Below are 56,561 nucleotides of genomic sequence, written 5' to 3' on the forward strand. Positions count from 1 at the left end.
AACCTGCCGAAGCCAGGGCCGGCGCGTTACGGGACCGTGCTGATCGGCGTCGACCGCGAGGCGGCCGAGCTGGACGAGCGCGTGGACCTGCGGGTGGCGCGGATGTTCGAGGCCGGGCTCGTCGACGAGGTGCGCGCTCTGATCGGGCGTGGTTTGCGTGAAGGGAAGACGGCTTCGCGGGCGCTCGGCTACCAGCAGGTGCTCGCGGAGCTGGACGGTGAAGGCGACTTCGAAGCGGCCGCTGCGTCGACCGCGCAGGCCACCCGCCGCTTCGTCCGGCGGCAGCGCTCCTGGTTCCGCCGGGACAAGCGGATCCAGTGGTTCGACGGCGCTTCCGGCGAGCTGGCCGCACGCGTACTCGACGTCCTCGGCCGGTAACCTGGAGCCATGGGCGGCATCGAATTCCTTAAGGGCCACGGCACACAGAACGACTTCGTGCTGCTGCCCGACCCGTCCGGCCGGCTCGACCTCACCCCGGCCCGGGTGGCCGCGCTGTGCGACCGGCAGCGAGGGCTGGGCGCGGACGGCGTGCTGCGCGTCGTGCGGTCCGGAGAGGCGGGCCTGGAGTCCGCGGGCGAGTGGTTCATGGACTACCGCAACGCCGACGGCTCGATCGCGGAGATGTGCGGCAACGGCGTGCGCGTGTTCGCGCGGTACCTGGTCGAAGCGGGCCTGGCCGAGGCGGGCGAGTTCATCGTCGGCACCCGCGCGGGCGACCGCCCGGTGGTGGTCCACCCGGACCGCACCGTGACCGTCCACATGGGACCCGCGACGATTACCGGCACCTCGGTGACGGTGGTGGCGGGCCGCCCGTTCTCCGGCGTGGCCGTGGACGTGGGCAACCCGCACCTGGTCTCGGTCCTCGACGACGACGTGGCCGACCTGGACCTGGAGCACCAGCCCGACTTCGACCACGATTACTTCCCCGCCGGGGTGAACCTCGAGTTCGTCAACCTGCTGGGTGAAGGCGCGCTGCGGATGCGCGTCCACGAGCGCGGCGTGGGGGAGACGCGCGCCTGCGGCACCGGCACGGTCGCCGCCGTGGCCGCCGCCCTGCACCTCGCGGGCACCGACACGGGCTCCTCGACGGTCGACATCCCGGGCGGCCGCGTGACCGTCACCGTGGCCCGCGGCGCATCCACCCTGACCGGCCCCGCGGAAATCGTCGCCCGCGGCGAACTCGACGAAGCCTGGTGGGCCGCCGCCGGCGCGTGAAGCGCCCCAATGCCACATTTGGTTGCGTTCAACGCACCCAATGTGGCGTTGGTTGCGTTGAACGCACCGAACGCCACATTGGGGCGCATCGAGCGGGGCGACCGCCGTCAGCCGATCGTCACCTCGACCGCCAGCTCACCGTCGCCAGGGCGGGTGCTGACCGACGCGACCGTGCCCGCTGTGCGGATGTCCGCCTCGATGTCGCCGAAACCGGTGAGCACCTCGGGCGGCGCGGTCACCGTCAGGGATTCCACGCCGGCGCGCATCGACACCTTCGCGTCGGTCTTCGCGCGCCGCACCGCCGCGATCACCGAACCGGCCAGCGTGAGCAGCGCCGGGTCGCCCTCGGTGGGCGCCGGAACCGGCCACGGCGCGCGGTGCACCGAGCCCTCCTGCCACCACGACCAGACCTCCTCCGTCGCGTATGGCAGGAACGGCGCGAACAGCCGGACCACCGCCGAAAGCGTCGTGGCCAGCGCCGCCCGCGCGGATTGCGCCGCCGCCTCGCCGCGGTCGCCGTACGCGCGGCCCTTCACCAGTTCCACGTAGTCGTCGCAGAACGTCCAGAAGAACGTCTCGCTCTGCTGCAGCGCCCGCGCGTAGTCGAGCGCCTCGAACGCCGCCGTCGCCTCCGTGACGACCGACGAAAGCGCCGCCAGCACCGCGCGGTCCAGCGGCTCCGACGCCACCGCGTCCGGCGAAGGCAGCCCGAGGCCGAGCACGAACCGGCTCACGTTGAGCAGCTTCGTCGCCAGCCGGCGGCCCACCTTCATCTGGCCCTCGTCCACGGCCGTGTCGACGCCGGGCCGCGCGCTCGCCGCCCAGTAGCGCACCGCGTCCGAGCCGTACTTCTCCAGCAGGTCGGCGGGAGTGACGACGTTGCCGACCGACTTCGACATCTTCTTGCGGTCCGGGTCGAGCACCCAGCCGGAGATCGCCGCCCGGCGCCACGGCAGCACGCCCTCCTCCAGTTCCGCGCGCACGGCCGTGGAGAACAGCCAGGTGCGGATGATCTCGTGTGCCTGCGGCCGCAGGTCGTACGGGAACACGCGGCGGAACAGGTCGTCGTCCAGGGTCCAGCGCCCGGCGATCTGCGGGGTGAGCGACGACGTCGCCCAGGTGTCCATCACGTCCACCTCGGCGGTGAAGCCGCCCGGCACGTCACGCTGGTCCGCGGTGTAGCCGGGCGGCACGTCGGTGCTCGGGTCGACCGGCAGGCTCGAATCGTCCGGTACCAGCACGGCGTCGTGGTCCGGCTCGCCGTGCGCGTCGAGCGGGTACCAGAGGGGGATCGGCACGCCGAAGAACCGCTGCCGGCTGATCAGCCAGTCGCTCGTCAGGCCCTCGACCCAGCCGCGGTAGCGGACCTGCATGTGCGGCGGCACCCACTGCAGTTCGGCGCCGCGGTCGAGCATCCGCGCGCGCAGCTGCTCGTCACGGCCGCCGTTGCGGATGTACCACTGGCGGCTGGTGACGATCTCGAGCGGCCGGTCGCCCTTCTCGTAGAACTTCACCGGGTGCGTGATCGGCCGCGGATCGCCGCGCAGCGCGCCCTTGTCCCGCAACAGGTCCACGAGAATCTGCCGTCCCGTGTGGACAGTCTTGCCCGCCAGCGGCGCGTACGCCTCCGCCGGCACGTCGCGCGGCGGCTCGGGCAGGAACCGGCCGTCGCGCCCGAGCACCGGCCGCGTCTCCAGCTGCAACGCGCGCCACCACGTCACGTCCGTGGTGTCGCCGAAGGTGCACACCATCGCGATGCCGGTGCCCTTCTCGGGATCGGCGAGGTGGTGCGCGCGCACCGGGACCTCGACGCCGAACACCGGCGTCCGCACGGTTTTCCCGAACAGCGGCTGGTACCGCTCGTCGTCCGGGTGCGCGACGAGCGCGACGCACGCGGGCAGCAGCTCCGGGCGCGTGGTGGAGATGAGCACCTCGGCGTCCTCGCCGGTGTGGAACACCAGGTCGTGGTATGCGCCGGGGCGCTCGCGGTCCTCCAGCTCCGCCTGCGCGACGGCGGTGCGGAAGGTGACGTCCCAGAGCGTCGGCGCCTCGGACTGGTAAGCCTCGCCGCGCGCCAGGTTGCGCAGGAAAGCGCGTTGCGAGATCTGCGTCGTCGCCGGGTCGATGGTCTGGTACGCCGTGCTCCAGTCGACCGAGAGCCCGATCCGGCGCCAGACGTCCTCGAACACCTTCTCGTCGGTTTCCGAAAGCTCCTGGCACAGCTCGACGAAATTGCGCCGTGACACGGGAATCGCGTTCTTGCCCGGCTTCTCCGGGGGCCGGAAGCCCGGTTCGTACGGCAGCGAAGGCTCACAGCGCACGCCGAAGTGGTTCTGCACGCGGCGTTCGGTCGGCAGGCCGTTGTCGTCCCAGCCGATCGGGTAGAACACCTCGCGCCCGCGCATCCGCTGGTACCGCGCGACGAGATCGGTGTGGGTGTAGGAGAACACGTGCCCGATGTGCAGCGAACCGCTCGCCGTCAGCGGCGGGGTGTCGATCGAATAGACGTCTTCACGCCGCTTTTCGCGATCGAACCGGTAGACGCTGCCGTTCTCCCATACCGGTACCCACTTGGCCTCCAGACCGTCGACACCGACTTTGTCCGGGACTCGTGGGCTGGGGCTGGGAGTTGCGTTCATGGGCCAACTCTAGGCGGGCGCCAGATCGCCTTTCTCCGAGACCGGGAGATCCCGCATCCGCCGCAACGGCGAGCAGAGCACCCACAGCGCGCCGCAGAGTTCGCCGATCACGGCGATCCACAGCGCGCCGGTCAGCCCGACGGTCTCGCCGAGCGCCCCGCCCAGCAGCCCGCCCAGCGGCATCGCGCCCCACACCACGAACCGCACGCTCGCGTTCATCCGGCCCAGCAGCCGGTCCGGCGTGATGGCCTGGCGGTACGAGACCTGCGCGACGTTGTAGAGGATCACGCCGAACCCGGCCGCGGCCAGGCCGAAGTCCGCCAGCGCCAGCCGCCAGCCGGGGCCGGCCAGCGGCACGAGCAGGTTGCCCGGCCAGACCAGCAGCGGGACCAGCCAGATCGACCGCGCCTGGCCGACCCGGCGGATGATCGCGCCCGAGCACAGCGCGGCGAGGATGCCGCCGATGCCGCCGACAGCCAGCAACACCCCGACCGCCGCCGGCGGCAGCCCGGCCGTGCGGGTCAGGAACAGCACCTGCACGGCCTGCGCGGCGGCGCCGAACAGGTTCGCGGTGGCGGTGCAGGCGACGATCGCGCGCAGCGGCTTGTCGGCGAAGACGAACCGCAGGCCTTCGAGGATCTGCGACACCAGGCGCTCGTGGCCGGTGCGCTCCGGCACGGTCTCGACGGTGCGGATCCGCCACAGGCACAGCGCGGAGGCCAGGTAGCCGAGCCCGGTCGTGAGCACGGTGCTGGCCGCGCCGATGACCTGGACCAGCACGCCGGCCGCGCTCGGCCCGGCGATCTGCGCGGTGGACTGGACGGCCTGCAGCTTCGCGTTGCCCTCCAGCAGATGTTCGCGGCCGACCAGCGCCGGCAGGTACGCCTGGTACGCGACGTCGAAGAACACGGTCGCGAAACCGGTCAGCAGCACCACGATGAGCAGTTGCCCCATCGTCAGCACCCCGGTCCACCAGGCCACCGGGATGCTCAGCATCAGCACGGCGCGCACCAGATCGGCGGTCAGCATCACCGGACGGCGCGGCAGCCGGTCCACCCACACGCCGGCGGGCAGCCCGAGCAGCAGGAAGCCGAGCGTCTCGGCCATGGTCAGCAGGCCCATCTCGAACGGCGTGGCCGCGAGCGTCACCGCCGCCAGCAGCGGGACGGCCGTGATCCCGACGAACATGCCGAGCTGGCTCGCGGTGTCCCCGGCCCACAGCCGGCGGAAGTCCGCGTGGAAGAAGAGCGAATCCCTACTCACCCGAAAGAGTGTTATCAAGTGATTGGATAGTGTCAATCACTTAACCCCTTAGGCTGGAGCCGTGCCCACCCGACGACGTCCCTCGACGGAGGCCGAGGCCGCCGCGCTCGCGTCCGGAATACGCCTGCGCATCATCCGGTTGACCTCCTTCGAGGCCATGACCAACAAGGAGCTGGCCGAGCGGCTCGGCCGCGACCCGGCGACCACGCTGCACCACGTGCGCAGGCTGGTGGACACAGGTTTCCTCGCCCCGCAGGAGCCGCGCCGGGGCACGCGCGGCGCGAAGGAGATCCCGTACCTCTCGACCGGGCTGTCCTGGCTGCTCGACAACAGCGCCGCGCCGGTCGGCCAGGCGATGCTCGAGGCCTACCTGGCCGAATTCGCCGAGGCCGAGCCGGGCGAGGTGGACTCCTCGCGGCTCGTCTTCCAGGTCCCGCCCCCGGACGTCGAGGAGTTCAAGGAGCGGCTCGGCGAGCTGCTGGAGGAGTTCCGCCACCGCCCCGACGCACCGGGCCAGGGACGCACCGCGGTCTACGTTTCGATCTATCCGAGCAGGTAAACCACTCGGCCCCCGCGGGGAATCGTGGGAGCATGGAGGCACGATGACAGAACTGACACATGAAGACCACTACGAGGAAGACCCGTCCACCGGCGAGATGGAGCTCGAGGACCGCGCCTCGCTCCGCCGGGTCGCGGGACTGTCCACCGAGCTCGCGGACGTCACCGAGGTCGAGTACCGGCAGCTGCGGCTGGAGCGGGTCGTCTTGGTCGGCGTGTGGGCCGAGGGCACGGCCGAGCAGAACGACGCCTCCCTGGCGGAGCTGGCCCGGCTGGCCGAAACCGCGGGCTCCGAGGTGCTCGAAGGCCTGGTCCAACGGCGTGTGCAGCCGGACCCGGCCACGTACATCGGCTCCGGCAAGGTGCGGGAGCTGCGCGACGTGGTGATCGCGACCGGCGCCGACACGGTGATCTGCGACGGGGAGCTCTCGCCCGGCCAGCTGCGCCAGCTCGAGGAGAAGGTCAAGGTCAAGGTGATCGACCGGACCGCCCTGATCCTCGACATCTTCGCGCAGCACGCCAGCTCCAAGGAGGGCAAGGCGCAGGTCGAGCTGGCCCAGCTGCAGTACCTGATCCCGCGGCTGCGCGGCTGGGGCGCGTCGCTGTCCCGGCAGGGCGGTGGCCGCGCCGGCGGCGCGAACGGCGGCGTGGGCCTGCGCGGTCCCGGTGAGACCAAGCTGGAGACCGACCGCCGGCGGATCAACAAGCGCGTGTCCAAGCTGCGCCGCGAGATCGCCGCGATGGACACCATCCGCGAGACCAAGCGCGGCCGGCGCGTGGCCAACGAGGTGCCCAGCGTGGCCATCGTCGGCTACACCAACGCCGGCAAGTCGAGCCTGCTCAACGCGCTGACCGGCGCGGGCGTGCTGGTCGAGGACGCGCTGTTCGCCACCCTGGACCCGACCACCCGGCGGGCGCAGACGGCGGACGGGCGCACGTTCACCCTCACCGACACCGTCGGCTTCGTGCGGCACCTGCCGCACCAGCTGGTCGACGCGTTCCGCTCGACGCTGGAGGAGGCGGCCGACGCCGACCTGCTCGTGCACGTGGTGGACGGCTCCGACCCGGCGCCCGAGGACCAGGTGAACGCCGTGCGCGAGGTGCTCGCCGAGATCACCCGCTCCCGCAAGGAGCCGCTCCCGCCGGAGCTGCTCGTGATCAACAAGGCCGACGCGGCCGACCAGGTCACCCTGGCCCGGCTGCGGCACCAGCTGGCCGGCTCCGTGCTGGTCTCCGCGCGCACCGGCGCCGGGATCCCGGAGCTGGCCGAGGTGCTGGCCGACCGGCTCCCGCGCCCGGAGGTCGTGGTCGAGGCGCTCGTCCCGTACACGCGGGGTGAGCTCGTGGCCCGCGCCCACAAGGACGGCGAGGTGCTGGAAGAGGAGCACGTCGAAGACGGCACGCGGGTGCTCGTGCGGGTCCACCCGGACCTCGCGGCCGCGCTGCGCCGGTTCGAGACCAACTCCTCACCCCGCTGACGCGTCCTCCGTAGTGTGCGGCTGAATCCGGCCGCGCACTACGGAGGTGAGCTGGTGCGTGTCGTCCTTGCTGCGACGGCGTTTCTCCTGCTGATCGGCGCCCTGCCCGCCTCGGCCGCGGCACTGCCCGCGCCCGAAACGCTGTGCCGGGTGACCGATCCGCGGATCACCGAGCTTTCCGGGCTGGTCTCCGACGGCACCCACTGGTACGCGATCAACGACGGCGGCACCAAGGTCCAGGTGTACGTGCTGGACCGGTCGTGCGCGGTGCAGAAGGTGCTGTCGGCGAGCGCTGATCCGTACGACGTCGAGGACCTCGCCCGCGCGGCCGACGGAACGTTGTGGCTCTCGGACACCGGTGACAACAGCAACAAACGGGCCACCGTCGCGCTGCTGGAGCTGAAGCCGTCCGGGGGAAGCGTGACGCTGCACCGGCTGACCTACCCGGATGGGCCGCACGACACCGAAGCCCTGCTGCTCGACCGGTCCGGCACGCCGTACCTGATCACCAAGGACATCCTGGGCGACGCGAAGGTGTACCGCCCGAACGGCCCGCTCGCGACACCCGGCCCGACTCCGCTGGAGCAGGTCGGCACGGTCACCATCCACAGCACGGACACGAAGGGCGGCCCGGTGGGCGCCTTCGGCTCGGTGCTGGTGACGGGCGGAGCGACCAACGCCGACGGCACCGTGGTCGCGCTGCGCACGTACACCGACGCTTACCTGTACGCGGCTCCGGACGGCGATGTCGCCGCGGCGCTGAAGGGCAGTCCCGTCCGGGTGCCCCTGGCGGGGGAGAAACAGGGCGAGGCGATGGCTTTCGAGCCTGACGGCAGCCTGTTGTCGGCCGGGGAAGGGGTTGGCCAGCCCGTTCGCTCGGTGAAGAACGCCGTCTCGCTGGTTTCCGCGGCCGGTGGCTCACCTGCCGGGGCGCCCCAGGCCGCGGCCGATTCTTCGCCCGGCGGGGGAGTTCCGGCTCTGCCCGCCGCGGTGCTGGCGGTCGTGGTGGTCTTCGGCGGCTGGCTGCTGCTGCGCAAGCTGCGCCGCCGCTGACGTCGTTCGCCGCTGACTTCGTTCGGCGCCGGTTCTGTCCACTGAGGACAACCGGCCCGTCGGCGGTCGGCCGTGCGTTCCACGATGGCTTGACGCGGCGGCCCCGGCGCCGTCCCCCAGAGACGGGCGCCGGTTCCGGCCGCACCTCCGTCCCGCGGGCGCGAACGAGGCCGGGCTGCTCGTCGTCACCGCGTGGCCGGAGGCCTGCTTCGAAAAGCGCTGTCAGAGGCGGCGCAGGACCGCGACGACCTTGCCCAGGATCGTGGCGTCGTCGCCGGGGATCGGTTCGTACGCGTCGTTGTGCGGCATCAGCCAGATGTGGCCGTCCTTGCGCTTGAACGTCTTCACCGTGGCCTCGCCGTCGATCATCGCCGCGACGATCTCGCCGTTGTCGGCCGTCGGCTGCTGGCGGACGACCACCCAGTCGCCGTTGGTGATGGCCGCGTCGACCATCGAATCGCCGGTGACGCTCAGCAGGAACAGCTCGCCCTCGCCGACGATTTCGCGCGGCAGCGGGAAAACGTCCTCGATGGCCTGTTCCGCCAGCACCGGCCCGCCCGCGGCGATCCGGCCCACCAGCGGCACGTACGCCGCCTTCGGCATGGACGGCTGCTGGTCGATGTCGATGCCCATCGGGTTGTCGTCGGTGGTCGACAGCACGCCGACCGCGCGCGGGCGGTTCGCGTCCCGGCGCAGATAACCCTTGCGCTGCAACGCGCGCAGCTGGTGCGACACCGAGGAGGTCGAGGTGAGCCCGACCGCCTCGCCGATCTCCCGGACGCTCGGCGGGTAGCCGAACCGGCTCACCCAGGTCCGGATCACGTCCAGCACCTGCTGCTGACGCACGGTGAGCGTCTCGTCCACGTCGTAGACCTCGGGAAGGGCGCTCACCTTGCCCGGGCCACCGGGCGTGGTGCCCGCCTTGCTCTCCTTGGCCACTGCGTATCCTCCAGCCGTCCCACGGCCGCCTTGGGGGCGGCCGCGCGTTCCGCGTGCGCCGGCCGGCACCCGCTGCTGCGGGCACGCTCGCCGACGACATCTGCCCGGCAGATGTCCTGGTGACCGACGTTAGCCGTCAGTAACGACGATTTCAAACATCTGTTCGATCGACACGCCGTGTCCTCTCGATTTTGTCGGTGCGGGGTGGTAGACCTTCGCACGGGCGTTCGATAGAACGCCTGTTCGACCTCAGTCCCATCGGCGCCGGTGAGAGCGCCGCGTGGGGCCGGGACCGAACCGAGCAGCAGGTCACGAGGAGGTTCGCCATGTCGATCCTGGCCGACCGCGGGCTGGTCCGCCCGCTTCGCCCCGTCCGTCAGGTCGCCCCTGCCCGCCGCGACACCGTGCCGGGCCCGTCCGCCCCGGCGCGAGTGGCGCGCGAGCGCCGCGGCGAGCCGCTGCGGCCGCCGACCCGCGCGCGTGTCGTCGCGGGCCGCAAGGGCACCGCCGCCGCGTGCGCCGAGGCGCGCCGCCCCGCCGTCCGCTGGCCGTGGCTGCTCGCCATCGCCGCCGCTGCCTGCCTGGTGGTCACCGCCCTGGGTGTCTTCGGCGCGGGCACACCGGGTGCCGCGGTCCCGTCCCGCACGGCCTCGGTCTCGGTCGAACAGGGCGACACCCTGTCCGCGATCGCCGCCCGCTTCGCCCCCGGCAGCGACCAAGACGCCGTGGTGACCCGCATCAAACAACTCAACAACCTCGACGGCGCCGTCCTGACCCCAGGCCTGCCCCTCACGGTCCCGATCGCCGGCGACGGCACCGGTCTGGGCTCCTGACTTTCCCGCCTCCGCAACCACGCGGCGGCTGCAGCGAATGCGGCGGTTTGCAGTGGATGCGCACGGGTGTGGGCTGTGGGCTGATCTGGGTGGACCGGAGGCGTGGGCTTATCGGCCGCATGCCATCGCCGCCGTCGTGGCGGCGAAGGCGGCCAGTGGCGCGAAGGTGGCCGGTGGAGGAGAAAGGTTGCCATGGTGCGAGCAGCTGTGCTGAACGTGGCCTGGCGGTGGAGCTGGGTCAGGCGACCGGTGCAGGCCAGCCCAGCGCTTGGCAGCGACACGAGTCCGGTGACCGACGCGGGCGGGCCCTGCACTCGGTGCGAGCGAGTCCGGCGCTCGGTGCAAGTGAGCCGGGCGCTTGGTGGACGTCGGCGACGCTCCGGATGACTACCCGGACTGGACCACTTGGGTCGGCCCGGACCTCTCGAGTCCCGGCGTGTCTCCCTGAGTCGAGTTGATCGTGTCTTCTCTGGGGCAGGTTGATGGAGTCGGGTTGATGCCCGCCGCTCCGCGGTCCCGGCCCCGGCGCAGCCCGGGACGCCTCGTGCTCCCGCTCTGAGTCGTAGTCGCTTGCTGTTTCAGTGGCCCTGACGCGGCACCCCGTGACAGCCCGGATCGGCCTGTTCACCGGCCAGGTCCAGCCGTCGTCACCCTGTGGGGTCCTTCTTGCTTCGCCGCTTGCGCCCGGCTCCGGGGAGATCTATGGTCAGCCCCTATATCTAGTAGTTACACCGCTGTAGTTGGTCCACAGGTAGGGGTAGACTCGGTAGCAGTTGTCCACAGCTGACCGGCGTTCACCCACCGGCTGTCCACATGTCGATCACCAGGCACGGGGCCGTGCGGGGGGATCGGGGCCCAGGCCGTAGCGTGGCGGCAGGGGCCGGGCGGCGAAGGAATCGGCCGGTGCGGAGGGGAAGGTGATCGGCGGATGAGGTGCCCGTTCTGCCGGCATGCGGACTCTCGGGTGGTCGACTCCCGAGAGGTGGATGAGGGTCAGGCGATCCGGCGGCGGCGCTCGTGCGCGCAGTGCGGCCGGCGCTTCACCACGTCGGAGACGATGGTGCTGGCCGTCGTCAAGCGGTCCGGCGTCACCGAGCAGTTCAGCCGGGACAAGGTCGTGAACGGCGTCCGCCGGGCGTGCCAGGGCCGGCCGGTCGACGACGACGCGCTGCAGAAGCTCGCGCAGCGCGTGGAGGAGTCGATCCGCTCCGCCGGGCTGGCGGAGATCCCGAGTCACGAGGTCGGCCTGGCGATCCTGGGCCCGCTGCGTGAGCTCGACGGGGTCGCGTACCTCCGGTTCGCCAGCGTCTACCGCTCGTTCTCCTCGGTCGAGGACTTCGAGAAGGAGATCTCCGACCTGCGTCAGGCCATGGCGGGTGCTGCTGCGGAAGAAGAAGGCGAGCGCGCCGAAGGCGATTGAAAGTCGCCGGCTGCGCGCGGGAGTAAGGGGACGAGACCCGATGACCGAAACCGTGGGAACCGGCGCAGCGACGACCGGGCGGAGCAAGAAGAAGTCCGGTGGCGGCGGGCTGACCGTCGAGCGGGTCTTCACCACCGACGGCGTGCACCCGTACGACGAAGTCGCCTGGGAGCAGCGCGACGTCGTGATGACCAACTGGCGCGACGGCAGCGTGAACTTCGAGCAGCGCGGGGTCGAGTTCCCCGAGTCCTGGTCGGTCAACGCCACCAACATCGTCACCAGCAAGTACTTCCGCGGCGCGGTCGGCTCGCCGCAGCGCGAGAGCAGCCTCAAGCAGCTCATCGACCGCGTGGTGAAGACCTACGTCAAGGCCGCGGCCGAGCACTCCTACTTCGCTACGCCGGCCGACCTCGAGGTCTTCGAGCACGAGCTCACCTGGATGCTGCTGCACCAGGTCTTCAGCTTCAACTCGCCGGTCTGGTTCAACGTCGGCACGGCGTCGAAGCAGCAGGTGTCCGCCTGCTTCATCCTCGCCGTCGACGACACGATGGAGTCGATCCTCAACTGGTACCGCGAGGAGGGCCTGATCTTCAAGGGCGGCTCCGGCGCGGGCCTCAACCTCTCCCGCATCCGCTCCTCGAAGGAACTGCTGACTTCCGGCGGCACCGCGTCCGGCCCGGTGTCGTTCATGCGCGGCGCCGACGCGTCCGCGGGCACGATCAAGTCCGGCGGCGCCACGCGGCGCGCGGCGAAGATGGTCGTGCTCGACGTCGACCACCCGGACATCGAGGAGTTCATCCAGACCAAGGCGCGTGAAGAGGCGAAGATCAGGGTCCTGCGCGACGCCGGGTTCGACATGGACCTCTCCGGCGCCGACATCTCCTCGGTGCAGTACCAGAACGCGAACAATTCGGTCCGCGTCTCCGACGAGTTCATGCAGGCGGTCGAGACCGAGGGGCAGTTCGCCCTGCGCGCCCGGCTCACCGGCGAGGAGATCGAGCGCCTCGACGCGAAGAAGCTGTTCCGCACCATGGCGCAGGCGGCGTGGGAGTGCGCCGACCCCGGCATCCAGTACGACGGCACGATCAACGACTGGCACACCTGCCCGGAGTCCGGCCGGATCACCGCGTCCAACCCGTGCAGCGAGTACATGCACCTGGACAACTCCAGCTGCAACCTGGCGTCGCTGAACCTGCTGAAGTTCGTCTCGGCCGAGGGCACCTTCGACGCGCCGCTGTTCGCGAAGGCCGTCGAGTTCGTCATCACCGCGATGGACGTCTCGATCTGCTTCGCCGACTTCCCGACCGAGCCGATCGGCGAGACCACCCGCAAGTTCCGCCAGCTGGGCATCGGGTACGCGAACCTCGGCGCCCTGCTGATGGCGCTGGGCCACGCGTACGACTCCGAAGGCGGCCGCGCGCTCGCGGCGTCGATCACCTCGCTGATGACCGGGGTGTCCTACCGGCGTTCGGCCGAGCTGGCCAAGGCCGTCGGCCCGTACGAGGGTTACGCCCGCAACGCCGAGGCGCACCAGCGCGTGATGCGCAAGCACGCGGCGGCGAACGAGCTGGTCCGCACGCACCACTCGAACGACGCTGCGGTCCGCGCGCTGGCGAGCGAGGAATGGCGGCGCGGCAACGAATTGGGCGAGCGGCACGGCTGGCGCAACGCGCAGGCCTCGGTGCTCGCGCCCACCGGCACCATCGGCTTCATGATGGACTGCGACACCACGGGCATCGAGCCGGACTTCTCGTTGGTGAAGTTCAAGAAGCTGGTCGGCGGCGGCTCGATGCAGATCGTCAACCAGACGGTGCCGCGCGCGCTCCAGGTGCTGGGCTACCAGGAGGAGCAGATCGAGGCGATCGTCGAGTACGTGGCGCAGCGCGGCCACGTGGTCGACGCGCCGGGCCTGCGCCCCGAGCACTACGAGGTGTTCGACTGCGCGGTCGGCGAGCGCTCCATCGCGCCGATGGGCCACGTCCGGATGATGGCCGCGGTGCAGCCGTTCCTGTCCGGCGCCATCTCCAAGACGGTGAACATGCCGGAGTCGGCCACCGTCGAAGAGGTCGAGGAGATCTACTTCCAGGGCTGGAAGCTGGGCCTCAAGGCGCTCGCCATCTACCGCGACAACTGCAAGGTCGGCCAGCCGCTCTCCACCGGCAAGAAGAAGGAGGAGGCGGCCGAGACCGAGGCCGGGAAGGTCGTCGAGTACCGCCCGGTGCGCCGCCGCCTGCCGAAGAAGCGCCCGAGCCAGACGGTGTCCTTCACCGTCGGCGGAGCCGAGGGCTACCTGCACGCCGGCTCGTACCCGGACGACGGCCTCGGCGAGATCTTCGTCAAGCTCGGCAAGCAGGGCTCCACCCTGTCGGGCGTGATGGACGCCTTCTCGATGTCGATCTCGGTGGGCCTGCAGTACGGCATCCCGCTGGAGTTCTACGTCTCGAAGTTCTCCAACCTGCGTTTCGAGCCGGCGGGCATGACCGACGACCCGGACATCCGGATCGCCACCAGCGTGATGGACTACCTGTTCCGCCGCCTGGCCCTGGACTACCTGCCGTACGAAAAGCGTTCACAGCTCGGCATCTTCACCGCCGACGAGCGCTCGGCCGAGGTCGAGGCGAGCTACGGCGGGCAGAGCGTGGACGTGGAAGCCTTGCGCTCCAGCGTCGAATCCTCGACGGCGGCGTCCACTTCGGACTCTTCCCCGCGTGAGGTCCAGAGCACGGCCGAGCTGATGGAACTCCACCTGGGCAAGGCCGCGGACGCGCCGCTGTGCATGACCTGCGGCACCAAGATGCGTCCCGCGGGCTCCTGCTACGCCTGCGAAGGCTGCGGCGCCACCTCGGGTTGCAGCTGAGCGTGAGCACCTGCGATAGGTGAACTGGCTGGTCGGAGCCGGGGCGGCGGTTGCTGCCCCGGCTCTGTCATGTCCGCTCAACGCGCCTCCAAGTACGTCACGTACTTGACGTACTTGCGGGGAGGGGGCATCCTGGTGAGGATCACCGGGAGGCTGACATGTCTGCTGTCCACTACGACAGCTACACAGATGCGCGCGCACATCTGAAGGACTTGCTCGACGCCGCCGAGAAGGGGCGGGTCGCCACAGTCCGGCGTGACTCCGCGACCACCGCGGTGGTGGATGTCGAACGGCTACGCCACTTCCTCGCGTCGATCGTTCCCTCACACGCCCAGGTCGTCCCGGAGGCCGGTGGCTGGTCGGTGTTCATTCCGGGGCTGCCGGTGGCTGCGGACGGCTCGTCGTTCGACGAGGCGGTCGACGAGATGGTCGACGCCCTGCGGGAGTACGCGCAGGATTGGCAGGAGCGCCTGCTGGATGCCCCGAACCACCGGGACAACTGGGGATTGGTGCAGCTGATCAGCTTCAGCGACGACGGGCAACTGCGTGACTGGCTGGTCGGTGCCGCGCGGTGACTTCGCAGCCGCAGCCGACCCGCAAGGATCACGAGACGTTCTGTCAGACGGAGGAATGGCGCCGGGTCCGCGACGCTCGCGGGCGGACCGGAACGCACCACGTCACGTACGAACTCGATCTGGCCGACAGCAGGATTCTGCGCACGCGCATCTCGCACCCGGTGGACCGCAGCGACTACGGGCCGGGTATCTGGAAGCACATCCTGCGCGATCAGCTCGAAGTGACGGAACCGGTGTTCTGGTCCTGCGTGCAGGACGGCATCAAACCGGCTCGCGGCGTGCCTGAGCCGCCGCCGGGGGCCCTGCCCGCGGACCTCGTGCACCTGCTGATCTCCCGTGTCGGCGTCGACGAGGCCGAGGTGGCCGGGATGAGCAAGGGCGAGGCGGTGGCCAGGCTTCAGAGCTACTGGACCGAGGGCGCCTGATCAGGCGGCAACGTCTGGCTGTGCGGCGTCCGAGCGGGGGCTGACCCCACCGGGAAAAGGCGTGCTGCCCGGATGTCCCCGTTGATCTTGGTCGCGAAAGCTGAGGGTGTCCGTATCCCCGAATGAAGGGACACCCTCGGTGTTCAACCTGAAGTCCGCGCCCCGACGCGTGGTGAGTGCCGCCGCGGTGGCGGTTGCCGGTGTGGCGTGCGCGAGCCTGGTGACGGCCGGCAGTGCCGAAGCCATCGTCAACGGGCAGGACTCCACGCAGCGCTACTCGTTCATGGCCTCGATCCCGGAGACGGTGAACGGGACCGGGCAGCACGGCGTTTGCGGCGCGTCCCTGATCGACCCCCAATGGGTGGTGACGGCCGGGCACTGCGTCGACCCGAGCCTGGTGACGCCGGACGGCACGGTCCGCGTCGGCAGTGAGTTCCGGTCCTCCGGGGGCACCGTCCGCCGCATCGCGAAGATGGTGACGAGCCCCGGTTACCGGCTGACTGGCGAGAAACCGTACAACCAGAACGACATCGCGCTGATCAAGCTCGACCGGCCGGTCGCCGAGCAGCCCGTTCGCCCGGCCGTCTGGCCCGGTGCGCCCGGCACTCCGACCCGGCTCCTCGGCTTCGGCACCGTCGTCGACACCAACGACGTCACCAAGGCCGTGTACGCGGAACGGCTCCAGCAACTCGACACACGCCGGGGCGCCGACGCCGAGTGCGGTCCCGGGTACGCGGGTTGGAGCCGGTTGTGCACGATCAGCCCGAAGCCGGATGCCATGGCGTGCATCGGGGATTCCGGCGGCCCGCAGATCCGGCGCGGCTTCGACGGGCAGTGGGAACTGATCGGGACCACCTCGGGCCCCGGCAGCCCCCGTCCGACCTGCGCGGGCGGGCCGGGCCTGTACAGCAACGTTTCCGCGTTCTCGGACTGGATCCGGCGGACGATCCACGCGGGGTGAAGGGCGCGTCAGCCGCGGCGGCGGGTCTCGCGCAGTTTCCGGTCGGTGGTCGTGGTCGTGCTGAGCGTCCGGGTCGCCGCGATGCCGAGCACCGTCGTCGCGCCCGCCGCTCGGGCGGCTCGGGCGACGCCGGCCATGGTCGAACCGGTTTGGTAGAGGTCGTCGACAATCAGGACGGTTTCGCCGGCCAGGTCCTCCTTGACCCGGTAGCCGCCGAGCAGGCCGGCGCGTTCCGCCGTGGTCATCTGTTTCGCGGGCTTCCGTTTGGCGGCAACCGGTTCGACGCCGACCCGGGGCCGGCCGAGCTGCTCGGCGACGCCTGCTCCGAGCAGGACGCTCGCCGAGGGGCCGGGCTCGTGGCCGGGGACCAGGAGGACCTTGCCGGCGCTGAGGAACCACTCGTGCTGGAGGATCGCGTCGACGAGCGCGGTGCAGAGCTTCTGGCCGGCTTCGTCGACCTCCTGTTGCGGGAGATCGCGATGTTCGTCGTAGCGCTTCACCCGGCGGACCCATTCGCCCGTCTCGGTGAGCTGTGACCCGGTGCCGTCGGCGGACTCCCGGTAGAAGTCCAAGGCGAGCGCGGCGTCGAGCGAGGCCCGGTGCTGGATTTCGATGACGTAGACGTCGGTGAGCAGGTCCAGCAGCTCGGCCAGGTTCGAGGGTGGCTCGAAGTCGAGCCGGACCCGCTGCGGCCACTGGCGATCGCCGGCCGCGGGCCGGACGGCCCGGGCGCGGGGGAGGGCCCCGACGATGTGCCGGGTGGTCTCCTCGGAGCCGCGGAGGTTCAGGAACCAGGCGGTCGACGATTGTTCGAGCTCGTACGCGTGGAGCCGGTTCGCGCGGTCGTCCGCCTGGTAGTCGGTGGAAGAGTCCTTCATGCGATCACCCCCGGCACAGACCCTCCCACAGGCCCCCACCGGATCTCCACACTTTCCCCGCCGCAAAGCCACATCGACGGTCCAGCATCGACGCCGTGGACTGGCTCAGGGAATTCACGACGGAAGCGCGGCGGCAGCGGGTACGGCCGGAGCCCGAGTGGGGACGGGGCGCGCGGCTCGATCCCGAGGTCGCGCGGAGTGTGCAGCGGTTCCAGGTCGGGGAGTCCGGCGACGGCGCCAATCTGCTGGCCAAGGCGGGCGGACGGTATCGGGAAGCGGTGGTGTTGTTCGTGGCCGAGGAGCAGAACCACGCGCGGCTGCTCGCCCGGCTGCTGGCCGCCGCGGGGAGCACGACGATCGATGGGCATTGGTCCGACGCCGTGTTCGTCCGGCTTCGGCGCGCGCTCGGGCTCCGGCTGGAGCTGATGGTGCTGCTGATCGCGGAAGTCGTGGCGCTGCGGTATTACCGGGCGTTGCGCGACGGCAGCGGGGACCCGCTCACCAGCGAGGTCGCGGCGCGCATCCTGGCCGACGAGGAGCGGCACGTGCCGTTCCACTGCGACCGGCTGCGCGGCGAGTTCGGCGGGACGACCGGCAAGGCCGTCGAGTTCGGGTGGCGGGTGCTGCTGGCCGGCGCGCTCGCGGTGGTGCTGCTCGACCACGGGCGGGCGCTGCGCCGGCTGGGCGTCACGCGGATCGCGTTCGCCGCCGGGGTGCTCAGCCGGTTCGAGCGGGTGCTGGTGGACGTCCACTATGGACGGAAGGAATCGGCTCAGGTACGGCCGTTTCCGCGTCGGGCCCGGCCTCGGGGACTGGTCTGAAGAACCGCTTCAGCGCAGGAGTGACACGAGGTGCGCGCGCAGCACGTCGAGGCATTCCTGCGCTGAAGTCGCCTCAGGCTGCAGGACGGCGCGGAAGCTCAGCCCGTCCAGCAGGGCCGCCAATCGCTGCGCCTCGGGGGCGGCGGCTTCGGACGGCAGGAGGTCTTGACGCGCCATCGCGTCGGTGATGCGCCGCGCCAGGATCAGCGTGCCCCGCATCGCCTCACTCGCCAGATCGGCGATCTCCTCGTCGACGCGGGCGGCGACGAGGAACTCCACCAGCACACCGCCCTCGGCCCGCCGGGTCGCGTCGAGGGGGAGCAGCTCGGCCAGGAACTCCGTCAGCTGGTCCGCCGCCTCGTCGCGGGTCAGCTCCGACAACGGCCGTAGCGACTCGCGGCGCCGCTCCAGCCGGGCCGTCACGCGGTCGATGGTCGAGCGCATGGCGAAGCGCATCAGATCGCGCTGGCCGTCGAAATAGTGCCGCACCGAGCCGATGTTCAGCTCAGCCTCCGTCGCGACCGACCGCAGCGAGACGGCCTGCAGACCGTCGCGCGCGGCGAGGCGCAGCACGGCGTCCGCGATGTGCGCTCGGCGCTGCTCACTGTCGACCTGCTTGGGCACTGGACCTTTCTATCACACCTGTGATACGAATGTTTATGTCACAGTCGTGATAGAAAACGAGGTGGGAGACATGGAGACGGTGCTCAACCTGCTGCTGATCCGGTTCGGCCTGATCGCCGCGGGTCTGGTGGTCCTCGGGCTGGCGGCCTTCGGCGTCGCGGTTTCGTTGCGGCGCAAGGGAAAAGGTGATCGCGTACGGGACGGGGTGGCGACGGCCGCTCGGTTCGCCGGACGGGTGCTGGACGAGCGGCACAGCGGTGGTTCCCGAGCCCGTCGTGGGGGTGGGCTCGGGAACCGCGTCGCCCGCGAAGCCGTGCGGCGGATCGACGACAGCGTCGGCCGGAGGGACCGATGACCGCGCAACCGGCCGCGGTACTCGCCGACGGGGATGGTCACGAGATCCTGCACGAGCTGATGATGGACCTGCTGATCAAGGGCCTGATCGTGCTGGCCGCGGTGGTCCTGCTGGTGCTCGGCGCGGTGGTGATCTGGCGCCGCGCCGGGCGGTGACGCGGGGGCATCCGGCGCCCCCGCGTCACCGGCGTCAGCCCGCCAGCCGGGACCAGAGGAACTCGAACACCAGCGCCCACTTGAACGCGAGCTGCTTGTTGTCCGCGGCGCCGCCGTGGCCGCCTTCGATGTTCTCGTAGTACTGGACGTCGTGGCCCTGTTCGCTCATGCGCGCCACCATCTTCCGGGCGTGGCCGGGGTGCACGCGGTCGTCGCGGGTGGACGTGGCGAACAGGGTCGGCGGATACTCCCGTCCTTTGTGGACGTTGTGGTACGGCGAGTACTTCGCGATGTACTCCCATTCCGCCGGCTCGTCCGGGTCGCCCCACTCGGCCATCCACGACGCGCCCGCCAGCAGCAGGTGGTAACGCTTCATGTCGAGCAGCGGCACCTGGCTGACGATCGCGCCGAACAGCTCCGGGTACCGCGTGAGCATCACGCCCATGAGCAGCCCGCCGTTGCTGCCGCCCTGGATGCCGAGCCGCGCGGGCGTGGTGATCCCGCGGGCGGTCAGGTCGGCGGCCACGGCGGCGAAGTCCTCGTACACCTTGTGCCGGTTGGCTTTGATCGCGCTGGAGTGCCAATCCGGCCCGTACTCGCCGCCGCCGCGGATGTTCGCGACGACGTACGTGCCGCCGCGCGCCAGCCAGCCGCGCCCGATCACGCCGCTGTACGAGGGCGTCAGCGAAACCTCGAAGCCGCCGTAACCGGTCAGCAGCGTGGGGCCGCCTTCCGCGCCCGAGGGCCGGACCACGAAGTACGGGATCTTCGTGCCGTCCTCCGACGTCGCGAAGTGCTGGCTGACCTCGATTCCCTCCGTGGCGAAGAACGCGGGCGCCTGCTTGAGCACCTCGACCTCCTCGCCGACGACGCCGCGGCTCAGCGTGGAGGGCTGCAGGTAGCTGGAGGAGTCGATCAGGTACTCGTCGTCGACGTCCGGCTCGGTGTCCACGATCTCGGCGCTGCCGAACTCCGGCGCCCCGCCCAGCGGCGCCTCCGTCCAGCCATCCGGGCCCGGGGTGAGCGAGCGCAGTTCGGACTTGACGTCGTGCAGCGTCGCGAGCAGCAGGTGGTGGCGCGTCCAGGCCCAGTAGTCCAGCGACGTGTGCGCGTCCGGCGTGAACAGCGCGGTGAAGTCGCGGGAGCCGGCCATGAAGGCGTCGTAGCCGATCACCAGCAGGGAGCCGCCCGGGTACTCGACGCCGCCCGCGGTCCACGGCGTGCGCGGGTGCACCAGCAGCCACTCGCGGTGCACCGAGGCGCGCGCGTCGTCCGGCACGTCGACCTTGACCAGCCCGGACGCCGTCCGCTCGAACAGCTCCGTGCGGTAGAACTCGATGGACCGGTGGACGAAATCGCGCTCGAAGCCCTCGGTCGGGTCGTGGTACGCGGTCGCGGCGATGTCGTCGGACTTGGCCTCGTACACCAGCTTCGCCTGCTCGACCGGTGTGCCGCGCTGCCACTCCTTCGCCAGCCGCGGGTAGCCGGAGCTGGTCAGCGTGCCGGGGCCGAAGTCGGTGCCGAGGTACAGCCGGTCGGCGTCGATCCAGCCGACGCGGTTCTTGGCTTCGGGCAGGAAAAAACCGTCCTCGACGAAGGCGTGCGCGTCGAGGTCGAACTCGCGGACCACGGTCGCGTCCGCGCCACCGCGGGACAGCTGCACCAGGCCCAGCCGGTGGTCCGGGCGCAGCACCGCGGCGCCCTTCCACACCCAGTTCTCGTCCTCGGCCTCGGCCAGCGCGTCGAGGTCGAGCAGGACCTCCCACTCGGGCTCGGCCTGGCGGTAGCTGCTCAGCGTGGTGCGCCGCCACAGGCCCCGCTGGTGCTCGGCGTCCTGCCAGAAGTTGTAGAGGTGCGCGCCGCGGCGCACGACGTACGGGATGCGGCCGTCGGCGTCGAGCACCTCCCGGATCCCGTCCCGCAGCGCGGCGAAGCGCTCACCGGACGTCAACGCTGCCAGCGTCCCGGCGTTGCGGGTGCGGACCCAGTCCAGTGCCTCGTCGCCGGTCACGTCTTCCAGCCACAGGTACGGATCTTCGACACTCATCTGCCCAGTCTCGCCGCTCCACCCGGTTCCCGGCCACCGGATCGGCGTTCCCGTTTCGTGATCCCGGCGCCGGGGCCCGACCGTATGCTGGACCGCGGGTCGGACAGGGGGAGCCAAAAGTGACCGAACGGGCTGACGGCGACGGGCCGCCGGAGCAGGCCGGGCCACCACTACCGCCGCCGGTGGTGGCCCGGCCTCCGGGCTTCGTCGCGCCGCCGGGGCCGTACTGGCCACCGACCGCCTGGGCCCCGCCGCCTCCACCGCCGCGCCGTCGCGGGCTGGCCGGCGGAATGATCGCGCTGGTGATCGTCGTGGCCGCGGTCGCGTTGATGGCCGCGGTGCCGCGCCAGCTGTCCGGGAACGCCGTGGCGGCGCCAGGCTCCGCCCAGCGGTCGGAGGCGGGCCGCCCGCTGAACGGCGCGGGCACGGACCCGCGCGCGGTCGCCCAGCTGGAGACGAACCCCCTGCTCGCGGACGGCGTCACGCTCGCCCGCGTCTCGTGCGACCTGCCCGCGCTCGGCCGTGAAGACGCTCAGCTCCAGGGCTTCTACAGCGCCCTCGTCAGCTGCCTGGACCAGGCTTGGCGCCCGGCGCTGGACAAGGTCGACGAGCCGCGGCTGCCGGCCACGGTGTCGGTCACGCTGCCGAAGGTCAGCGCGTGCGGCGCCGCGCCGTCGAAGGAGGAGGCCGTCGCCTATTACTGCGGCGGCGACACCACGATCTACGCGCCCACCGACTGGATGCTGTCGGACGCCGGGCTGAACCGCTCGCGCCACCTCGCGACCATCGCCCACGAGTACGGCCACCACGTGCAGCGGGAGAGCGGCATCCTGGCCGCGGCGGCGGACAAGATGTCCACACCGGACCAGAGCAGCCCGGGCGACCAGGCGATCGTGCGCCGGATCGAGTTGCAGGCCAACTGTTTCGGCGCGCTGTTCATCGCCAGCGCGATCGGCCAGGGCTCGGTCAGCCGCGCGATCGGCAACGCCGCGGTCGCCGACTACGGCCGGGCCGACGACAGCGTGGACCACGGCAGCCGCGCGCACCAGCTGTCCTGGGCGAAGGCCGGGTTCTCCGGCGGGACCACGGCCGCCTGCAACACCTGGGCCGCGCCGGCGGACCAGGTCAGCTAGGGCCGCGCCACGCAACGTTGGGCCGGTAGTTCATGTCTCGGCCGGAGAGTCCTTGACGGCGTGCGGACGAACCTAGGCCGTCCAGCCGGGGTCGCGGCCGAGCAGGCCGAGGAACCGGTCCAGCTCGCTCGCGCTCGCGGGCACGTCGACCACCGCGGCGAAGGTGCCGTTCTTCTGGCGTTCTTCGGCGTCGGCCGGGATCACGGCGGCGAACTGCAGCGCCGTGGTCACGGCTTCAGGCACCGGCTCGTAGGGCAGGTCCAGTGTCCTGGCCAGGTCCCAGCCGTGGGCGACGGTGTCGACCAGGTGCATCGCGGCGGCCACCTCGCCGGGGAAGGTGCCGAAGGTGTTGATCCGCAGCTGCCGCGCGGGCACGCCGTCCTCGGCGAACGCCTTCAGGAAGTCCTCGACCGAAGCCGCGTACGAGGCGTACGCGTCGGCGCCGAGTTCGCCGGACTCCCAGTCGGCCGCGGAGCCGTGGCGCGCGGCTTCGGCGAAGGCGTGGTTCTCGCTGACCTGGTGGCGCAGCAGATCGGCGAGCGTCCAGCCGGCGCACGGGGTCGGCCGGTCCAGGTCCGCGGAGGTGGCACCGGCGACGATCTTGTCGAGGACGAGCAGGGACTGGCGGTCGAGTTCGAACGGGGTCATGCCCGAACGCTAACCGCCGGATCGGACCAGCAGGAGAGCCAAATCGGGCCGTACTGTGGTGGGCCAATCCAGAATCGGCACTCTAGAGTTGGCGCGGTGGACCTGCACATCGACCTGACCGGCCCGCGCGGCCACCGGGACGAGATCTACCGCCAGATCCGCGAGGCCATCCTCGACGGCCGGATCCGCGACGGCGACGCGCTGCCGCCGACCCGTGAGCTGGCCCAGCGGCTGGCCGTCTCGCGCACCACGGTCAGCGCGGCCTACGACCGGCTGACCGCCGAGGGGTTCCTCAGCGGACGCGTCGGCGCCGGCACGTTCGTCCGGTCCGGCGCCGCCCCGTGGCCCGCCGGGCCGTCCGCCGAACCCGCCGCGGGCGTGCGGCCGCGTCCGGAGTGGACGGACGTCCCGCCGCCGCCGCGCTCGTTCGCGGACGCCCCGGAGTTCGATTTCCGTTCCGGGGTCCCGGATGTGCGGCTCTTCCCGTTCGACACCTGGCGCCGGCTGACCGCGTCGCGGCTGCGGGAGTCCCGCGCCGAGCTGCTGACGTATGGCGACCCGCGAGGCGATCCCCGGCTGCGGGCCGGGATCGCGCGGCACGTCGGCGTTTCGCGGAACGTCCGCGTCCGGGCCGAGGACATCGTGGTCACCGCCGGGGCGCAGCAGACCGTCGACCTCGTCGCGCGGGTGCTGCTGGGACCGGGTGACCTGGCCGCCGTGGAGGACCCCGGGTACCCGCCGCCGCGGCTGCTGCTCGGCACGCTCGGCGTGCGCGTCGCGACCGTCCCGGTGGACGACGAGGGCATCGTCGTCGCGGAGATCCCGGCCGGGACGCGGCTGGTGCACGTGACGCCGTCGCACCAGTACCCGATGGGCGTGTCGATGTCGCTGGCGCGGCGCCACGAGCTGCTCGACTGGGCCGAGCGCACCGGCGCGGTGATCGTGGAGGACGACTACGACACGGAGTTCCGCTACACCGGCCGGCCGCTGGAACCGTTGCACAGCTTGGATTCCCACGGCCGGGTGGTGTACGTCGGCTCGTTCTCGAAGGTGCTCTCCCCGGCGTTGCGGATGGGGTTCCTCGCGGCGCCGCCTTCGCTCACCGGCGCCATCGTCAAGGCGAAGTACCTGGCCGACTGGTCCTCCCCGGCGATCGAGCAGGCCGTGCTCGCCGATTTCCTCGCCGAAGGCGGTTTCGCCCGCCACATCCGGCGGATGCGCAAGGTCTACCGCGAACGGCACGACGTCCTCCTCGGCCTCCTTCGCCGTGACTTCGCCGATGTACTGACGCCACGTCCTTCGGCGGCCGGCCTCCACCTCAGCGCGGCTGCCGAGCGGGACCTGCGCGCGGTGCTGCCGCGGGCCAGGGCGGCGGGAGTCCGCCTGCTCGCGCTGGACGATTTCGCCGTCACCTCACAGCGACACGGCCTGCTGTTCGGCTACGGTGCGATCGCGGCCGAGCGCATCGCGCCGGGGCTGGCCCGGCTGCGCCGGGTCCTGGACGAGGGAGATCGATGACCGACGACGTGATGGTGGCCATCGACGCGGGCCTGCGCCGGCACATCGGCGGCGACCGGGCCGGCGCCCGCGAGGCCTTCGTCAAGCTGTGGGCCGAGATCGGCGCGGACGGCGACCCCTTGCACCGCTGCGCGCTGGCGCACCACCTGGCCGACGTCTGCGACGACCCGGCCGAGGAGCTGCAGTGGGACCTGCGCGCGCTCGCGGCGGCCGACTCGCTCACCGACGAGCGGGTGCAGGAGCACCAGTCGAAGCTGGCCGTGCGGGGTTTTTACCCTTCGCTGCACCTGAACCTCGGTGAGGACTACCGCAAACTGGGTGACTTCGAAGCCGCCCGCCGTCACCTGGAGGCGGCGCGGGAGCGGCTGGACGCGCTCGGCGACGACGACTACGCCGCCGGGATCCGCGCCGCGCTGGACGGGCTGGCCGAACGGCTTTCCTGAGCCACGCGCCCTTACCACAGGTAAACGTCGCCCGCTGGACTTTCGCGCACGGCACCGGGGCCTTAGCCTGATATGTCCCAGCTCACTGCGGAGAAGGGATCGCCATGCGGATTGAAGATTTGCTGCGCGGGAAAGGCACGGCAGTCGCGACGGTCGCCCCGGGGACCACAGTGACCGAGTTGCTCGCCGGTCTGGCCAAACACAATGTCGGCGCGATGGTGGTGACCGCCGAGGACGGCGGCATCGCCGGGATCGTGTCCGAGCGGGACGTGGTCCGGCGGCTGAACGACCACGGGCCGTCGATCCTCGACGGCCCGGTCGCGGACATCATGACCAAGCTCGTCGCCAGCTGCGGCCCGCAGGACTCGGTCGACCAGCTGAGCGTGCTGATGACCGAGCGGCGGATCCGGCACGTGCCGGTGCTCGTCGAGGGCAAGCTCGCCGGGATCGTCAGCATCGGCGACGTGGTGAAGAGCCGGATGGAGCAGCTGGAGAAGAGCCAGGAGCAGCTCGAGGCGTACATCGCCCAGGGCTGAGGGCTATTCGCGCCAGCCGCTCAGCTCGACGCCCTTCGCGACGTCGACGCGGTAGGCGAGTGTCACCGTCCCGGTCGCGCCCGGCGCCAGGGCGAGCAGCCAGGTCAGCTCGCCCAGTTCGGTGCGCTCGGCGGGCTCCGGGACGGTGCGCACGTCCCGGACCGTGATCGCGTCGTCGCGTGAGACGGGCGTCTGGTCGAGCACGGTGACGGCGGCCTCCCGCGGGCCGTGGTTCGTCACGGTGGTGCGGTATTCCGCCTCGCGGCGGCGTTGCCCGGACAGCGTCGCCTTGCTCGCCGTGCGCTTCACCAGCTCACGCTCGACCCGGATGCGGTCGTCGACGCCCAGCGCCAGCTCCAGCTCCTCGCCCGGCGCCCACACGTCCAGCCGGGTGGTGCCGACGAATTCGGCCTCGTGGAACACCGACGCGCGGCCCGGGCGCAGGGTGTGCTCGGAGGTGTTGACGACGGTCGCGCGCAGGTACGCCTCCGCGGCCTGCACCGGCGCGGTCACGTAGCCGAGTTTCGCTTCGAGGTCCAGCTGCGCGAGCGTGGTGCGGTGGCCCTGCGCGCCGGACGGGATCGCGACGGGGCGGCCCGGCCGGTACGTGACCGCCGTGGCGCCTTGCTCGACGGCGGCGACCTTCGGCGCCATCCGGTTGAGCGAGAAGGAGGCGCGGTCGCGCACCATCGCGCTGCCGGGCGCGGCCGCGCCGTAGGCCATGGGCTCGGCCGGGGGAGGGGGCTGGACGCGGTCGAGGTACCAGGGCTGGAGTTCCGGCACCACCACGGTGTTCGCCGGGCGGGCGGTGGACAGCGCCAGCTCGCACTCCGGCCAGTCCTCGCCGGTGTGCTGGCTGACCAAGCCGTGGGAGGTCACCGTGACCTGCGCGTCGCGCACCCGCACGTCGTAGCCCGGTTGCCAGCTCGCGCCGGGGACCACATAGGACAGTTCCAGCTCGACCTCGCTGTTTTCCGTTCCATCCAGGGGTTCCAGCTCGACGGTGACCGTGGAACTGTCCTGTTCGGACTGTGCGCTGTGCGCCTCGATCCGCCGGTCCAGCGCGGCGAGGTCCTCGCGGAGCCGGTCCAGCCGGGCGGTGACGGCGCGGCGGCCCTTGAGCGCGGCGGCCAGCTGCGTGCCGAGCGCGTCGCTGACCTCCGCGACACGGCCCGGCTCCGCGTCTCCCGCGGCGAGCGCCTTCGCGAAGCTGGTTCCGCTGCGTCGCGCGACGCCCGTCAGCATTTCCACCTTCGCTGCTTCGGCCGCTTCGTCGTCCGCAGCGGCGTCGAGCGTCGCTTGGTCTTCTCGCCGCTGCTCGACGAGCGCGCGCAACGTTGCGTCCGCGGGCTCGGCGTGCTGCTCGAACGAGACGTCGACTCCGGTGACCAGCGCGGCACCCGTGCCGGTGACGCGGACGGACTCCGCGTCGAGCGCCAGTGGCAGCCCGGCGATGCGCAGCCGCGCGCCGTCGGCCAGGCTCGCGCGGCCGCGGCGGGTGATCCGCGCCTGCTGCGGGTAGACGGTGACGGCGACGATCGGGGCTTCGACGGTGGTGGCCATACCGGCGACGTTAGTCGGTAGACGCGGCTCGCGGTTGCGGGAAGTGTGAGGTGTGCTCGCCCGCTTCGTCCTTCTTGGGGGTTCTTGGTGAAGGCTTCTCGGCTCGCCCTCGTGCTCGGCGTGGTGCTCGCGCTGCCGTTCGGCACGGCGGTGGCGCAGGCGGACCCGCCGCCCGCGCCGGTGTTCACCGGCGGGCAGGCGCAGCCGGTGTTCGACCCGGCCGACGTGCTGCGCGAGGACGTCTGGGTGACCGCGCCGGTGGACAGCGACCACGACGGGCAGGACGACCTCGTGCACGCCCAGGTGGTCCGGCCGCGCGCGACGTCGCAGGGCATGAAGGTCCCCGTCGTGTACCAGGCGAGCCCGTACTTCGCGGGCGGCAACGACGTCGCGAACCACAACGTGGACACCGAGCTGAACGTGCCGACGGAGGGGCCGCGCGTGCCCACGCGGCGCGTCGGCCCGCAGCCTCCGATCGGCTGGAGCTACCAGGACTACTTCACCGCGCGCGGGTTTGCCGTGGTGTACGGGGAATCGCTCGGCACCGGCCAGTCCACCGGCTGCCCGACCACGGGCGACGTCAACGAAACGGCCGGCGCCCGTTCGGTGGTCGACTGGCTGAACGGCCGCGCGCCCGCCCGTGACGCCGCGGGGGCGCCCGTCACGGCGGGCTGGAGCACCGGCCGGACCGGCATGATGGGCGTGTCCTACAACGGAACCCTGCCGAACGCCGTCGCGAGCACCGGCGTCGAAGGCCTCGAGACGATCGTGCCGATCGCCGCCATCTCCAGCTGGTACGACTACTACCGCAACGCCGGCGCGGTCGTCGCCGCGGGCGGCTACCAGGGCGAGGACGCGGACGTGCTCGCCGAGTACGTCTACACCCGCGACGACCGGCAGGTCTGCCGCCCGGTGATCGACGGGCTGACCGCGGCCCAGGACCGGGTGACCGGCGACTACAGCCCGTTCTGGGACGTGCGGAACTACCGCAACGACGTCGGCAAGGTGCACGCTTCGGTGCTCGCCGTGCACGGGCTGAACGACTGGAACGTGAAGACCGACCAGGTCGCGACCTGGTACGAAGCGCTGAAAGCCCACGGCGTCGAGCACAAGATCTGGCTGCACCAGTTCGGGCACAACGACCCGCTGTCGCTGCGCCGCGACGTCTGGCTCCAGACGCTGAACAAGTGGATGTCGCACTACCTGTACGGCGTCGACAACGGGATCCAGAACGAGCCGAAGGCGACCATCCAGCGCGAGGACAAGTCCTGGACCGACGAGGCCGACTGGCCCGCGCCGGGCACGACCGGCGTCAAGGTGTACCCGTGGCCCGGCGGGAAGGCGAAGGGGACGCTCGACACGCACAACCCGGTGCCCGGCCGCCCCACCTTCGAAACCCTGTCCGACGACGCGGGAAAGACGATCGAGCAACTCGTCGACGCCGCGTCCTCGGGCAACCGTCTGCTGTACGCGACTCCGGCGGCTCACCAGCCGTTACGGCTGTCGGGCACCGCGCGGGCGGACCTGGAGCTGTCCTTCGACCGGCCCGCCGCGAACGTCACCGTGGTCCTCGCCGACCGCGCGCCGGACGGGAAGTCGCACGTGATCAGCCGCGGCTGGATCGACCCGCAGAATCGCACGAGCCCGGCCGTCACCACGCCCGTCACGCCGGGCACGCCGTACCGGATCGGGGTGGACCTGATGCCGAAGGACTACGTGCTGGCCGCCGGCCACCGCCTGGAATTCCTGCTGGCCTCCAGCGACCACGACTACACCCTGCGGCCCGCGCCGGGTGCCGGCCTGGCGCTGGACCTGACGCGGACGTCGGTCACGCTGCCGGTGACCGGCGGGCGCGCCGCGCTCTCGGCGGCCTTCGGCGGCTGACGAAGGTCTTGTGAGTGTTTATGCCGGTTAGAACCGTCATAAACACTCACGAGCGCTTGGGGTCAGTCCGCGATTCCGGCCCGGTACGCGAAGGCCACGGCCTGCGCGCGGTCCCGGAGCCCAGCCTTGGAGAAGAGGTGGTTCACGTGGGTCTTGACGGTCGCCTCGCTGACCACCAGCGTGCGCGCGATCTCGGTGTTCGACAGGCCCGCCGCGATCAGCCGCAGCACCTCGATCTCGCGCGTGGTCAGGCCTTCGACCTCCTGGGCGCGCACCGGGGCCCGCCGGGTGGCGGCGTCGACCAGCCGCTGCTGCAACTCGCCGTCCACTGTGGACTGACCGGCGGCGGCGGAGCGCAGGGCGCGGGCGATCGCCTCGGCGTCGGCGTCCTTGGTCAGGAAGCCGCGGGCGCCGGCCTTGAGCGCGGCCAGCAGGGAGTCGTCGTCGGTGTAGGTGGTGAGCACGACGACCTCGGTGCCAGGGTGCTGCGCGCGCACCAGCTCCGTGGTCTCGACGCCGTCGCGGCGCGGCATGCGCAGGTCGACCAGCAGGACGTCCGGCCGGTGCTCGGCGACGAGGTCCAGCGCGGCGACGCCGTCCGCGGCCGCCCCGACCACCTCGACGCCGGGCAGCAACCCGAGCAAGGTCACCAGGCCCTCCCGGACCACGGCCTGGTCGTCGGCGATGACCACACGCAGGTTCACGCCGGCACCGTCAGGTGAATCCGCCATCCGTCCTCCCCCGGCCCGCTGACCAGTTTCCCCTCGAGCAGCGCGACCCGTTCGCCCATGCCCCGCAAACCGTATCCCGCCGCCGGCGCGTCCGGCGGCCGCCTGCCCTGCCGGTCGGCGACGGTCAGTTCCACCTGCTCGGATGAGAAGGCCAGCGTGACGTCGACGTCGGCCTGCTGCGCGTGCTTGCGCGTGTTGGACAGCGCCTCCTGCACCGCGCGGACCAGCGTGGTGCCGACCGCCGCGTCGAGCTCCCGCGGCTCACCCTCGACGACGAGGTCCGCCCGCGCGCCGGTGTCCAGCCGGTAGCCCGCCAGCAGATCGGCCACCGCGCGCTCCACCGGAACAGCGTCCTCACGAAGCGCGGCGACGGCCTTGCGCGCCTCGGCCAGCCCGTCCGACGCCAGCTTCTGCGCGCGTTCGACCTGGGCGACGGCGTCGGGACTGGCCCCGTCGCGAACCAGCATCAGCCGCGCGCCCTGCAGGTTCAGGGCGAGCCCGGCGAGTGAGTGGGCGAGCACGTCGTGCACCTCGCGGGCGATCCGCGCGCGCTCGGCCAGCGCGGCGGCGCGCGCGTGCTCCTCGGCCGCCGTCTGCGCGCGGGCGAGGGCGAGCTCGGTCTGCTCCAGCCGCGCGCTGCGGCCCCGCCGGTTGGCGGCGAGCAGGAGCATGAGCACGGGCAGGGCGAGGATCGAGACGGCGCTCAGCCAGTCGAGCCGGTGGACCAGGGCCATCGCCACGATCGCGCAAGTGCTGAGGCAGGTGGCGACGATCGTCAGCCCCTTGCCGTACGCCCGCATCAGGTAGAACGTCGTGCTGAACATCGCGACCGACGTCAAGCTGTTCGGCTGCACCACCCACACCGTGCCCGCGCAGACGATCACGGCGACCATCGCGGTCGGCAACAGCCACGTTGGCCGCGCCGGCGGCCTCAGCATCGCCACCGAGCAGACCAGCGTGACGCCGATCAACGGCCACAACCACCCGCTCGCCCCGGGAATCGAGACGAGCATCGGAAACGCGACCAGCCCCCAGCGCAGCCAGTCCAGCGGCCCCAGCGGCGGCCGGTCCCCGCCGGTGGCGATCGTGATGGTGTCCATGGCCCTCCCGGGTACTCGTACGGAAATGTACTTGCAGCGGGTCAGTTGTGCGGCTTCCCCGGGTGGCTTGGGTGCTTCTCTGCGCCGCTTGCGTGCGTGGCTTCCCCGCGGGCCCTCTCCCTGCGGCATCCAGCAATTCCGCCGGACGGGAGATAAGCGCGCTCTCGCGGGGTTGTGCCGGTTCGCCGCGCATGTCGCGTTCTCCGCAGCTGTCTTGCCCGCCTCAGCCGTCTTGTTTGCCGTGCTCGCCGCAGCCGCCGTTCTTCACAGCCGCGCCGTGTTCTCAGCGCCAGTCACAGCGGCCCCGCGCGCCTCACCCGCCGCAGCGCCGGCCGGTTTCCCGCGGATTCCCAGCGCAGCGAGCCGCGCACCTTAGACCACTCCACCGACAAAACCCGTCCCCGGCAGCGCACCCTTCCACATCGGCCCCGCACCACCCCGGGTTTGTCCACAGATCCGCGACCGCCACCACCGGGCCCGGTTTCCGCCGCAGAGTGGAGGCGTGACCACCTCGACCCCGCCGGGACCGGCCCGGCCCGTACTCACCGACCCTGCTCAGCTGATCGTGGCGCTCCCGTACCTGCTCGGGTTCATGCCCTCGGACTCGCTCGTCCTGCTCGGGCACCGCCCGCCCGGCACTGGCATCGGCCTGATCCTGCGGGCGGACCTGCCGCCCGAAGACCTGTTCGCGTACCAGGCTGATGCACTAGCGCCGCGCTTCCGGGGCGCCGTTCACCTCGGTGTCACCGCGGTTGTCGTCGGCGGCCGGGCCGAACCCGATGGCGGGCCGCCGTTCAGCGCGTTCGTCGCCGAGCTGCGGCGGGCGCTCGGCGAACACGGCCTGCTGCTGCTCCATCCACTGTGGACGGCCGCGATCGAGGAAGACGCGCCCTGGGCGTGTTACCGCGATGACGACTGCAGCGGCCTGCTGCCGGACCCGCGTGGCACGGTCATCGCCGCCGCCACGACCAATGCGGGGTTCGTGTCGTTCCCGAGCCGCGAGGACGTGGCCGCGTTGCTGGAGCCGCGCTCGCCGGAGGCGATCGTCCGCCGGACCGGGCTGCTCGGTCGCGCCGGGAAGTCGCCGTGGGGCACGGAAGACGTGGTCTCCGCGGCGGCCGCGGAGGTCCGCGCGGCGTTCCAGCGAAGACGGGCCGGCACCGACCACCTCGACGACGAGCAAGCGGTTCGCCTCGCGCACGCCCTCACGATCAAACCGGTCCGAGACGCGTGCCTCGCGCTCACCACGCCGCCGGGCACCAGCGTGGCCCTGGAAGCAGAAGCCCTGTGGCTCTCACTCGTCAAAGAGCTGCCCGCTCCGCACCGCGCCGAGGCCGCCTGCCTGCTCGCGTACGCGACGCTGCTCCGGGGCGAAGGTGCGCTCGCCGGGATGGCTCTGGACAACGCTCTCGAGGCGAGTTCCGGCCACCTGCTGGCCCAGCTGCTGTACGCAGTGTGGAACCGCGGCACCGACCCAGCGAAGCTCGCCGGCCTCGGGGCCGGGTCCGAAGTGGACCTCGGCCTCGAGGACACCGGCGATGGATAACCGGTCGGGCCAGTCAGGACTGGCGGGCGCGGGTGAACTCCCAGGCGTCGGAGACGATGCCCCGGAGGTCGGTGCGCTCGGGCTTCCAGCCGAGTTCCTCGGCGGCTTTCGCGCTGGAGGCGACGAGCACCGAAGGGTCACCGGCGCGGCGCTCGGCCACGACGGCCGGGATCGGGTGGCCGGTCACCTCCCGGCAGGCCTCGACGACCTCGAGGACCGAGAACCCGGTGCCGCTGCCCAGGTTGTAGATGCGGTGCTCGCCCGCCGTGGCGTGGCTCAGGGCCAGCTGGTGGGCGTCGGCGAGGTCGACGACGTGGATGTAGTCGCGGACAGCCGTGTGGTCGGGCGTCGGGTAGTCGTTGCCGTAGATCGAGATGTGCTCGCGGTCGCCGGTGGCGACCTGCAGGACTAGGGGGATGAGATGGGTTTCCGTGGTGTGCCGCTCGCCGAAGGCCCGGTATGCGCCCGCGACGTTGAAGTAGCGCAGGCTGACCGCCGCCAGGCCGTGGGCGCGCGCGAAGCTGGTGATGGCGTGGTCGATCGCGAGCTTGGACGCGCCATAGGTGTTGGTCGGCTGGGTCGGCGCGGTCTCCGGGATCGGCGAAGACTCCGGCTCGCCGTACGTGGCCGCGGTGGAGGAGAACACCAGGCGCGGGGTGCCGTTGGCCTTCATCGCCTCGAGCAGGCGCAGCGAGGTGACGACGTTGCCTTCCCAGTACTTCGCCGGGTCCGTCATCGACTCGCCGACCAGCGACTTCGCGGCGAAGTGCAGGACCCCGTCGAAGCCCTCGCCGAGGACGTCGGCGGCCACCTCGGCGGCGTCGCCCTGGATGAAGCGGGCGTCGGGGTGGACGGCGTCGGCATGCCCGGTGGACAGGTCGTCCACGACGGTGACCTGGTGACCGGCCTCGATGAGCCGCGCGGCGCACACACTGCCCACGTACCCGGCGCCACCCGTGACGATCAGTTTCAGGGGGCTCTGCTGGTCGGTCACGTCGTGGCCTTTCTGCTGAGGGTGGTGACTGTGCGGCACAGTCTTCCCTTACGGCGACGCGACGAGCCGCCCGGGGGTTGCCCCGGATGGCTCAGCGCCGCGATCGGCCTCCTCCGGGGCCGACGCCGACGGGGCCCGTTTCGACCGTCCCCGGCTGGCGGCGGCCTGGATCAAGCCCGGCCGGATCGGGCCACACCCGGCGACGGGATCCCGGCGACTCCGGGCGCGACCGCCGAACGGCGCGCCAGAACCGCTGCCGAACCGCGCGCGAGGGCTGCTGTCGAGGGACGCGCCGGGACCGCCGCCGAAGGGCGTGCCGGGGCTGCCGCCGAACCGAACGTCGGGGCCGCTGCCGATGGGCGCGCCAGGACTGCTGCCGAACCGCACGCCAGGGCCGCTGCCGAAGGCCGCGCCAGAACCGCTGCCGAACCGCACGCCAGGGCCGCTGCCGAGGGGCGCGCCGGGACCGCCGTCAAGCCGGGTGCCAGGCTCGCCGCCGAACCGTGGGTCGAAGCCGCCGCCGAGGGGCGCGGCGGGACCGCCGTCAAACCGCACGCCAAGGCCGCCGCCGCAGGGCGCGCCGGGCGACCCTGTCAGGACAGGCAACCGCCGAACGCCCCGCCGGAAACGACTGCCGAGACTCCAGGCCGAGGCTCAGACCTCGTCGCGGCCGGCACCTCGCGAAGGAACGGCCGTGAACGTCCGCGGGCGGCGCAGGCCCGCGTTGTCGAACGCGGTCTCCACAGCCGAGCGGACCGTCTCCAGATCGTCCTCGCGCACCAGCGCGATGGCCGAGCCGCCGAAACCGCCGCCGGTCATCCGGGCGCCCAGTGCGCCGGCTGCCCGGGCGGAGTCGACCGCCAGGTCGAGTTCGGTGGTCGAGATGCGGTAGTCGTCGCGCATGCTCACGTGCGAAGCGTCGAGGTACGGGCCGATCTCGGCCAGCTTGCCCTGGTGCAGCAGGTCGACGACGTCGAGCACCCGCTGGTTCTCGGTGACCACGTGGCGCACCAGCGGAGCGAGCTCGTCCGGCAGCTGGGCCAGCGCGGCGGGCAGGCCTTCGAGCGTCACGTCACGCAAGGCCTTGACGCCGAGCAGTTCGGCGGCGCGCTCGGTGCCGCGGCGGCGCTCGCCGTAGCCGCCTTCGGCGTGGGAGTGCTTGGTGCGGGTGTCCATGATCAGGATCCGCACGCCGGCCTCGGCCAGCGGGAACGGGACCTGCTCCATCTCGCCCGAGCGGACGTCGAGGAACAGCACGCACGACTCGGTGCAGCACAGCGAGGCCGTCTGGTCGAGCAGCCCGGTGGGGGCGCCGACGAAGTCGTTCTCGGACCGCTGCACCCAGAGGGCGATCTGCGGCCGGTCCGGCGCTCCGGGCGTGTCGCCGTCGATCTCCACGGCGTCGACCTCCAGACCGGCGAGGCCCAGCAGGGCCAGCGTCACGGCGCACTCCAGCGCGTGCGAGGAGGACAGGCCCGCGCCCGACGGCACGTCACCGGCGATGACCAGGTCGGCGCCCGCGGCGTAGCCCTGGTCCCGCAGCACCCAGGCGACACCGGCGGGATAGGCCGCCCAGCCCGTGACGGACCGGGGCTCCAGCGACGCGATTTCGAGCGGGCCGGACTGCTGGAGCTGCCCGTCGTCGCCGAGGGTGGCGACGTTCAGCACCCCGTCCTGGCGCGGCGTCCCGGCCGCGGCCAGGCGGTGGGGCAGGGCGAAGGGCAGGACGAATCCGTCGTTGTAGTCGGTGTGCTCGCCGATCAGGTTGACCCGGCCCGGCGCGGACCAGACCCCGGCCGGGGCCCGCCCGTGGATCCGGCGGAACGCCTCGGCCGCTTCGGTGGCGGGGCTCACCTGGCCTGCGCCAGCACCGCGTGCAGGGCCGACGTCGCGACCTGTGCGCTGCAGTCCGTGCCGGTGACCTCGATGGTCACGCTGCCGCCGTTCGCCTTGCCGATCCGGACCCGGCCGCCGGGCACGATGCCGACGGACTTCAGCTCGGTCATCAGCGACTCGTCCAGCTGGACGTGCTCGGCGATCCGCCGGATCTCGACGTCGCCGCCGCCGGTGCGGGCGAACTCGTCGAGCCGCACCAGGTCGGACTCGGGCGGCGGGGCGGGGTCGCCGTCGCCGAGCTTGTCCAGGCCGGGAATCGGGTTGCCGTACGGGGACGTGGTCGGGTGGTCGAGCAGCTTGACCAGCTTGCGCTCCACCGCCTCGCTCATCACGTGCTCCCAGCGGCAGGCCTCGGTGTGGACGTGCTCCCACTCGAGGCCGATGACGTCGACGAGGAGGCGTTCGGCCAGGCGGTGCTTGCGCATCACCGCGATGGCCAGCTCGCGGCCGTGGTCGGTCAGCTGCAGGTGCCGGTCGTCGGCCACGACCACCAGCCCGTCGCGCTCCATCCTGGCCACGGTCTGGCTCACGGTGGGGCCACTCTGCTGCAGCCGTTCCGCGATGCGGGCCCGCAGCGGGACGACACCCTCTTCTTCGAGCTCGTAAATCGTACGCAAGTACATCTCGGTGGTGTCGATGAGATCGTTCACGCTGTCCCCTTCGTCCGCGTAGCTCATCGTAGTCGCTGGCCCCGACAGCGAGGGCGCGCCTCGACGTAACAAGTCCCGGGCGGGGAAAAGTCCGGGCCCGGTGGGCGAAGACCGTCCGGACCTGCAGGATGGGGTCATGCGACCGTTGATCACCACTGCCGAGCTCACCGCCCTGCCCGCGGGGGAGCGCCCGGCCGTACTGGACGTCCGCTGGCGGCTCGGCGGCCCGCCCGGCGCCGAGTCCTACCGGGACGGGCACCTGCCCGGGGCGGTGTTCGTCGACCTGGACACCGCGCTCGCCTCGCCGCCCGGCGAGGGTGGCAGGCATCCGTTGCCGGATCCGGCCGATCTGCAGCGTGAGCTGCGGAAAGCCGGGGTGCGCACCGGCCGTCCGGTGGTGGTCTACGACGACGCCGACGGCTCGGTCGCGGCGCGGGCGTGGTGGCTGCTGCGCTGGGCCGGCCACCAGGACGTGGCGGTGCTCGACGGCGGTTACGCAGCGTGGATCGCCGACGGCGGCGCAGTGACTGCCGAAGTCCCGGTCCCCGAACCGGGTGACATCGAGGTGGTCCCGGGCGGCATGCCGGTGCTCTCCGCCGACGAGGCCGCGGCGCTGGCCAGGGAGGGCGTTTTGTTCGACGCGCGCGCGAGGGCGCGTTACGCGGGCGAGACCGAGCCGGTCGACCCGCGCGCCGGCCACATCCCCGGCGCGGTCAACGCACCCTCGGCAGCGCACGTCGGCGCCGACGGCCGCTGGCGCACCCCGGCGGACCTCGCCGAGCGATTCGCCACCCTGGGCCTCCGCGACGACGCGCCGGCCGGTGCCTACTGCGGGTCCGGCGTCACGGCTTCGTCGGTGGTGCTGGCCTTGGAGGTCGCGGGCCACGCGGCCCCGGCGGCTCTGTACGCGGGCTCGTGGTCGCACTGGTCCCGCGACCCCGAACGCCCGGCCGCCACGGGCAACGAACCGGGCTGACCCACCCGGCCCGGCCTGGCTCGCGCTGCCTGTGGTGGCGCCAGGGTTGGGGGTGGGTGTGAAGGGCGGCTGGGTGGGCGTCCGGCCAGTACAGTGCGGGGCATGGCCTCGCCTGCTGTCGTCTGGGATTCCGCGCTGCTGGGGTACGACCTCGGCGGTGAGCATCCGTTCAACCCCGTCCGGCTGGAGCTCACGGTGCGGCTCGCGACGGAGCTCGGGGTGCTGGACGGGGTGGAGCTGCTCGTGCCGTCCGCCGCGGGGGACGAGGAGCTGCTGCGGATCCACGCGCCCGAGTACCTCGCCGCCGTGCGGGAGGCGCCGCTGGTCGGGTGGGACGTCGGGCATGGGCTGGGGACGAGCGACAACCCCGTGTTCAGCGGCATGCACGAGGCGTCCGCGCTGGTGGTCGGGTCGACGTTGCTGGCCGCGCGCAAGATCGCCGACGGCGAGGTCAAGCGGGCGGTGAACATCGCGGGCGGGCTGCACCACGCGATGCGCGACCACGCGTCCGGCTTCTGCGTCTACAACGACTGCTCGGTCGCCATTTCGTGGCTGCTCGACCACGGCTTCGACCGCATCGCGTATATCGACACCGACGTCCACCACGGCGACGGCGTCCAAGCCGCCTTCTACGACGACCCGCGGGTGCTCACCGTTTCGCTGCACCAGCACCCGTTCACGCTCTGGCCCGGCACCGGCTACTCCGCCGAGACCGGCAAGGACAAAGCCACCGGCACCGCCGTGAACGTGCCGCTGCCGCCGCACACGCGGGACCCCGGGTGGCTGCGGGCGTTCAACGCCGTGGTGCCCTCGCTGCTCGCGGAGTTCGAGCCGCAGATCCTGGTGACGCAGTGCGGCGTCGACTCGCATGAGGAGGACCCGCTCGCCGACCTGTCGCTGTCCGTCGACGGGCACCGCGCGATCTACACCACCCTGCGCGATCTCGCCGAGACTTACACCGGTGGACGCTGGCTGGCCGTCGGCGGGGGCGGCTACCAGCTGGTCCGTGTCGTTCCGCGCTCGTGGACGCACCTGATCGCCACTGTGCTCGACCGCGATGTCGCGCCCGAGACGCCGCTGCCGCCGGGCTGGGTCGACGCCGTCACGCGCGCCGCGCCGGCCACGGAAATCCCGCGCACCATGACCGACGACCGGGACACGACCTTCAAACCGTGGGGCGACGACGCCGACGAGCCGGTGGACATCGCCATCCGGGACACCCGCCGCGCCGTCTTCCCGCTGCACGGCCTGGACCCAGACGATCCGAGGGACTGACCATGCCCGAAGACGACACCACACCGGCCGAGGGGACCACACCCGGCAACAGCACAGCCGGCAGCGGCAAACCCAGCGGCAGCAACCAGTCCGGCGACCACCGGCCCAGCGAACAAACAGCGCCCGGCAACCCCGCCGCGTCCGGCGGCGACCAGCCCGGCAGTGATCGGCAAGACCGGAAGGGTCTCCGCGACCCCTTCGACTACCCGCGGGACTGGGAAGCCGACGTCGTCCTCTCCGACGGCGGCACCGTGCACCTGCGGCCGGTAGTACCGAGCGACGCCGACGGGCTGGTTGCCTTGCACGGGCGGCTTTCCGAGCGCACCCGTTACTTCCGGTACTTCGGCGCGTACCCGCGGATCCCGCCGCGGGATCTGGTGCGGTTCTCCACCGTCGACCATCACGACCGGGTCGCGTTCGCGGCGTTGCTGGGGGACGACATCGTCGCGGTGGGGCGGTATGAGCGGCTGGACCAGGGGCCGTCGGCGGAGGTGGCGTTCCTGGTGGACGATCGGCATCAGGGGCGCGGGCTCGGCTCGATCCTGCTGGAGCACCTGGCCGCGGCCGCGTCGGAGAGCGGGCTGCGGCGGTTCGTCGCCGAAGTGCTGAGTGAGAACGCCGCGATGGTGCGCGTGTTCCGCGACGCCGGGTACCAGGTCAGCCGCGCGATCGAGGAAGGCGTGCTGCACCTGGAGTTCGACATCGACCCGACGGAGGAGTCGCTGGCCGTCGCGCGGTCGCGGGAGCAGGCGGCCGAGGCGCGCAGTGTGCACAACCTGCTGCACCCGCGTTCGGTGGCGGTGATCGGGGCGTCCACGGACCACATGAAGGTCGGCCACGTCGCGTTCCGGAACCTGCTCGCCGCCGACTTCACCGGCACCGTCTACCCGGTCAACCCCGAGCACCGCTCGGTCCGCGGCGTGCGCGCCTACCCGTCGGTGCTCGACATCCCGGACCCGGTCGACCTCGCGCTGGTCGCGGTGCCGGCCGAAGCCGTCGAGTCCGTGCTGGACGCCTGCCTGGCGAAGGGCGTGAAAACGCTGCTGATCGTGTCCGGAGGCTTCGGCGAGTCCGGGCCGCTGGGGCTGCACGCGGAGCTGCGGCTCGTCGGCGAGGCCCGCGCGCACGGCATGCGCGTGGTCGGGCCGAACGCGCTCGGAGTGCTCAACACCGCGAACGACGTCCGGCTGAACGCGACGCTCGCGCCGGTCCTGCCCAAGCGCGGCCGCACCGGCTTCTTCTGCCAGTCCGGCGCGCTGGGCACGGCGATCCTGGCCGACGCCGGCTCGCGCGGGCTCGGGCTGTCGACCTTCGTCTCGGCGGGCAACCGCGCCGACGTCTCGGGCAACGATCTGTTGCAGTACTGGGAAACCGACCCGGACACCGACCTGGTGCTGCTGTACCTCGAGTCGTTCGGCAACCCGCGCAAGTTCGCGCGGCTGGCGCGGCGGCTGGGGCGCAGCAAGCCCATCGTCGCGGTCAAGTCGGGACGGCACGCGGTACGGCCGCAGCTGGCGGCGACGTCGGCGGAGGTCGACGAAGCGAGCGTGAAGGCGCTGTTCGAGCAGGCGGGCGTGGTGCGCGTCGAGTCCCTCGCACAGCTCTTCGACACGGCGCTGGTGTTCGCGCACCAGCCGCTGCCCGCCGGGCCGCGGATCGGGATCGTCGGCAACTCCATCGCCATCGGGCTGCTGGCCGCGGACACCGCGCGGTCGCAGGGGCTGCGGCTGGCCTTCGATCCGGTCGACATCGGGCCGCAGGCCGGGCCGGAGGAGTTCGCCGCCGCCGTGCGCGAGGCGCTGGACTCCCCGGACACCGACGCGTTGATCGCCGTTTTCGCTCCGCCCGTTGCGATCCCGGGCGCGGCGTACGCGCGGGCGTTGCGCGAAGCGGTCGTGGAACTGAAGCAGAGCAAGCCGATCGTCTCGACGTTCCTCGCCGCCGAAGGGGTGCCGGACGAGCTGGCCGTGCTCTCGGACGACGGCGTGCCGACGCGCGGCTCGATCCCGTCGTACCCCAGCCCGGAGCGCGCGGTGGACGCGCTTGCCCGCGTCGTCCGGTACGCCGCGTGGCGGCAGCGGCCGCAGGGTGCGCTGGTTCGCCCCGGCGGGATGCACGTGGAGCAGGCGCAGGAGCTGGTGCGGGAGCTGCTTTCGGACGAGGAGGGCCATTCGACGCTGCTGTCGGACGACGACGTGGTACGCCTGCTCGGCTGTTACGGCGTGGACGTGGTCCCGTTCCGCGTGGTGTCCACTGTGGACGACGCGGTGGCGGCGGCCGCCGGGCTGGGCTACCCGGTCACGCTCAAGGCCGTCGACGAGCGGCTGCGCGGCCGGCCTGACCTCGCCGGCGTGCGGCTGGACCTGACGTCGGAGGACTCCGTGCGCGTCGCGTACCGGGACCTGCGCGAGGTTTCCGGCGACGACGACGTGTACGTGCAGCGGATGGCGCCGAAGGGCATTTCCTGCGTGATCGGCCTGCAGGACGACCCGTCGTTCGGCACGCTCGTGTCGTTCGGGTTGTCCGGCCTGGTCAGCACGCTGCTGGGCGACCGGGCCTACCGCGCGGTCCCGCTGACCGATGTGGACGCCGCGACGCTCATCCGCGAGCCCCGCACGTCGCCGCTGCTCACCGGCTACCGCGGCGACGAGCCCGCGGACCTCGCGGCGTTGCAGGACATGGTGTTGCGCGTGGCCGCGCTGGCCGAGGACAACCCGGAGGTCCGCTCGCTGTCGCTGGACCCGATCCTGGCCTCGCCGGACGGCGCCTTCGTCGCGAACGCCCGGATGGTGCTGGGGCCGCCGCCCAGCCGCCCGGACACCGGCCCGCGCCGCCTGCGGCACATCACGCCGGCCGACTCGTAACGCTCGTGAGTGCCTACGCCGGTTCTAACCGTCGTAGGCACTCACGAGCGGGTCAGTGGGCGAGCAGCGTGCCGAGGGCCAGCAGGTGCTCGGTCGCGCCGCCGCCGGTGAACTCCAGCCGTTTCGCTGCGGCGAAGTAGCGGTGCACGGGGTGCTCGACGTCGATGCCGACGCCGCCGTGAAGGTGGACGGCGGTGTGCGCGACGCGATGGCCGGCCTCGCTGGCCCAGTACTTCGCGGTGGCCAGCTCGGCATCCGCGGGCAGTCCTTCCGAGAGCCGCCAGGCGGCCTGCCACAGGGTGAGCCGCACGGCCTCGACGTCGAGGTACGCGTCGGCCAGCCGTTGGCGGACGGCCTGGAACCCGCCGAGCACGTGGCCGAACTGCTCGCGCTCGCGCGTGTACGCGGCCGTCAGTTCCAGCGCGCGCTCCACGACGCCGAGCTGTTGCGCGCAGACCCCGACGGTTCCGCGCCGCCGCAGCCACTCCGCGATGTCGCCGAGTGGCACGCCGGACGCGTCGGTCAGCTCTACCAGCGCCGCGTCCGCGTGGTCGATGGTCCGCTGCGGTGCGATCGAGACGCCGGGCGCGTCTTTCTCGACGACGTACACGCCGCCGGACGCTTCGACGAGCAGCGCGTCCGCGAAGGCCGCGTACGGGACCGCTGTCTGCGTACCGCTGAGGCGTCCGTCCGAAGCAGTGAAGCCGTTGCCGAGCGCGACGGCCAACACGGCGGAGCCGCGGACCACCGGCACCAGCCAGCGTTCGACCAGTTCCGGCGGGCCGAACTCGGCCAGCGCGGACGCCGCCTGGACCACCGACGCCAGGTACGGCACCGGCGCGACGGCGCGGCCCACCTCCGTCAGCACCGAGCACTGTTCCAGCAGCCCGAAACCACCTCCGCCGACGGCCGACGGCAGGGCCGCGTCGAGCACGCCCGCCTTCGCCAGGACGCTCCACAGTGGAGCCTCGAACCCGCCGGAGCCGTGTGCTCCCAGCGATTCCGGAGTCACGTGGTCGCCGAGGATCCGCCGGGTGAGCGCACCCAGGTCCAGCTGCGCCTCGGTGGGGGAGAAGTCCATCACGGGCCTCCTAGCGTGTCACGGGCTGGCCGAGCGCGGCCGCGGCGACGATGTCGCGCTGCACCTCGTTCGTGCCGCCGCCGAAGGTGAGGATCAGGGCGGAGCGGTGGAGCCGCTCGATGCGGCCGGCGAGCAGCGCGCCGGGCGAGCCCTCGCGGACGACGGCGCCCGCGCCGAGCACCTCCATCAGCAGCCGGTAGGCCTCGATCGCGAACTCGGTGCCGAACACCTTCGTCGCCGACGCCTCGGCCGGCCCCAGCTCCTTCGCGGCGGCGGCCCAGGCGATCTGCCAGTTGCGCAGCTTCAGGTACTCGGCGTGGGCGTGCACCCGCGCCAGGTTCAGCCGTACCCATTCCGATTCCAGCAGGGGACGGCCGTCGGCGGAGACGGCGGACCGGGCCCACTCCAGCACGTCGTGCAGCGCGGTGCGCACGGGCGCGGCGGAGGTCAGCGCGACGCGCTCGTGGTTGAGCTGGTTGGTGATCAGCGGCCAGCCCGCGTTCTCGTCGGCGATCCGCGAGGTGGCGGGCACGCGCACGCCGTCGTAGTAGGTCGCGCTCGTGCCGGGCCCGGCGACGGTGTGCACCTTCGTCCAGGAGAAGCCGGGCGCGGACGTCGGCACGATCAGCATCGACAGGCCCTTGTGCTTGCGCGCGTCCGGGTCGGTGCGCACCGCGAGCCAGACGTAATCGGCGTACTCGATCAGGCTGGTCCACATCTTCTGCCCGGTGACCACGTAGTCGTCGCCGTCGCGGACGGCGCGCGTGCGCAGCGAGGCGAGGTCCGTGCCCGCCTCCGGCTCGGAGTAGCCGATCGAGAAGTGCAGCTCGCCCGCGGCGATCTTCGGCAAGTAGAACGCCTTCTGATCCGGGGTGCCGAACCGCATGATCGTGGGCCCGATCGTGTTCACCGTCAGGAAGGGCACGGGCACCCCCGCGACGGCCGCTTCGTCGGTGAAGATGAGCTGGTCGAGCATGGGCCGGTCCTGGCCGCCGTACTCGCGCGGCCAGCCCAGCGCGAGCCAGCCGTCCTTGCCCAGCCGGCGGACAATCTCCTTGTACGCCAACCCATCCCCGTACTCGCCGCCGGCGGCGGAAAGGCTCTCGCGCCGGGCCGGCGTCATCAGCTCCGCGAAGTACTCGCGCAGCTCGCCGGCCAGCGCCCGCTGGGCTTCGGTGTGGTCGATCCGCATGTCTCACCTCCGGGCCGCCGCGGGAGCCGTGGTGTGGCACCGGTCCCCGGCGGTAGGCTAGAACCTGTTCTAGTTGTATCAGGTGCGGCGATCAGGAGGAAGCATGGAGGTCGGCGTCGACCGCTCGCTGTGCGAGGCGAACGCGGTGTGTGTCGGGTTCGCGCCGGAGGTCTTTGACCTCGACGAGGACGAGGAGCTGGTCATCGCTCCTGGCGCGGTGCCCGAAAGTCAAGTAGAACGTGTTTCGCAAGCGTTGACCGGTTGTCCCAAGAATGCCCTGTTCAGCCGCGGTTGATCAGGCCTTGCTAGAAACAAGAACAGATTCTAGTCTGGGTCCGGTCAGGCAGGCTTCGACGAGGAGGCTCGCGGTGAGAGTAGCCGGGTTGGACGCGATCGGTGACGTCAGTCGGGTGGTGGCGTTCCCTTGAGCCTCGAAACGCGCGTTGCCATCGTGACGGGCGCCGGAGCCGGACTCGGCCGGGCGGAAGCGCTGGCGCTGGCCCGTGAGGGCGCGGCCGTGGTGGTCAACGACCTCAACGGCGCCGAAGCCGTTGCCGAAGAGATCGAGGCCGGCGGCGGGAAGGCGCTCGCGGTGGCGGGCGACGTCGCCGAGTCCGCGACCGCCGACGCGCTGCTGGCCGCCGCTGTGGACCACTTCGGCAGCCTCGACATCCTGGTCAACAACGCCGGCGTGCTGCGCGACCGGATGCTCTTCTCGATGAGCGACGCGGAGTGGGACAAGGTCATCTCGGTGCACCTGCGCGGTCACTTCCTGTTGTCGCGCAACGCCGCTCGGTACTGGCGGGACAAGTCCAAAACCGACGGTGGACCGGTGTACGGGCGGCTGGTGAACACCGCCTCGGAGGCGTTCCTGATCGGCTCGCCCGGCCAGCCCAACTACGCCGCCGCGAAGGCCGGGATCGCCGCGCTCACCGTCTCGGCCGCGCGCGGGCTCGCGAAGTACGGCGTCCGCGCCAACGCGATCTGCCCCCGCGCCCGCACGGCGATGACGGCCGACGTGTTCGGCGACGCGCCGGGCGACGGCGTCGACCCGTTGTCCGTGGAGCACGTCGCGCCGTTCGTCGCGTTCCTCGCCTCGCCGGCCGCGGAGAAGGTGAACGGCCAGGTGTTCGTGGTGCACGGCGGCATGGTCGCGCTGCTGCGCCCACCCTCGGTCGAGCAGCGGTTCGACACCGCGCACGGGGTCTGGACCACCGACGAACTGGCCGCCAGCGTCGGCGCCCACTTCGCCGAACGGGACCCGGAGCGGATGTTCGCCGCCACGGAAATCCTCGCCCTGCCCTGACATCCGAGATCAAGACCGTACGCACGCCACTCGACGAGGAGTTGATGTGATGGGCCGCCTCGAAGGCAAGGTCGCGCTGGTCACCGGCGGCGCGCGCGGTCAGGGCGAGGCGGCGGTCCGCGCCTTCGCGGCCGAGGGCGCGCGCGTGGTGATCGCGGACGTTCTCGACGAAGAGGGCGAAAAGCTCGCGGCCGACCTCGGCGACGCCGCGGTGTTCCAGCACCTCGACGTCGGCGACGAGGACGCCTGGACGGCCGCGGTCGAGCGCGTCCAGGCCGAGTTCGGCCCGCCGACGGTCCTGGTCAACAACGCCGGTGTCCTGCACTTTTCCGAGCTGGCGCGCACCACGCTGGCCGATTACGAGCGCGTGGTCCGGGTAAACCAGATCGGGGCGTTTCTCGGCATGCGCTCGGTCGTTGAACCCATGACCGGGGCCGGTGGCGGCTCCATCGTGAATGTGTCCTCTGTGGAGGGTCTGGCCGGGATGCCGTTCCTCGTCGCGTACACCGCGAGCAAGTTCGCGATCCGCGGGATGACCAAGGTCGCCGCGCTGGAGCTGGGCGCGCGCGGCATCCGGGTGAACTCCGTCCACCCCGGCATGATCGACACCAAGATGGTCTCCGAAGCGGCCGGCACCGACGTCGACGTCTCCTGGGTCGGCAAGAAGGTGGCGCTGGGCCGGGTCGGGCGGCCGGACGAGATCGCGAAGCTGCTCGTGTTCCTGGCGAGCGACGAAAGCTCCTATTCCACGGGCAGCGAGTTCGTGGCCGACGGCGGGGCCACCGCCACGCACGCGTTGAAGGTATGACCGAATCCGGGCGGCAGAGGAGCTGAATGGAGTAAACCCGGCGATCCGGACGGGATAAGTGAACACCGCTAACGGAACTCGGGCAGCGGTCATGGACAAGACTCGGGGCTGACTACTGGGAGGTGCGGTGGGCGAGACCGGCTCGATCACCCTCCCGGGCACCGCGGCGCTGACCCAGGTCGGCCGGCTCGCCACGCTGTCCTGGGAGGTGCTGCGGGCGATCTTCCGGCGTCCGTTCCAGTTTCGCGAATGGATCCAGCAGTGCTGGTTCTTCGCCAGTGTCACGATCCTGCCGACGGCGCTGGTCGCCATCCCGTTCGGCGCGGTGATCGCGCTCCAGCTCGGTTCGCTGACCGCGCAGATCGGCGCGCAGTCGTTCACCGGCGCGGCCAGCGCGCTCGCCATCGTGCAGCAGGCGAGCCCGCTGATCACCGCATTGCTGGTGGCCGGCGCGGGCGGCAGCGCCGTCTGCGCCGACATCGGCGCGCGCAAGATCCGCGAAGAGATCGACGCGATGGAAGTGCTCGGGGTCGACCCGATCCAGCGCATCGTGGTCCCGCGGGTGCTGGCCGCGATCGTGGTGGCGGTGCTGCTCAACGGCCTGGTCAGCGTGGTCGGCGTGCTCGGCGGCTACTTCTTCAACGTGGTGCTGCAGGGCGGCACGCCCGGCGCGTACCTGGCCAGCTTCAACGCGCTGGCCCAGGTGCCGGACCTGTGGGTGAGCGAGATCAAGGCGTTCCTCTACGGCTTCGTCGCCGGCGTGGTGGCCGCCTACCGCGGGCTGAACCCGGCGGGCGGGCCGAAGGGCGTGGGCGACGCGGTGAACCAGGCCGTGGTGATCACGTTCCTGCTGCTGTTCCTGATCAACGTCGTGCTGACCGCGATCTACCTCAAGATCGTGCCGCCGAAGGCGTTGTAGATGACTGCCGAGCCGATCGAGAAGGCGCCAGCGATCCCGGTGACCGACCGGACGCTGGAGATCATCGCGCGCCCCGGTGCCAGCCTGGAAGGGCTGGGCCGCCAGCTTTCCTTCTACGGCCGCGCGCTCGCCTGGTCCCCGCGCACGATCCGCCGCTACGGCCGGGAGACCACCCGGCTGCTGACCGAGGTCTGCTTCGGCACCGGCGGGCTCGCGGTGATCGGCGGGACGCTCGGCGTGATGATCGGCATGACGCTGTTCACCGGGCTCATCGTGGGCCTCCAGGGTTATTCGGCGCTGAACCAGCTCGGCACCGCCGCGCTCACCGGCTTCATTTCGGCCTACTTCAACACCCGCGAGGTCGCGCCGCTCTCGGCCGGGCTCGCGCTTTCGGCCACGGTCGGCTGCGGTTTCACCGCGCAGCTCGGCGCGATGCGGATCTCCGAGGAGATCGACGCGCTCGAGGTGATGGCCGTGCCGAGCCTGCCGTACCTGGTCACCACGCGGGTGCTGGCCGGGGTCACCGCGGTGATCCCGCTGTACGCGGTGGGCCTGCTGTCCTCGTACCTCGCCTCCCGGCAGATCACCATCTGGCTCTACGGCCAGTCCGCCGGCACCTACGACCACTACTTCACCCTGTTCCTGCCGCCCGAAGACGTGCTCTGGTCGTTCGCCAAGGTGATCGTGTTCAGCGTGCTGGTGATCCTGTCCCATTGTTATTACGGCTACACCGCGGAAGGCGGCCCGGCGGGCGTCGGCGTCGCGGTGGGCCGCGCGGTGCGGACGTCGATCGTGCTGATCTCGGTGCTCGACTTCTTCCTCAGCCTGGCGATCTGGGGCGCCAACACGACGGTGAGGATCTCCGGATGAGCACGCGGCGCGAGGTGGTGAAACGGCTCAGGTACCAGCTGCTGGGGCTGATCTTCCTGGTCGTCGCGGCGCTGTTCTTCGCCACCACGATCGCGCTCTACCAGAAGGTGTTCACCCCGGTGACGCTGGTGAAGCTGGAAACGGACCACGTCGGCAGCCAGCTGCGGGTGGGCGGCGACGTGAAGGTGCGCGGGCTGCTCGTCGGCGAAATCCGCTCGGTGCAGTCGAGGGGCGACCACGCGGAGCTGGAACTGGCGCTGCAGCCGGACAAGATCGACGTGATCCCGGCCAACGTCTCGGCGCGGCTGCTGCCGAAGACGCTCTTCGGCGAGCGGTACGTCGCGCTCCAGCTGCCGGGCAACCCGGGCCCGCACATCAAGGCGGGCGACGTGATCCCGCAGGACCGCAGCAGCACCGCGATCGAGATGGAGCAGGTGCTCAACGACGTGATGCCGCTGCTTCAGGCGGTGCAGCCGGAGAAGCTGGCGAGCACGCTCACCGCCGTTTCGACCGCGCTGGACGGCCGGGGCAAGCAGCTGGGGCAGACGCTCACGCAGGTCTCGGACTACCTCGGCAAGCTCAACCCCTCGCTGCCCGACCTCAAGGCCGACATCACCGGGCTGGCGAACGTCTCGGACATCTACGACAAGGCGGCGCCGGACCTGCTCGACGCGCTGGCCGACCTGACCACCACGAGCCGCACCGTGGTGGAGAAACAGCAGGGACTGTCCGATGTGTACGCCACGGTCACGAACGCGTCCGCGGACCTGACCAGCTTCCTGGAAGTCAACAAGGACAACCTGATCCGGCTCACCACGGCGGTGCAGCCGACGCTCGACGTGCTCGCCAAGTACGCGCCCGAGTACCCGTGCCTGCTGCGCCAGCTGGCGGAGTCCGTGCCGCGGGCCGAGCTGGCGTTCGGCAAGGGCACGGCGCACCCGGAGGTCAGCCGCGTGACCATCGAGTTCTCGGCCAGCCGCGGCAAGTACCTGCCCGGCGTGGACGAGCCGAAGTACGACGACAAGCGCGGCCCGCGCTGTTACCCGGAGGTGCCCAAGCCCGGCCACTGGCCGCAGTACCCGCCGGACGGCGCGGTCCAGGACGGCTCCAGCAAGCCCCCGCCGCCGCACGTGCCCGCCGAGACGCTGCCGGGGGAGATCACCTCGGGCGCGATCCCGTCCGGCAGCGGGGCTTCCGGTGGCGCGCCCGCCGCTCAGTCGGTGGTCGGCTCGACCGACGAGGACAACCTGATCAACCTGCTCGCCTCACCGGCGTTGGGCACTTCGCCGGAGGACGTGCCGGGTTGGGCGAGCCTGCTCGTCGGGCCGCTCTACCGGGGAGCGGAGGTGGAGCTGAAATGAGGTCGTTCATCCCCGCGCTGGTGAAGATCGGCATCTTCGCCGTGGTCACCATCCTGCTCACCGGGATCCTCGCGGCCACCATCGCCAACACCAACTTCGGCACGACTTCGGGTTATACCGCGAAGTTCACCGACGCGTCCGGCCTGCAGCCGGGTGACGACGTGCGCATCTCGGGCGTCAAGGTCGGGCAGGTCGGCGAAATCGGCGTGGTCGAAGGAGACCAGAACCTCGCCGAGGTGCACTTCGCCGTCGACGCCGCGTACAAGCTGCCCGAGCTGGCGACGGCCACGATCAAGTACCGCAACCTCGTCGGCCAGCGGTACCTCGCGCTGGGCACGGACGTCGGCGGTGGCGGCCAGCTGCCGGACGGCGGCGTGATCCCGACCGAGCGGACCAAGCCCGCGCTCAACCTCACCGTGCTGTTCAACGGGTTCAAGCCCTTGTTCAAGGCGCTGGACCCGAAGGAGGTCAACCAGCTCTCGGCCGAGATCGTCCAGGTGTTCCAGGGCGAGGGCGGCACGATCACCAGCCTGCTCCAGCACACCGCGTCGATCACCTCCTCGATCGCGGGCAAGGACAAGGTGATCGGCGAGGTGATCGCGAACCTCAACCAGGTCCTCACCACCGTGAACGCGCGGGGCCCGCAGCTCGGCGACCTGATCGACCAGACCCAGAGGCTGGTCAGCGGCCTGGCCGCGCAGCGCCGGCCGATCGGCGACGCGGTGGGCGCGCTGGGCGACCTGACCACGGCGACGTCCGGGCTGCTGGCCGACGCGCGGCCGGCGGTGAAGGACGACGTCGCGCAGCTGGGCACCCTGTCGAAGAACCTGGGCGACTCCGACCAGCTGCTCGACCACCTGCTGCAGGTGCTGCCGGGCAACCTGGAGAAGTTCACCCGGACCCTGAGCTACGGCAGCTGGTTCAACTACTACCTGTGCGGGATCGAGGGCAAGATCGGCATCTCGTCGCTGGACGTGACGCTGCCGGTCATCCCGATCCCGGCGACCGAGCGCGCGGCGAGGTGTGGCCCGTGAAACCTCTCAAGCAACGCAACCAGGCGGCGGTCGGCGCGGTGACGCTGGTGCTGATCCTGCTCGTCACCGCGGTCACCTACTTCTCCGACAGCCTCCCGATGTTCGGCAACGGCACCACGTACTCCGCGTACTTCGCCGAGGCCGCCGGGCTCGCCGCGGACAACGAGGTGGAGGTGGCCGGGGTCAAGGTCGGCCAGGTGACCTCGGTCGAGCTGGGGCACAAGCAGGTGCTGGTGAAGTTCCGGGTGAAGGGCACCCGGGTCGGCGACGCGTCCACGGCGTCGATCGAGATCAAGACGCTGCTGGGGGAGAAGTACCTGGCGCTGGTGCCGAAGGGCGGCGGCACGCAGGACCCGGACGCCACCATCCCGGTGAACCGCACCCGCACGCCGTTCGAGCTGCAGGACGCGTTCAACCAGCTGTCCACCACCGTCGGCGACATCGACACGAAGCAGCTCGCGGACAGCTTCAACGCGTTGTCCGACTCGCTCAAGGACAGCCCGCAGTACCTGAAAGACACGCTCTCGGGCCTTTCGTCGTTGTCCCAGACGGTGTCCTCACGCGACGCGGACCTGCACACGCTGCTGGCCAACACGAGCGCGGTGTCCAAGACCCTGTCCGACCGCAATGCCCAGCTGCAGCAGGTGATCGGCGACGGCAACCTGCTGCTGAGCGAGCTGCAGCAGCGCCGTCAGCAGATCAGCACCCTGCTCACCGGGACCCAGCAGATCTCGCAGCAGCTGTCCGGGCTCGTCGCGGACAACCGCACGCAGCTCAAGCCCACGCTGGACGCTCTCGGGAAGGTGACCGATGTGCTGCAACGCAATCAGGGCAACCTCGACCGCGGGCTGGCGCTGATGGCGCCGTTCGCCCGGGTCGGCGCGAACGCCACGGGCAACGGGCGCTGGTTCGAGGGCTACCTGTGCGGCCTGCTGCCGCCGACGATCACCGCGGCCGGGCTGTCCATCAACCCCGAAGGCTGCACCCCGCCGATCGCGGCGCCGAACCAGGGGGTGGGCGGACGATGACCATCCAGACGCGTAACGGCCGCGACCTGGTGACCTGGCTGGCTTTCGGCTGTGTGGCGGCGCTTCTGCTCACCGCCGGGCTGTGGCTGGCGCTGCGGGACAACGGCGGCACGAAGCTCTCGGCGTACTTCGGCAAGACGGTCGGGCTGTACTCCGGCTCGTCGGTGCGGGTGCTCGGCGTGCCGGTCGGCGAGGTCACCGACGTGACGCCGGCGGGCGACGCGGTCCGCGTCGACATGCGGGTGAACGGCGATGTGCCGATCCCCGCGGCCGTCGGCGCCGTGGTGGTCGCGCCCAGCCTGGTCAGCGACCGCTACGTGCAGCTGACCCCGTCGTACGACAGCGGCCCGACGCTGGCGAGCGGGACCGTGCTGGCGCGGGACAAGACCGCGACGCCGGTCGAGCTCGACGATCTCTACGCGAGCCTGGACAAGCTGTCCACCGCGCTCGGCCCGGACGGGGCGAACAAAAGCGGTGCCCTGTCGAACTTGCTGGACACCGCGGCCGCGAACCTCAAGGGCAATGGCGCCAACCTGAACTCGACCGTCGGCCGCCTGGCCGATCTGGCCGGCACGCTGGACGACTCGAAGGACGACCTGTTCTCGACCGTGCAGAACCTGGACTCGTTCACCTCGGCGCTGGCGCAGAGCGACGGCCAGCTCAACGAGTTCTACCAGCGCGTGGCCGACGTGAGCGGGTTCCTCGCCGACGACTCCAGCCAGGTCGGGGCGGCACTGTCCTCTTTGGCCTCCTCGCTCGGTGACGTGCAGCAGTTCGTGGCGGACAACAAGTCCGGCCTGGAGTCCAATGTGGGCAAACTGGCGTCGCTGACCAAGGTGCTGGTGGACCAGCGGGCCGCGCTCGCCGAGGTGCTCGACATCGCCCCGACCGGCGCGACCAACTTCATCAACTCCTACGACGCGGCCTCGGGCACCATCGCGGTGCGCGACAACCTCAACGAGATCACCAACCCGCCGATCCTCACCGTCTGCCGGCTGATCAGCGCGGGCACGCCCAAACAGGTCCCGGACGCGCTCGGCAACATCTGCAAACAGCTCGCGCCGGTGCTCGACGGCGCGCTGAAGCTGCCGACCGTGCCGCAGGTGCTGAACTCGCTGCAGAACGGGCAGCTGCCGCCGTTGCCGCTGCCGTTGACCGACGTGCTGACGCAGCTTTCGGGCGGTGGCAAGTGAAGCGCGTGAAGCAGCGGCTGGCCGGCGTGCTCGCGGGCGTGCTCGTGCTCGCCGGGTGCAGCGACGGCGGCTTCTCCGGGCTGTACTCCACGCCGCTGCCGGGCGGGCCGGACCTCGGCGACCACCCGTACCACGTCACGGCCCTGTTCACCGACGTGCTCGACCTGGTGCCGCAGTCGAGTGTGAAGGTCAACGACGTCGCCGTCGGCCGCGTCGACCGCATCACGCTCACCCCGGACACCAAGGCCGCGCTCGTCGAGATGACCGTGAACGGCGACATTTCGCTGGCGGCCAACGCGCACGCGGAGCTGCGGCAGTCGAGCCTGCTGGGCGAGAAGTTCGTGGAGCTGAGCGAGCCGACGCAGGAGAAGCCGGCCGGGCACCTGGCCGACGGCGCGCAGATCCCGCTCGGGCGGACCAACCGCAACCCCGAGATCGAGGAGGTGCTGGGCGCGCTTTCGCTGCTGCTCAACGGCGGCGGGGTCGACCAGATCCAGAACATCAGCCACGAGCTGAACGACGCGCTGTCCGGCAACGAGCCGCAGATGCGCGCGCTGCTGTCCCGGGTGGACGATCTCGCCACCCAGCTCGACGGGCACAAGGCGGAGATCCTGCGGGCGATCGACGGGCTCGGCAAGCTGTCGCACACCCTCACCGGGCAGACGCAGAATCTCACCACGGCGCTGGACAATTTGGCGCCAGGGCTGAAGATCCTGGCCGATCAGCGCGACCAGCTGGTGGGCATGCTGAACGCGTTGAACAAGCTGTCCGGGGTCGCGGTGGACACCGTGAACCGCAGCCGCGACCAGCTGGTGGCGAACCTCAAGGCGCTGGAGCCGACGCTGCAGAAGCTCGGGGAGGCGGGCAAGAACCTGCCGACGGCGTTGCAGATCCTGCTCACCTACCCGTTCCCGGACTACGCGGGCAACACGATCAAGGGCGACTACGCGAACGTCGACGCGACCATCGACCTCGACCTGGACAAGCTGGTGCAGAACTTCACCAACTCCTCGCAGCCGCCGATCCAGCTGCCCCGGCTCAGCCCGGGCACCGGGACCGGCACGGGAACCGGTGCCGGCAGCGGCACGAACTCGCCGCTGCCGTTGCCGACCACCGCGCCGACCGGCAAGAACCAGGGCGGCGTGCTCGGCGGGCTGCTCGGCACACTGCTCGGGGGTGGGGCCGGATGACCAGCCGCAAGACTCGGATCCAGCTGATCGTCTTCGTGGTCATCGCCCTGGTTTCGGTGGTGTACGCGGGCGGGCACTACGCGGGGCTCGACCGGCTCTTCGGCTCGCGGGGCTATCAGGTGACCGTGCAGCTCGCCGACTCCGGCGGGGTCTTCGTCAACTCCGAGGTGGCCTACCGCGGGGTGACGGTGGGCCGGGTTTCGGCGCTGACGCTGACCGGCCACGGCGTCGACGCCCACCTCGACCTCGACTCCGGCGGCCCGGACATCCCCGCCGACCTGCACGCGCAGGTGGCCGACCGGTCGGCGGTGGGGGAGCAGTTCGTGGACCTGCTGCCGGACCACGACTCGGGCCCGTACCTGCACGACGGCTCGGTGATCACGCAGGACCGCACGTCGCTGCCCGCGTCGCCGGACTCCGTGCTGACCCACCTCGACAACCTGGTGGCGAGCGTGCACCCGGACTCGCTGAAGACGGTCGTGGACGAGACCTACAACGCGTTCGCGGGCGCCGGGCCGCAGCTGCAGAAGCTGCTGGACAGCACGAGTTCGCTGACCGCCACGGCGGCCCAGTACATCCCGCAGACCCAGGGCCTGCTGGCGAATTCCCGGACGGTGTTCGCCACGCAGGAGCGGCAGGCGGCCAACATCACCTCGTTCGCCAGCGGGCTGAAGACGATCACTGCGCAGCTCAAGGCCTCGGACCCGGACCTGCGCAAGGTGATCGACGAGGCGCCGCAGCTGAGCCGGCAGATCAGCGACGTGCTCGCCACCTCGGGCACCGACCTCGGCGTGCTGTTCGCGAACGCGCTGACCACCGCGCAGATCACCTCGGCCCGCACCGACGCGCTCGAGGAGTTGCTCGTGGCGTACCCGGTGATCGGGGCGTTCTCGCCGACGACCTCGCCGGACGGCACCGGCCACCTCGGCGTGGTGTTCAACTTCTTCGACCCGGCCTCGTGCACGAAGGGCTACGAAGGCACGAAGGAGCGCCCCGCCAACGACACCAGCGAAGCGCCGGTCAACATGAACGCCTACTGCGCCGAGCCGCCGGGCAGCCCGACCGGGGTGCGCGGCTCGCAGAACGCGCCGTACGCGGGCAAGCCGCCCGCCATTCCCGCGGCGCCCCAGGCGTCGGCGCAGACTCCGGCCCCGGACGCGAACCAGCTGCCCGGTTTGCTGAGCCAGCTGGGCAAACCGGCGCAGGGCGGCCTCGGGGCGCTGCTGGGCGGCTCCTGATGGCAGCCCGTCTGCTCGGTGTGGTCGCGGCGCTGGCCGTGCTCGCCGCCGCCTGGTTCGGCTGGTCGTGGTGGAGCGCCGCGCACGACGACTCGCTGGCCCGCGGCCGTGACCGTGACGCGGTGCTGGCCGCCGCGAGCACCGACCTGGTCGCGCTGAACACCATCGACTACCGCACCGGCGCGGCCGATGTCGACCGCTGGATCGACGCCGCCACCGGCCAGTACGGCCACGACCTCGCCGGCGACCGGCAGCTGCAGATCGACCGCGCGACCAGCACCAAAACCGTGTCGACGGCGTCGCTCGTCCAGGCCGCGGTGACGGAGCTGGACCCGGCGGCGGGCACGGCGCGGCTGATCGCGGTCCTCGACGTCCGGGTCGGCACAGCCGGCGCCGCGCCGGTGCCGAAGCAGTCCCGGCTCACCGTGGACTTCGCGCGCGTCGGCGACGCCTGGAAGGTCGGCGCGGTGCAGGCGGTGGGCTCGTGAAAGGCGCTGGGCTCCTGAAAGGCGCTGGGCTCCTGAAAGGCAGAGCGCTGGTGAAGGGACGGGCGCTGCCGATCGCCGCGGCCGTCGCGGTGGTGGCGCTCGCCTGCGCGGTCTGGTTCGCCGTGCAGGCCTCGGCCCTGCAGCCGGAGGACAACGCGGCGCTGGTCGACCAGCAGGCCACCACCGAGCTGTGCGACCAGGTGAGCGCGGGCGTGAAAGCCGTGTTCTCGTACGACTACGGCGATCTCGGCCGCACCACCCGCGCCGCCGCCGACGTGCTCACCGGCGCCGCCGTGGACCAATACCGCACACAGTTCGCCGCGGCGGGCAAGCGCGCGGCGGCCGGGAAACTGATCCGTACCACCACGATCCGGTCCATCGGCGTCCGCACGCTGCACGGCGACGACGCCTCGCTGCTGCTCTTCCTCGACCAGCAGACCATCACCCCGGGCGGCGGGGCGCCGCAGTCGACGGTGGCGCAGCTCGCCGTCACAGCCCATCGAACCGACGGGCAGTGGAAGATCACCGGCCTCGACGCGCTCTAGCCGTCCCAGACCCCGGCGCCTTGGCGCACCACGACCACCGGCGCCGGGCCCGCGGACGGCCAGAGGTCGAGGACATAGCGGAAGTGCGCGCCGTACTCGAAGTCGTTCCACTCCGCGTCCGGCGGGCCACTCTCCACATAGGACACCCGCACCCGGTAGCGCCCGGGCTCGACCGGCAGGTGGTGCTCCTGGCTCGGGTAGTCCGAGGGGCCGGCGACGGTGAGGGTGCCGCCGCGGACGTCCAGATCGGCCTCGACCGCGTGCTCGGCGTCGTCCGGAACGGCGGGCTTCACGGGGTGGACCGAGACCTCCGCGTCGACCAGGTCGGACCGCGCCGTGGCCACGGCCAGGGAGAACGGCTCCACCGCGATCCGGTGGGAGGACACCGCTTCACTCGTCCACCCGCCGTCACCCGGCCGCCAGGCCGAGCGGTCGCGCACCGAGAACTGACGCTGGTCGGCATGAACCACTAGACGCACGCGCCCCACGCTAGACCCTGGACAGGGGGTCATCGGAAATGATAGTGACGCGCGGTTTAGCGTGGTGTCCATGACCACTGCTCCCGTCGACGTCGACACCGCCCGCCGAGACTACGCGGCGCTCGTCGACCGCGGCCTCTCCCTGGACATCACCCGCGGCAAGCCGTCCCCCCGGCAGCTCGAGCTCTCCGCGGACCTGCTGACGCTGCCGAACGGCCAGTACAAGGCCGAAGACGGCACGGACACGCGCAACTACGGCGGCGGCGCCAAGGGCCTGCCGGAGCTGCGCCGCGCGTTCGCCGAAGCGCTGCAGGTGCCGGTGGACCAGCTGCTCGCCGTGGGCAACTCGAGCCTCGAGCTGATGCACGACGCCGTGGTGCAGTCCCTGCTCAGCGTGCTGCCGGGCGGCGAGCGCCGCTGGGCCGACGAGCCGCGGATCGCGATGCTCTGCCCGGTCCCGGGCTACGACCGGCACTTCCACCTGGCCCAGCGGTTCGGCATCGAGCTGATCCAGGTGCCGATGACCGAGGCCGGCCCGGACCTGGACGTGGTCGAGCGCCTGGTCGCCGAGGACGCCGGCATCAAGGGCATCTGGTGCGTGCCGAAGTACTCGAACCCGACCGGGGCCACCTACTCCGACGACACCGTGCGCCGGCTGTCCACCATGACCACCGCGGCGCCGGACTTCCGGATCTTCTGGGACAACGCCTACGCCGTGCACCACCTCACCGAGGACGAGCCGGCGCTGGCCGACGTGCTCGCGCTGTGCGCCGAGGCGGGCAACGCGGACCGCGTGTTCGTCTTCGGCTCCACCTCGAAGATCACCTTCGCCGGGTCCGGCGTCGGCTTCTTCGGCGCGTCGCCGGCCAACATCGCCTGGTGGTCCGGCCTGGCCGCCAAGCGCACCATCGGCCCGGACAAGGTGAACCAGCTGCGGCACGCGCTGTTCCTCAAGGACGCCGACGGGGTCCGCGCC

53 protein-coding genes (2 of these 53 cut by a window edge) are annotated in these 56,561 nt (G+C 71.4%); 37 read left to right on the top strand and 16 right to left on the bottom strand.

The window, feature by feature from the left end:
• Together miaA and dapF are read left to right on the top strand one after the other, a co-directional pair.
• Positions 1-378, top strand: the 3' end of a protein-coding gene (gene miaA, locus OG371_RS29295) for a tRNA (adenosine(37)-N6)-dimethylallyltransferase MiaA (protein WP_329058518.1). It extends 543 nt beyond the left edge of the window; the window shows 378 of its 921 coding nt (coding positions 544-921); the start codon falls outside the window, past its left edge; its stop codon occupies positions 376-378.
• A 9-nt stretch (positions 379-387) separates the two neighbouring features.
• Complete coding sequence (gene dapF / locus OG371_RS29300) at positions 388-1,215, top strand: diaminopimelate epimerase (protein ID WP_329058519.1); 828 nt, start codon at positions 388-390, stop codon at positions 1,213-1,215.
• A 107-nt stretch (positions 1,216-1,322) separates the two neighbouring features.
• Here dapF and valS read toward each other — a convergent pair whose 3' ends face one another.
• Together valS and OG371_RS29310 are read right to left on the bottom strand one after the other, a co-directional pair.
• Positions 1,323-3,854, bottom strand: coding sequence for a valine--tRNA ligase (gene valS / locus OG371_RS29305; RefSeq protein ID WP_329058520.1), 2,532 nt, complete (start codon positions 3,852-3,854; stop codon positions 1,323-1,325).
• Positions 3,855-3,863: 9 nt separating this feature from the next.
• Positions 3,864-5,117, bottom strand: a complete 1,254-nt coding sequence (locus OG371_RS29310) for an MFS transporter (RefSeq protein ID WP_329058522.1) — start codon at positions 5,115-5,117, stop codon at positions 3,864-3,866.
• A gap of 61 nt (positions 5,118-5,178) precedes the next feature.
• Between OG371_RS29310 and OG371_RS29315 the strand changes: the two genes are divergently transcribed.
• From OG371_RS29315 to OG371_RS29325, 3 genes are read left to right on the top strand one after another with little or no spacing between them, the layout of a single operon-like run.
• Positions 5,179-5,676 carry an ArsR/SmtB family transcription factor gene (locus OG371_RS29315; protein WP_329058523.1) on the top strand — a complete coding sequence of 166 codons (498 nt, stop codon included), beginning with the start codon at positions 5,179-5,181 and terminating at the stop codon, positions 5,674-5,676.
• Positions 5,677-5,719: 43 nt separating this feature from the next.
• A complete protein-coding gene (gene hflX / locus OG371_RS29320) occupies positions 5,720-7,153 on the top strand; it encodes a GTPase HflX (RefSeq protein ID WP_329058525.1) in 1,434 nt (477 codons plus the stop codon).
• Positions 7,154-7,207: 54 nt separating this feature from the next.
• Positions 7,208-8,206 (top strand): hypothetical protein, encoded by a 999-nt coding sequence (locus OG371_RS29325; protein WP_329058527.1) that lies wholly within the window; start codon positions 7,208-7,210, stop codon positions 8,204-8,206.
• 222 nt (positions 8,207-8,428) lie between these two features.
• Here the strand turns inward: OG371_RS29325 and lexA are convergent, their stop codons facing one another.
• Positions 8,429-9,145, bottom strand: coding sequence for a transcriptional repressor LexA (gene lexA / locus OG371_RS29330; protein ID WP_329058529.1), 717 nt, complete (start codon positions 9,143-9,145; stop codon positions 8,429-8,431).
• A gap of 326 nt (positions 9,146-9,471) precedes the next feature.
• Here lexA and OG371_RS29335 point away from each other — a divergent pair, with 326 nt between their 5' ends.
• The 6 genes from OG371_RS29335 to OG371_RS29360 all read left to right on the top strand — a co-directional run bounded on the left by OG371_RS29335 (position 9,472) and on the right by OG371_RS29360 (position 16,216).
• Positions 9,472-9,978 (top strand): LysM peptidoglycan-binding domain-containing protein, encoded by a 507-nt coding sequence (locus tag OG371_RS29335; RefSeq protein WP_329058531.1) that lies wholly within the window; start codon positions 9,472-9,474, stop codon positions 9,976-9,978.
• A 928-nt stretch (positions 9,979-10,906) separates the two neighbouring features.
• A complete protein-coding gene (nrdR, locus tag OG371_RS29340) occupies positions 10,907-11,398 on the top strand; it encodes a transcriptional regulator NrdR (RefSeq protein WP_091617686.1) in 492 nt (163 codons plus the stop codon).
• 40 nt (positions 11,399-11,438) lie between these two features.
• Entirely contained in the window at positions 11,439-14,255 is a 2,817-nt protein-coding gene (locus tag OG371_RS29345) for a vitamin B12-dependent ribonucleotide reductase (RefSeq protein ID WP_329058533.1), read from the top strand.
• Positions 14,256-14,413: 158 nt separating this feature from the next.
• Positions 14,414-14,830 carry a type II toxin-antitoxin system HicB family antitoxin gene (locus tag OG371_RS29350; RefSeq protein ID WP_329058535.1) on the top strand — a complete coding sequence of 139 codons (417 nt, stop codon included), beginning with the start codon at positions 14,414-14,416 and terminating at the stop codon, positions 14,828-14,830.
• Positions 14,827-15,255 carry a cytotoxic translational repressor of toxin-antitoxin stability system gene (locus OG371_RS29355; RefSeq protein WP_329058537.1) on the top strand — a complete coding sequence of 143 codons (429 nt, stop codon included), beginning with the start codon at positions 14,827-14,829 and terminating at the stop codon, positions 15,253-15,255. The genes OG371_RS29350 and OG371_RS29355 overlap by 4 nt, the downstream gene beginning before the upstream one ends.
• A gap of 139 nt (positions 15,256-15,394) precedes the next feature.
• Positions 15,395-16,216 carry a S1 family peptidase gene (locus tag OG371_RS29360; protein WP_329058539.1) on the top strand — a complete coding sequence of 274 codons (822 nt, stop codon included), beginning with the start codon at positions 15,395-15,397 and terminating at the stop codon, positions 16,214-16,216.
• 8 nt (positions 16,217-16,224) lie between these two features.
• Here OG371_RS29360 and OG371_RS29365 read toward each other — a convergent pair whose 3' ends face one another.
• Positions 16,225-17,094 (bottom strand): phosphoribosyltransferase, encoded by an 870-nt coding sequence (locus OG371_RS29365; protein WP_329058541.1) that lies wholly within the window; start codon positions 17,092-17,094, stop codon positions 16,225-16,227.
• 95 nt (positions 17,095-17,189) lie between these two features.
• Between OG371_RS29365 and OG371_RS29370 the strand changes: the two genes are divergently transcribed.
• Positions 17,190-17,915: a ferritin-like domain-containing protein gene (locus OG371_RS29370; RefSeq protein WP_442876001.1), complete on the top strand. Its 726-nt coding sequence runs from the start codon at positions 17,190-17,192 to the stop codon at positions 17,913-17,915.
• A 9-nt stretch (positions 17,916-17,924) separates the two neighbouring features.
• Here the strand turns inward: OG371_RS29370 and OG371_RS29375 are convergent, their stop codons facing one another.
• Entirely contained in the window at positions 17,925-18,539 is a 615-nt protein-coding gene (locus OG371_RS29375; protein ID WP_329058543.1) for a TetR/AcrR family transcriptional regulator, read from the bottom strand.
• Positions 18,540-18,609: 70 nt separating this feature from the next.
• Here OG371_RS29375 and OG371_RS29380 point away from each other — a divergent pair, with 70 nt between their 5' ends.
• A complete protein-coding gene (locus tag OG371_RS29380) occupies positions 18,610-18,894 on the top strand; it encodes a hypothetical protein (protein ID WP_329058545.1) in 285 nt (94 codons plus the stop codon).
• Positions 18,891-19,049, top strand: coding sequence for a hypothetical protein (locus tag OG371_RS29385; protein ID WP_329058547.1), 159 nt, complete (start codon positions 18,891-18,893; stop codon positions 19,047-19,049). The genes OG371_RS29380 and OG371_RS29385 overlap by 4 nt, the downstream gene beginning before the upstream one ends.
• A 34-nt stretch (positions 19,050-19,083) precedes the next feature.
• Here OG371_RS29385 and OG371_RS29390 read toward each other — a convergent pair whose 3' ends face one another.
• Complete coding sequence (locus OG371_RS29390) at positions 19,084-21,096, bottom strand: prolyl oligopeptidase family serine peptidase (RefSeq protein WP_329058548.1); 2,013 nt, start codon at positions 21,094-21,096, stop codon at positions 19,084-19,086.
• Between the two features lie 119 nt (positions 21,097-21,215).
• On the opposite strand from OG371_RS29390, the gene OG371_RS29395 reads away from it, so the two are divergent.
• The gene (locus OG371_RS29395; RefSeq protein WP_442876002.1) at positions 21,216-22,229 is read left to right on the top strand and encodes a neutral zinc metallopeptidase; all 1,014 of its coding nucleotides are present in this window, start codon (positions 21,216-21,218) and stop codon (positions 22,227-22,229) included.
• Between the two features lie 72 nt (positions 22,230-22,301).
• Here the strand turns inward: OG371_RS29395 and OG371_RS29400 are convergent, their stop codons facing one another.
• The gene (locus OG371_RS29400; RefSeq protein WP_329058550.1) at positions 22,302-22,877 is read right to left on the bottom strand and encodes a TIGR03086 family metal-binding protein; all 576 of its coding nucleotides are present in this window, start codon (positions 22,875-22,877) and stop codon (positions 22,302-22,304) included.
• Between the two features lie 96 nt (positions 22,878-22,973).
• On the opposite strand from OG371_RS29400, the gene pdxR reads away from it, so the two are divergent.
• From pdxR to OG371_RS29415, 3 genes are all read left to right on the top strand, one after another.
• Complete coding sequence (pdxR, locus tag OG371_RS29405) at positions 22,974-24,395, top strand: MocR-like pyridoxine biosynthesis transcription factor PdxR (RefSeq protein WP_329058552.1); 1,422 nt, start codon at positions 22,974-22,976, stop codon at positions 24,393-24,395.
• Entirely contained in the window at positions 24,392-24,838 is a 447-nt protein-coding gene (locus OG371_RS29410) for a hypothetical protein (protein WP_329058553.1), read from the top strand. The genes pdxR and OG371_RS29410 overlap by 4 nt, the downstream gene beginning before the upstream one ends.
• Before the next feature lie 104 nt (positions 24,839-24,942).
• On the top strand, positions 24,943-25,374 hold the full coding sequence (locus tag OG371_RS29415; RefSeq protein ID WP_329058555.1) for a CBS domain-containing protein: 432 nt from the start codon (positions 24,943-24,945) through the stop codon (positions 25,372-25,374).
• 3 nt (positions 25,375-25,377) lie between these two features.
• Here the strand turns inward: OG371_RS29415 and OG371_RS29420 are convergent, their stop codons facing one another.
• Positions 25,378-26,937, bottom strand: a complete 1,560-nt coding sequence (locus OG371_RS29420) for a DUF4139 domain-containing protein (protein WP_329058557.1) — start codon at positions 26,935-26,937, stop codon at positions 25,378-25,380.
• A gap of 87 nt (positions 26,938-27,024) precedes the next feature.
• Here OG371_RS29420 and OG371_RS29425 point away from each other — a divergent pair, with 87 nt between their 5' ends.
• Positions 27,025-28,821 carry a Xaa-Pro dipeptidyl-peptidase gene (locus OG371_RS29425; RefSeq protein WP_329058559.1) on the top strand — a complete coding sequence of 599 codons (1,797 nt, stop codon included), beginning with the start codon at positions 27,025-27,027 and terminating at the stop codon, positions 28,819-28,821.
• Between the two features lie 62 nt (positions 28,822-28,883).
• On the opposite strand, the gene OG371_RS29430 is transcribed toward OG371_RS29425, so the two are convergent.
• Positions 28,884-29,525 carry a response regulator transcription factor gene (locus OG371_RS29430; RefSeq protein WP_329073296.1) on the bottom strand — a complete coding sequence of 214 codons (642 nt, stop codon included), beginning with the start codon at positions 29,523-29,525 and terminating at the stop codon, positions 28,884-28,886.
• Complete coding sequence (locus OG371_RS29435; protein ID WP_329058561.1) at positions 29,522-30,652, bottom strand: sensor histidine kinase; 1,131 nt, start codon at positions 30,650-30,652, stop codon at positions 29,522-29,524. Before OG371_RS29435 ends, OG371_RS29430 begins: the two co-directional genes overlap by 4 nt.
• A gap of 502 nt (positions 30,653-31,154) precedes the next feature.
• On the opposite strand from OG371_RS29435, the gene OG371_RS29440 reads away from it, so the two are divergent.
• Positions 31,155-32,198 (top strand): DUF4192 domain-containing protein, encoded by a 1,044-nt coding sequence (locus OG371_RS29440; RefSeq protein ID WP_329058563.1) that lies wholly within the window; start codon positions 31,155-31,157, stop codon positions 32,196-32,198.
• Between the two features lie 13 nt (positions 32,199-32,211).
• Here OG371_RS29440 and galE read toward each other — a convergent pair whose 3' ends face one another.
• From galE to OG371_RS29455, 3 genes are all read right to left on the bottom strand, one after another.
• Positions 32,212-33,192 carry a UDP-glucose 4-epimerase GalE gene (galE, locus tag OG371_RS29445; protein WP_329058564.1) on the bottom strand — a complete coding sequence of 327 codons (981 nt, stop codon included), beginning with the start codon at positions 33,190-33,192 and terminating at the stop codon, positions 32,212-32,214.
• Between the two features lie 654 nt (positions 33,193-33,846).
• Positions 33,847-35,046, bottom strand: a complete 1,200-nt coding sequence (galK, locus tag OG371_RS29450) for a galactokinase (RefSeq protein WP_329058566.1) — start codon at positions 35,044-35,046, stop codon at positions 33,847-33,849.
• Positions 35,043-35,765: a metal-dependent transcriptional regulator gene (locus tag OG371_RS29455; RefSeq protein WP_091617706.1), complete on the bottom strand. Its 723-nt coding sequence runs from the start codon at positions 35,763-35,765 to the stop codon at positions 35,043-35,045. The genes galK and OG371_RS29455 overlap by 4 nt, the downstream gene beginning before the upstream one ends.
• A gap of 109 nt (positions 35,766-35,874) precedes the next feature.
• Here OG371_RS29455 and OG371_RS29460 point away from each other — a divergent pair, with 109 nt between their 5' ends.
• From OG371_RS29460 to OG371_RS29470, 3 genes are all read left to right on the top strand, one after another.
• Entirely contained in the window at positions 35,875-36,714 is an 840-nt protein-coding gene (locus tag OG371_RS29460; protein WP_329058568.1) for a sulfurtransferase, read from the top strand.
• A gap of 102 nt (positions 36,715-36,816) precedes the next feature.
• On the top strand, positions 36,817-37,989 hold the full coding sequence (locus OG371_RS29465) for an acetoin utilization protein AcuC (protein ID WP_329058570.1): 1,173 nt from the start codon (positions 36,817-36,819) through the stop codon (positions 37,987-37,989).
• Between the two features lie 2 nt (positions 37,990-37,991).
• Positions 37,992-40,853, top strand: coding sequence for a bifunctional acetate--CoA ligase family protein/GNAT family N-acetyltransferase (locus OG371_RS29470; RefSeq protein WP_329058571.1), 2,862 nt, complete (start codon positions 37,992-37,994; stop codon positions 40,851-40,853).
• 52 nt (positions 40,854-40,905) lie between these two features.
• On the opposite strand, the gene OG371_RS29475 is transcribed toward OG371_RS29470, so the two are convergent.
• Together OG371_RS29475 and OG371_RS29480 are read right to left on the bottom strand one after the other, a co-directional pair.
• Complete coding sequence (locus OG371_RS29475; RefSeq protein ID WP_329058573.1) at positions 40,906-41,934, bottom strand: acyl-CoA dehydrogenase family protein; 1,029 nt, start codon at positions 41,932-41,934, stop codon at positions 40,906-40,908.
• A gap of 10 nt (positions 41,935-41,944) precedes the next feature.
• Entirely contained in the window at positions 41,945-43,126 is a 1,182-nt protein-coding gene (locus tag OG371_RS29480) for an acyl-CoA dehydrogenase family protein (protein WP_329058574.1), read from the bottom strand.
• Positions 43,127-43,229: 103 nt separating this feature from the next.
• On the opposite strand from OG371_RS29480, the gene OG371_RS29485 reads away from it, so the two are divergent.
• The 13 genes from OG371_RS29485 (at position 43,230) to OG371_RS29545 (ending at position 55,106) form a co-directional block, all read left to right on the top strand.
• Positions 43,230-43,421, top strand: a complete 192-nt coding sequence (locus OG371_RS29485; RefSeq protein ID WP_329058576.1) for a ferredoxin — start codon at positions 43,230-43,232, stop codon at positions 43,419-43,421.
• A gap of 129 nt (positions 43,422-43,550) precedes the next feature.
• Positions 43,551-44,432 (top strand): 3-oxoacyl-ACP reductase, encoded by an 882-nt coding sequence (locus OG371_RS29490; protein ID WP_329058578.1) that lies wholly within the window; start codon positions 43,551-43,553, stop codon positions 44,430-44,432.
• A 49-nt stretch (positions 44,433-44,481) separates the two neighbouring features.
• On the top strand, positions 44,482-45,240 hold the full coding sequence (locus OG371_RS29495) for a glucose 1-dehydrogenase (protein ID WP_329058580.1): 759 nt from the start codon (positions 44,482-44,484) through the stop codon (positions 45,238-45,240).
• Between the two features lie 127 nt (positions 45,241-45,367).
• Positions 45,368-46,159 (top strand): MlaE family ABC transporter permease, encoded by a 792-nt coding sequence (locus OG371_RS29500; protein ID WP_329058581.1) that lies wholly within the window; start codon positions 45,368-45,370, stop codon positions 46,157-46,159.
• Positions 46,160-47,029 carry an MlaE family ABC transporter permease gene (locus tag OG371_RS29505; protein WP_091617717.1) on the top strand — a complete coding sequence of 290 codons (870 nt, stop codon included), beginning with the start codon at positions 46,160-46,162 and terminating at the stop codon, positions 47,027-47,029.
• Positions 47,026-48,390: an MCE family protein gene (locus tag OG371_RS29510; protein ID WP_329058584.1), complete on the top strand. Its 1,365-nt coding sequence runs from the start codon at positions 47,026-47,028 to the stop codon at positions 48,388-48,390. Before OG371_RS29505 ends, OG371_RS29510 begins: the two co-directional genes overlap by 4 nt.
• The gene (locus OG371_RS29515; RefSeq protein ID WP_329058586.1) at positions 48,387-49,424 is read left to right on the top strand and encodes an MlaD family protein; all 1,038 of its coding nucleotides are present in this window, start codon (positions 48,387-48,389) and stop codon (positions 49,422-49,424) included. The genes OG371_RS29510 and OG371_RS29515 overlap by 4 nt, the downstream gene beginning before the upstream one ends.
• Positions 49,421-50,452, top strand: a complete 1,032-nt coding sequence (locus OG371_RS29520; RefSeq protein ID WP_329058588.1) for an MlaD family protein — start codon at positions 49,421-49,423, stop codon at positions 50,450-50,452. Before OG371_RS29515 ends, OG371_RS29520 begins: the two co-directional genes overlap by 4 nt.
• Positions 50,449-51,645, top strand: a complete 1,197-nt coding sequence (locus OG371_RS29525; protein WP_329058589.1) for an MCE family protein — start codon at positions 50,449-50,451, stop codon at positions 51,643-51,645. The genes OG371_RS29520 and OG371_RS29525 overlap by 4 nt, the downstream gene beginning before the upstream one ends.
• The gene (locus OG371_RS29530) at positions 51,642-52,835 is read left to right on the top strand and encodes an MCE family protein (protein ID WP_329058591.1); all 1,194 of its coding nucleotides are present in this window, start codon (positions 51,642-51,644) and stop codon (positions 52,833-52,835) included. Before OG371_RS29525 ends, OG371_RS29530 begins: the two co-directional genes overlap by 4 nt.
• Entirely contained in the window at positions 52,832-54,073 is a 1,242-nt protein-coding gene (locus tag OG371_RS29535) for an MlaD family protein (protein WP_329058593.1), read from the top strand. Before OG371_RS29530 ends, OG371_RS29535 begins: the two co-directional genes overlap by 4 nt.
• A complete protein-coding gene (locus OG371_RS29540) occupies positions 54,073-54,561 on the top strand; it encodes a hypothetical protein (RefSeq protein ID WP_329058594.1) in 489 nt (162 codons plus the stop codon). Before OG371_RS29535 ends, OG371_RS29540 begins: the two co-directional genes overlap by 1 nt.
• Positions 54,562-54,611: 50 nt before the next feature.
• A complete protein-coding gene (locus OG371_RS29545) occupies positions 54,612-55,106 on the top strand; it encodes a hypothetical protein (RefSeq protein WP_329058595.1) in 495 nt (164 codons plus the stop codon).
• On the opposite strand, the gene OG371_RS29550 is transcribed toward OG371_RS29545, so the two are convergent.
• The gene (locus OG371_RS29550) at positions 55,103-55,585 is read right to left on the bottom strand and encodes a hypothetical protein (RefSeq protein ID WP_329058597.1); all 483 of its coding nucleotides are present in this window, start codon (positions 55,583-55,585) and stop codon (positions 55,103-55,105) included. The genes OG371_RS29545 and OG371_RS29550 overlap by 4 nt on opposite strands.
• A 70-nt stretch (positions 55,586-55,655) precedes the next feature.
• Here OG371_RS29550 and OG371_RS29555 point away from each other — a divergent pair, with 70 nt between their 5' ends.
• Positions 55,656-56,561 carry the 5' portion of an aminotransferase class I/II-fold pyridoxal phosphate-dependent enzyme gene (locus OG371_RS29555; protein WP_329058598.1) on the top strand. Its footprint extends 342 nt past the window's final position, so only the first 906 of its 1,248 coding nucleotides appear in the window; it begins with the start codon at positions 55,656-55,658; the stop codon falls past the right edge of the window.

This window comes from Amycolatopsis sp. NBC_01480 (assembly GCF_036227205.1).
GTDB lineage: Bacteria > Actinomycetota > Actinomycetes > Mycobacteriales > Pseudonocardiaceae > Amycolatopsis.

What these genes read in the sequence shown, in the direction of transcription:
- OG371_RS29380 (WP_329058545.1), top strand. Translation starts at nt 18,610, where the DNA reads ATGGAGACGGTGCTCAACCTGCTGCTGATCCGGTTCGGCCTGATCGCC.
- hflX (WP_329058525.1), top strand. Translation starts at nt 5,720, where the DNA reads ATGACAGAACTGACACATGAAGACCACTACGAGGAAGACCCGTCCACC.
- OG371_RS29410 (WP_329058553.1), top strand. Translation starts at nt 24,392, where the DNA reads ATGACCGACGACGTGATGGTGGCCATCGACGCGGGCCTGCGCCGGCAC.
- OG371_RS29365 (WP_329058541.1), bottom strand. Translation starts at nt 17,094, where the DNA reads ATGAAGGACTCTTCCACCGACTACCAGGCGGACGACCGCGCGAACCGG.
- OG371_RS29475 (WP_329058573.1), bottom strand. Translation starts at nt 41,934, where the DNA reads ATGGACTTCTCCCCCACCGAGGCGCAGCTGGACCTGGGTGCGCTCACC.
- OG371_RS29390 (WP_329058548.1), bottom strand. Translation starts at nt 21,096, where the DNA reads ATGAGTGTCGAAGATCCGTACCTGTGGCTGGAAGACGTGACCGGCGAC.
- OG371_RS29345 (WP_329058533.1), top strand. Translation starts at nt 11,439, where the DNA reads ATGACCGAAACCGTGGGAACCGGCGCAGCGACGACCGGGCGGAGCAAG.
- OG371_RS29400 (WP_329058550.1), bottom strand. Translation starts at nt 22,877, where the DNA reads ATGACCCCGTTCGAACTCGACCGCCAGTCCCTGCTCGTCCTCGACAAG.
- OG371_RS29435 (WP_329058561.1), bottom strand. Translation starts at nt 30,652, where the DNA reads ATGGACACCATCACGATCGCCACCGGCGGGGACCGGCCGCCGCTGGGG.
- OG371_RS29505 (WP_091617717.1), top strand. Translation starts at nt 46,160, where the DNA reads ATGACTGCCGAGCCGATCGAGAAGGCGCCAGCGATCCCGGTGACCGAC.
- OG371_RS29515 (WP_329058586.1), top strand. Translation starts at nt 48,387, where the DNA reads ATGAGGTCGTTCATCCCCGCGCTGGTGAAGATCGGCATCTTCGCCGTG.
- OG371_RS29470 (WP_329058571.1), top strand. Translation starts at nt 37,992, where the DNA reads ATGCCCGAAGACGACACCACACCGGCCGAGGGGACCACACCCGGCAAC.
- OG371_RS29455 (WP_091617706.1), bottom strand. Translation starts at nt 35,765, where the DNA reads ATGAGCTACGCGGACGAAGGGGACAGCGTGAACGATCTCATCGACACC.
- OG371_RS29350 (WP_329058535.1), top strand. Translation starts at nt 14,414, where the DNA reads ATGTCTGCTGTCCACTACGACAGCTACACAGATGCGCGCGCACATCTG.
- OG371_RS29420 (WP_329058557.1), bottom strand. Translation starts at nt 26,937, where the DNA reads ATGGCCACCACCGTCGAAGCCCCGATCGTCGCCGTCACCGTCTACCCG.
- OG371_RS29510 (WP_329058584.1), top strand. Translation starts at nt 47,026, where the DNA reads ATGAGCACGCGGCGCGAGGTGGTGAAACGGCTCAGGTACCAGCTGCTG.
- OG371_RS29495 (WP_329058580.1), top strand. Translation starts at nt 44,482, where the DNA reads ATGGGCCGCCTCGAAGGCAAGGTCGCGCTGGTCACCGGCGGCGCGCGC.
- OG371_RS29485 (WP_329058576.1), top strand. Translation starts at nt 43,230, where the DNA reads ATGGAGGTCGGCGTCGACCGCTCGCTGTGCGAGGCGAACGCGGTGTGT.
- OG371_RS29535 (WP_329058593.1), top strand. Translation starts at nt 52,832, where the DNA reads ATGACCAGCCGCAAGACTCGGATCCAGCTGATCGTCTTCGTGGTCATC.
- OG371_RS29415 (WP_329058555.1), top strand. Translation starts at nt 24,943, where the DNA reads ATGCGGATTGAAGATTTGCTGCGCGGGAAAGGCACGGCAGTCGCGACG.
- OG371_RS29460 (WP_329058568.1), top strand. Translation starts at nt 35,875, where the DNA reads ATGCGACCGTTGATCACCACTGCCGAGCTCACCGCCCTGCCCGCGGGG.
- OG371_RS29465 (WP_329058570.1), top strand. Translation starts at nt 36,817, where the DNA reads ATGGCCTCGCCTGCTGTCGTCTGGGATTCCGCGCTGCTGGGGTACGAC.
- OG371_RS29525 (WP_329058589.1), top strand. Translation starts at nt 50,449, where the DNA reads ATGACCATCCAGACGCGTAACGGCCGCGACCTGGTGACCTGGCTGGCT.
- OG371_RS29540 (WP_329058594.1), top strand. Translation starts at nt 54,073, where the DNA reads ATGGCAGCCCGTCTGCTCGGTGTGGTCGCGGCGCTGGCCGTGCTCGCC.
- dapF (WP_329058519.1), top strand. Translation starts at nt 388, where the DNA reads ATGGGCGGCATCGAATTCCTTAAGGGCCACGGCACACAGAACGACTTC.
- OG371_RS29385 (WP_329058547.1), top strand. Translation starts at nt 18,891, where the DNA reads ATGACCGCGCAACCGGCCGCGGTACTCGCCGACGGGGATGGTCACGAG.
- nrdR (WP_091617686.1), top strand. Translation starts at nt 10,907, where the DNA reads ATGAGGTGCCCGTTCTGCCGGCATGCGGACTCTCGGGTGGTCGACTCC.
- OG371_RS29480 (WP_329058574.1), bottom strand. Translation starts at nt 43,126, where the DNA reads ATGCGGATCGACCACACCGAAGCCCAGCGGGCGCTGGCCGGCGAGCTG.
- valS (WP_329058520.1), bottom strand. Translation starts at nt 3,854, where the DNA reads ATGAACGCAACTCCCAGCCCCAGCCCACGAGTCCCGGACAAAGTCGGT.
- OG371_RS29335 (WP_329058531.1), top strand. Translation starts at nt 9,472, where the DNA reads ATGTCGATCCTGGCCGACCGCGGGCTGGTCCGCCCGCTTCGCCCCGTC.